A 40,941-nucleotide genomic window follows, 5' to 3' on the forward strand; every position below is an offset into this window, starting at 1 on the left:
CACCCGCTTCCTTGCTGATCAGCCGACCGCATCGTTCCTGCAGAACCCGCGCTGGCCCGCGGTGAAGAAGGAATGGCAGGCTCAGAGCCTCGGAGTCTTCGACGCCGGCCAAGGGGCCGACGCCGCGCCGGTGGCCGCCGCGCTGGTGCTCTTCCGCCGGCTGCCGCTCCCGGCAGCCGTCCCGGTGCTCGGGAGCAAGAAGCTCGCCTATATGGCCGAAGGTCCGGTCATGGACCCCGCCGTGGCAGATCTGGACCAGATCCTGCCGCCGCTGATCACTCACCTGAAGTCCTCCGGAGCCTTCCTGATCCGGATGGGACTGCCCTCGGTGCTGCGGCGCTGGGAGGCCAAGGAGGTCCGCCGCGCACTGGCCGCCGGAGAGAACACCTCCATCGAGGAGCTCGACCCGCTCGACGCCGACCCGGCCAGCTCCACCCAGACCAGCCGGTGGCAGCAGCAGCTGCGCGCGCTGGGCTTCAAGGCTCCCGCCCCGAGCACCGATTTCGAGGCCGGTCAGCCGCAGTTCCAGGCGCGGATCCCGCTCACCGACGAGGCCGGCGCCACACTGCCCCTCGACGACGTGCTGGCCCGCATGGACCAGTCCTCACGCCGCCAGACCAAGAAGTCCACGCGCTCGGAGCTGACCGTCAGCGTCGGGGACGACTCGGATCTGCCGGCCTGGCACGCGCTCTACGCCGAGACCGCCGACCGGGATGACTTCACCGGACGGCCGCTGGCCTACTTCCAGGACATGTACCGCGAGCTCAACGCCTCCCCGTTGAGCGAGTGCACGCTCTACCTGGCACGTTTCGAGGACCAGCTGCTGGCTGCGGCGATCTACGTCCGGCAGGGCGAGTTCGCCTGGTACGTCTACGGCGCGTCCTCCTCGGAGGAGCGCAAGCGCTACGCCCCACGCGCGCTGCAGCTGCGCCAGATCGAGGACTCCCTCGCGGCTGGCTGCCAGTGGTACGACCTGGGCGGGCTCAGCCCCTCGCTGGACCCGGAGTACCCGCTGGCCGGGCTGACCCGGTTCAAGACGACCATGGGCGCCGATGTGGTCCAGACGCTCGGCGAATGGGACTACCCGGTCAACCCGCTGCTGGCGAAGGCGTTCAACCTCTACATGTCGCGGCGCTGAGCCCGCAGGTCTCGGGCGTGAAGCGGCACATCAGTCAGCTGCCGCGATCGTCAGCGACTCGATGAGACCGTTCCGGCCGAGGGTGAAGCTGCTCCTGAGGTCCACCCGGCCGCCGGGGAAGTCTCCCTCCAGGCGTTCGGTGACCTCGATGACCGCTCCGAGCTGCTGCGCCGACGTCAGGGTCTTGGTGTAGCTGAACGCGCGCGCCGCGCCGCTGCGCCAGTCGAGGATGGCAGCACGGCCCCGGTAGGTGTGGCCGTCATCGACGACCACCGCCTGTTCCGTGAACAGCTCGGCCGTGGTCTGCGGGCTCGTGGTGGCGTCGGAGGCGAGGAAGGCCGTCACGGCCTTGGGCAGCTCGGTGATTTGCGGCGTGCTGTGTGTCATGGGGACTCCCGGGGATGTCGTGGGTCGAGGTGTTCGCCGAACACCGGTCTGTCTGGAGACTCTGGCCCTTCCCCCAGGGGCAAGGTCAAGACCGGGCCCTGAGTCCTCGGGCTTGACGTCTTATGGAGGGAGTGGACGAGGATGTGCCCATGGCGCCTTTCATGACCATCGGAGACTTCAGCCGTTCGACTCGGCTGAGCGCCAAGGCGCTGCGCTTCTATCACCAGGCGGGCCTGCTGGAACCGGCCTTCGTGGACCCCGTGAACCGTTATCGCCGCTACGATGCGGAGCAGATCCACGACGCCCGAGTGGTGCAGCACCTGCGTTCCCTGGACATGCCGGTGGATGAGATCAAGCGGGTCCTGGCGTCCCAGGACCCGGCAGCCCGCCGCGCGGCGATCACCGATCATCTCCGTCGGATGGAGGCGCGGCTGACTGCGACGCAGAGCGCGGTGGCCTCGCTGCGCGAGCTCCTTGAGGACGACGAGACGCCGATCGAGATTCGCCGCATGCCGGCGACCCACGTTCTGATTCTTCGAGACACCATCGACCTCACCTCACTCGGCAGCTGGTTCGACGCGACCCGCAGTCAGCTGCGCCAGGAGGTTCGGCGCGCAGACATCGAGCCCGCGGGGCCGCTGGGCGGCCTGTGGTCCACGGAGCTGTTCCTGGGAGAGCGGGGCGAGTGCGCTCTCTTCTTCCCGGTCGAAGCTTCTGGCCGATCAGCCTCGGCGGGGCTCGCGCAGCTCGAGAGGCTCTCGGCGTCCTGGATGGCCATCGCGCGTCACCGCGGGTCGGACGACACGATCGGACGGGCCTACGCCGCGCTGGGCCGGCATGTGGCCAGCCTGGGCGGCAGCGCTCCAGGTCCCCTCCGTGAGTCTTATTCCGAGGGTGCGCCCACCCGTCCCGGGGTCACCGAGATCTGCTGGCCGATCTCGGCAGAATCTGCGGTCCGTGGCGGAGCAAGAGCCTTGTGATGCTCAGCGATTCCGGGATCTGGCGCCGGCCGCCGCCGCGCTGCGAACCCCACGAGAGGCCTCAGCCCGGCATGGGCCAGGGCATCAGGTCTCGGTGCTGCGCTCCTCCTCCAGGACGCGGCGGCCGATGCTGAAGGCGGTGTTCGCCGCGGGGACCGAGCAGTAGATGGCGCACTGCAGGAAGACCTCCTTGATCTGGTCCTCGGTGAGCCCGTTGCGCAGCGCTGCGCGGATATGCATCTCCAGCTCTTCCCAGTAGCCTCCGGCGATCAGGGCGGTGAGCGTGATGACCGAGCGGGTTGGCCGGTCCAGGCCGGGGCGGGTCCAGATCGATCCCCAGGCGTAGTTGGTGATCAGCTCCTGGAAGTCCTCGGTGAAGCTGTCCTTCTTGGCCTCGGCCCGGTCCACGTGGGCGTCCGAGAGCACCTCGCGGCGGACCTTCATGCCGTCCTGGTAGGTGGAATCAGTCATCGAGGAACTCCTTGAGCAGTCGGGCGGTGGCTTCGGGGGCTTCGGCCGGGGCCTGGTGAGCGACGCCGTCGAGCACCGCGGTCTGTGTGTGCGGGGCTGCGGCGAGGTCCTGCACCGCCGAGGGCGGGCAGACCGGGTCCTGCTCGCCGCTGATCACCAGCAGCGGGCGGGCGACGCCGGCGAGGTCGCCGGTGAGGTCGTAGCGACCCAGGGCGCGGCAGGCAGCGGCGTAGGAATGACGCTCGGTGTGCTGCAGCGAGCGCAGCAGCCCGGTGGCCACGGCGGGCTTGCGGGTCATGAACCCGGGGGCGAACCAGCGCTGCGCGGAGCCTTCGACCATGGTGGGTGTTCCCGCCTGAGCCACCAGTGCGGCGCGTTCGCTCCACATCTGCGGGTCACCGATCTTCGCGGCCGTGCACAGGGCCGCCAGTCGGGTGAATCGAGTGCCCGGGCGCAGCGCGAGGGTCAGGCTGACGGTTCCGGCGATGGAGACCCCGGCGGCATAGATCGGAAGGTCCGCCGGCAGATCGTGGTTCCTGGTGAGCTCGGCGACGAGCTCCTCCACCGCGTCGGCGAGGTCAGCGATCTCGAACGCCTCGGTGTAGGGCTCCGCGTCGCCGTGACCGGGCAGGTCCCAGCCGATGAGCGTGTAGGTCTCCTGCAGATGCTCCAGGGCGCCCTCCCAGAGGACCGACACGCTGGTCCCCAAGGAGGGGCCGAGCACCAGCACCGGACGGGTGCCGGCGCGCAGGTCCTGCACGGACCCGGAGAGCAGCTGCGGGGTCAGCCTCAGGCTGGGCACCGCCTCTGCCGCGGTTGATTCAGACGCGGGTGATTCAGACATGATCGATGGATCCTTCCGGCTGCGCGGGGGTCTGGTTGAGGTTCTGCTGGCTGAAGTCTTGGACGGCGGCCTCGATGAACTCCTGGGTCCGGCCCAGATACTGCCGCGGGTCGAGCAGCCGGTCGAGATCAGCGGCGCCGGCCTGCTCCCCGAGCTGTTCCTCCAGCAGCGGGCGCAGCCCAACACCTTCGACGACGCTGCTCTTCACCACGTCCTGCAGCGCTCGGCGTCCTCCGGGGAAGGAATCACCCAGGCGTGCCATCAGCCGTTCGCTCAGCACGGCGTCACCGCTGAGCCGCAGGTTCGTCGCCATCGCGTCGGGGCGCACCACCAGGCCTTCGAAGAGCTCTGCGGCGCGGGTGGCGGCCCCGCCGCCGAGCCGGGTCAGCTCGAGCAGGCTCGGCCATTCAGCGTGCCAGGCTCCCGCCGGACGTTCATCCTCGGCGGTGGCCGCCGCCAGGTAGAGCGTGCTCAGCTGAGCCGGCGCGCTCAGCGCCGCGGAGCGGATCAGCGTGGAGAGCACCGGGTTCTGCTTCTGCGGCATCGCGGAGGAGCCGCCGCGGCCCGGCGCGGCAGGTTCACGCAGCTCGGCGATCTCAGGCCGCTGGAGCGTGAGCACATCTCCGGCGGCCTTCCCCAGTGCCGCGAGCACACCGGCGAGCGCGGAGCCGAGGTCCAGGACCACCTGGCGCTGCGTGTGCCAGGGCCGCGCCATCGGGGCCAGCCCCAGGCGGGCCGCAAGGTCATGGGTCAGCTGCGCGGTCTGCTGCGAGCCGAGGGAGTCGATCAGCGAGGCCTGCGTGCCGACGGCTCCGCCCCACTGCAGCGGGAGCTTCGCCGCTGCCAGGTCCAGCCGCCGGATCGCCTGGGTCAGTCCGTCGAGCCAGCCCGCACAGCGCAGCCCGAAGGTCATCGGCAGCGCGTGCTGGGTCAGTGACCGGGCGACACAGACGGTGTCTTGGTGCTCCCGGCTCAGCCGGCTCAGCGCCGCGCCTGCTCGGCGCGACTCGGTCAGGAGCATGGCTGCGGCGTCCCGGCACACCAGCATCAGCGCCGTGTCGAGGATGTCCTGGCTGGTGGCGCCGCGGTGCAGCGCCGCGTCGGACTCGCCGGCCTCCGCCAGGGCGTACCGCACTGCCGCGAGCATCGGGATCACCGGATTTCCGCCGCCAGGGCTCTGCGCCGCGATCTCCTCAACGCTGATCCCCGCCCGCGCAGGGTCCGCGCTGATCGCTGCGATGGCCGCGGCACTCTCCGCGGGGGCCTCGCCGGCATCGGCGAGCGCCTGCGCCCAGGACGCCTCCACGCGCAGCATCGCCCGCAGGATGGACTCCTCGGACATCAGCTGCGCCGTCGGGGTGCCGGCCCATACCGGGCTGAGAATTCCGTAAGGTCCGGTCATGGCGGGGGACACGCTCCTGTCGATCAATCCACGGGGCCGGTGAATTGCGGGGTGTTGGGGTAGTTGAGGAACACGGTCTCGTCCGCACCCTGGAAGTGGATGTCGAAGCGCAGGCTGCCGTCAGACTCCCGGGTCGTGATCAGCGTCTGGCGGCGATCCGCCGGCACCGAGCTCAACAGGGGGTCCTGCTCGAGCGTCGCGGGGTCTCCCGGCAGGTAGGCCCGGGTGAAGAGCCGGTCCATGAGCCCGCGAGCAAAGACTGTGACCAGGAAGTACGGCGCGACGCCGTCGCCGGTGCTGCCCGGTTCCACCGTGGTGAAGGAGAAGTGTCCGACGCCGTCCACGGCGGCACGACCCCATCCGGTGAAGGTGTAGCCGTCCCGGAGCAGGGACCCCGGCTGCTGGGAGATCACGCCGTGCTCGTCGGGCTGCCAGATCTCCAGCAGCGCGTCGGGCACCGGCACGCCGTCACCGTCGTAGACGGTGCCGTGAAGCCGCACGGCACCCGGGTGGGAGCGGTCCACCAGGGCCTCACCGCCGGCGTAGGGCAGTGCGTAGCCGAAGAAGGGTCCCACGGTCTGGGCGGGGGTCGGGGTGAGTTTCATATCAGCGCTCCTCCTCCTGCTCGGCCCAGGTGCGGTTGCTTCCGGAAAGGACGATGTCCCAACGGTAACCGGTGTTCCATTCGTGCTGGGAGACCGAGTGGTCATAGGTCGCGACCAGGCGATCGCGGGCGGCCTGGTCGGTGATGGACTGGTAGATCGGGTCGAGATCGAAGATCGGGTCCCCGGGGAAGTACATCTGGGTCACGATCCGCTGGGTGAAGTCGGTGCCGAAGAGCGAGAAGTGGATATGCGCGGAGCGCCAGGCGTTGTTGTGGTTCTTCCACGGATACGGCGCCGGCTTGATGGTGGTGAAGCTGTACTCCCCGTTGGGACCGGTGAGCGTGCGTCCGACGCCGGTGAAGTTGGGATCCAGCGGCGCAGGATGCTGGTCACGCTTGTGCATGTAGCGCCCGGCGGCATTGGCCTGCCACATCTCCACCAGCTGACCGGCGACGGCGCGGCCGTCGCCGTCGACGACCCGGCCGGTCACGATGATCCGTTCCCCGATGGGCTCGCCGTTGTGCTGGATGGTCAGGTCCGCCTCCAGCGGAGAGACGTCGCGGTGCCCGAAGGCCGGGCTGTAGAGCTCGATGTCCTCGGGGTCCGCGTGATGCAGGGACTTCGTCGGGTGCCGGAGCAGCGAGCTGCGGTAGGGGGCGAAGTTCAGCCGCGCGTTGGTCTCCACCTGACCGCCGGCGTCGCGCTGGGCTCGGTACTCGCCGTGGATCGCGGCGATCTCGGCGTCGATCTCCGCCTGGGAGAGTGCGGCGGCGTCCGGGTCTGTGTTCTTCTCGGCCATGGGACTCTCGCTCCTTGAAGGGATCAGCGGCGCTCGTCGCCGGGGTGTGACGTGGTTCTCACTCAGTCTGCCCGGCGGCGTGCGGCCACCGCCACACGATTGCCATTCAATGGCTCATGCCCTCCAGTGCGCGGGTGATTCCGCGCCCTGCGGTCTGCAGCGCCATCAGAAACTGTGGAATCTCGCTGGAACCGCGCGGGACCACCACCGTCAGCGCGGCCACCGCGTGTCCGCCGGCGTCGAGCACCGGGACCGAGACCCCGGTGGTCTCCGCGTTGATCATGCCGCTCAGCTGGGCGTGGCCACGGGTCCGGGCCTCGGCGAGCTCGCGGCGCAGCTGCGGTCGGGACTCCTCGATCAGCGCCCGGCGCGAGTCCCACCAGCTCTCCACGACGTGCGCCGGGGAATGGGCAAGCAGCACGTGTCCCATCGAGGTCAGGTGTGCCGGCATGGTGGTCGCGACCTCGGCCGGGTTGACCACCGCGCCGTGCCGGGAGAGCCGCTCCACGATCAGCACCCCGTGCTCGTCGAGGACCGAGAGCTGGGTGGTCTGGCGGACCACCGAGTTGACGTCATGCATGAAGGGCAGCGCAGCGGTGCGCAGCGTGCGGCTGATCGGGGCGCTCTGCGCGATCTCCCAGAGCCGCTGCCCCAGGACCAGCTCGCCGGAGGCGGAGGTGGCGAGCAGCCCGTGGGCCCGCATGGTGCGCACCAGCCGGTATCCAGTGGTCCGAGGCAGCCCGACGGCGTCGATCAGCTCCCCGGCGGGAAGGCTGGGCCGGGTCTCGAGAGCGCTGAGGATCCGCATCGCGCGGTCGAGCACCGCGTCACCGCTGGGCGAGTTTGCCATGGGCCCAAGCCTAGCCGCGGTCTGGGCGCGGTCTCTCGGCCGTCGCCGGGGCGATCGCCCGGCGCGACAGGGGCCGACCCCGACCGCGGACGTTAGCATGTGAGCCATGGCGAACTCCCCCACCGGCGACTCGGTCCTGACCCGGCTGGACCGGGTGCTCTCGACCTTCTCGGCGGCCGACAGCCTGCTCAGCGCCGCCGAGATCGCCCGGCGCACCGGCCTGCCGCCCGCCACCGCACACCGGCTCTGTCGGGACATGGCCGAGCTGGGCTGGCTGGAGGCGCTGCCGGCGGGGTACATGGTCGGCACCCGGCTGTGGGAGATGACCAACCGCTCGGCGCCGACGATGAAGCTGGCGGTGCGCGCCCGGCCGTATCTCTCCGATGTCCACACCGTGATGGGTCAGCACGTGCAGCTCGGAGTGATCGAGGGACACGAGGTGCTCTTCGTGGACCGCCTCTCGGCGCGCGAGGCCCCGCGCATCCATGGCGGAGTGGCCGGCCGGCTGCCGCTGCACGTCTCGGCCACCGGGCTGGTGCTGCTGGCGCACGCCTCGCCCGAGTTCCGCACCTTCTACCGGACCCACCATCAGAAGGACTCTCCCGGGCCGATCATCTCCGAGGAGCGCCTGGAGCAGGTCCGACAGCAGGGCTATTGCGCGCAGACCGGGGTGATCGAGCGCGAGGTCACCGGCGTCGCGGTGCCGATCCGGCAGCGCGGACGCAACGTGGTGGCCGCTCTGGGTGTGGTCACCGACGACGACGACGTCGCCCGCCGCCCCGCACCGTGGGTACAGATGCTGCAGATCGCCGCCCGAGGCATCCAGCGCGAGATCAGCGGCAAGAGCTGACCAGGACCACGTCTGGCGTCGCATTCAATGGGATCCGTGTGGCGCCGGGCACATGGTCCGAGCAGACTGATCGACACGGGGCCGGCCCGGCGGAAGAAGCATACGACCAGACCGCGGCGGCCCATCGAGAGGGAGAGACATGACCGAGCACACCACCCGAGTCGACGTCGGCATCGTCGGGGGCGGCCCGGCAGGGCTGATGACCGCGCTGCTGCTGAAGCGACGCGGCATCTCCGCCGCCGTGATCGAGACCCGCACCAAGGACACCATCCATCGCACCCAGCGCGCCGGGATCCTCGAGACCGCCACGGTGAACATGCTCGTCGACGCCGAGGTCGGGTCACGGGTGCTCACCGACGGCCATGAACATGAGGGCACGGTGCTCAGCTTCGACGGCGAGCAGCACCGCATCGACTTCCAGGCGCTGGTGGGACGCTCCGTCTGGCTCTACCCGCAGAACGAGGTGTTCTACGACCTCGCCAATGCCTGGGAGTGCGAGGGCGGGGAGATCCACTGGGCCGTCACCGACACGCAGGTGCACGGCGTGGAGACCGCGGCGCCGAGGATCAGCTTCACCGACGCGGCAGGCCAGACGCGCAGCATCGCGGCAGACCTGATCGTGGGGACCGACGGGTCACGCTCGATGTGCCGCAAGCTGATCCCAGAATCGGTGCGCACCGACCACTTCATCTCCTACCCCTTCGCCTGGTTCGGGATCCTCTGTGAGGCGCCCCCGACAGCCCCGGAACTGATCTACGCGAACTCCGAGCTCGGTTTCGCGCTGATCTCTCAGCGCAACGAGAGCGTCCAGCGGATGTACTTCCAGTGCGACCCCGACACCGATCCGGAGAGCTGGTCCGAGGACGCCATCTTTGACCACATCCAGGCGGTGCTCGGCACCGAGGGCGGCGTCCAGCTCAAGCGCGGGCCGATCATCGAGAAGACCGTGCTGCCGTTCCGGTCCTATGTCTGCGACCCGCTCAGCCACGGAAGGCTCGTGCTGGCCGGCGACGCCGGGCACACGGTCCCCCCGACCGGGGCCAAGGGACTGAACCTGGCCTTGGCCGATGTGCGGGCGCTGGTCCCTCGGGTCGAGGAGTTCATCACCGAGCTGCGCGCCAGCGAGTCTGACCGGGCAGGGTCTGACCGGTCGGGGCCTGAGGGGGAGACCCCCGACGGGGAAGCGCCCTCCGTGGAGACCCCGGAGCCGCTGCGCCGATATTCCCGCACCGCGCTGGACCGGGTATGGAAGGCGCAGAACTTCTCCTACTGGGCGACGAACCTGCTGCACCGCCAGCCCGAGGAGAATTCCTTCACCCATCGCCGCCGGCGCGGCGAGTTCGATGCGATCACCGGCTCCGTGCATGGACAGGCCTACTTCGCGGACTCCTACACCGGGTGGAGCGACTGAGCGCGCAGGGCATCGGCGGTCGGACGCTCGCTCCGGGCAGACGGCTGCGGCGCTCGACTATCGGGGCTCCAGCCGGATCGCACCGTCGAGGCGGATGGTCTCTCCGTTGAGCATCGGATTGGCCACGATCTGCATGACCAGCTGCGCGTAGTCCTCGGGCGCGCCGAGCCGCGCGGGATGCAGCGTCTTGGCGCGCAGAGAATCCCTGGCCTCCTCCGGCAGGCCCGCCATCATGGGGGTCTCGAAGAGTCCCGGGGCGATCGTCATCACCCGGATCGCGTGGCGGGAGAGTTCTCGTGCTGCCGGAAGCGTCATCGAGGCCACAGCCCCCTTGGAGGCCGCGTACGCGATCTGACCGATCTGACCCTCGAAGGCCGCCACTGAGGCGGTGTTGATCAGCACCCCGCGGTCTCCACGGTCGGGCTCGTTGTCCTGCATCGCGGCGGCCGCCTGAGTCATCAGGTTCAGCGTGCCTCCGACGTTGATGGCCAGGACACCCATGAACTGCTCCTGGGACAGCGGACCGGCGCGGCCGAGCAGCTTCCCCGGGGTGGCGACGCCGGCACAGCTCACCGCCACCCGCAGCGGTGCCCGCTCCACGGCGGCGGCCACGGCCGCCCGACTGGTGGCCGGGTCCGTGATGTCTCCCGGGGAGAACCGGGCCTGGTCGCCGAGCGAGGATACGGCGTCGGCCCGTGCGGTGCTGCCCGCGGCGTCCGGCAGGTCCACGATCACCACCTGCGCGCCGGCGGCGATGAGGGTCTTCGCGGTGGCGTGACCCAGGCCGGAGGCGCCCCCGGTCACGATCGCACTGGATCCCTGCAGCTCCATATGGGCCTCCTCCATCGGTGCCGAGCACCGGTCGCACGCGCGATAGTTGCACTTCCAATCACTTGAGTCTACGCTAACACACTGAGACCTGAATCACATGTGAGATCAAGCGGGCCGGCGTTCGGGCAGGCAGCCCCCGAGGCTGATCTCGACGCGAAGGAGTTCATCCATGACCGATCTGACCCATTTCATCCACGGCAGGCACGTGCAGGGCACCTCCGGCCGGAGCCGAGAGATCTTCAACCCGGTCCGCGGCGAGCCCACCGCACAGGTTCCGCTCGCAAGCCCCGAGGAGGTGGCCCGCGCCATCGACTCCGCCCAGGAGGCCTTCGGGGCGTGGTCGGCGATGAACCCGCAGCGGCGCGGACGCATCCTGCTGAAATGGGCGGAGCTGATCAATACGCATCGCGACGAGCTTGCGGAGACGCTCTCCAACGAGCACGGCAAGACCTTCGACGACGCCAAGGGCGACATCCAGCGCGGCGTGGAGGTCGTGGAGTTCGGCGCCGGGGCTCCCCACCTGCTCAAGGGAGAGTTCTCCCATGATGCCGCCACCGGGATGGACGTGCACAGCCTGCGCCAGCCCCTGGGTGTCGTCGCCGGCATCACTCCGTTCAACTTCCCCGCCATGATTCCGCTCTGGAAGGCGGGGACCGCCCTGGCCGCGGGCAACACCTTCGTGCTCAAACCCTCCGAGCGCAATCCCTCCGTGCCGCTGCGTCTGGCCGAGCTCGCGCTGGAGGCCGGGATGCCGCCGGGCACGCTGAACGTGATCAACGGGGACAAGGAAGCGGTGGACACGCTCATCGAGGATCCTCGGGTGAAGGCCATCGGCTTCGTGGGCTCCACCCCGATCGCCCAGGCCATCTACACCGCCGCCGCAGCCCAGGGCAAGCGCGCACAGTGCTTCGGCGGCGCGAAGAACCACATGGTGATCATGCCCGACGCGGATCTCGATCAGGCCGCGGACGCCCTGATCGGCGCCGGCTACGGCTCCGCCGGGGAGCGGTGCATGGCGATCTCCGTGGCCGTCCCGGTGGGTGAGGCGACGGCGGAGGCGCTGCGCGCGAAGCTGCTGGAGCGCATCGCCAAGCTCACCGTCGGCCCCTCCCTGGACCCCTCCAGCGATTTCGGACCGGTCGTCGGCGCGGACGCGAAGGAACGGATCGAGGGCTATATCGGACTCGGCGTCGAGGAGGGCGCCGAGCTGGTGGTGGACGGCCGCGGCGTCGTCGTCGAGGGCCACCCTCACGGCTACTGGATCGGCGCCACCCTCTTCGATCACGTCACCGCGTCCATGCGGATCTACAAGGAGGAGATCTTCGGCCCGGTGCTCTGCATCGCGCGGGCCCGCGACTACGAGGAGGCGCTGCGCCTGCCCACAGAGCATGAGTTCGGCAACGGCGTCGCGATCTTCACCCGCGACGGGGACACGGCGCGAGACTTCGCCTCCCGGGTGGAGGTGGGAATGGTCGGCGTGAACGTGCCGATCCCGGTGCCGATCGCCTACTACACCTTCGGCGGGTGGAAGGCCTCAGGCTTCGGCGACCTCAACCAGCACGGCGTCGATGGACTGAGGTTCTACTCCAAGACCAAGACGGTCAGCACCCGCTGGCCCTCGGGCACCAAAGAGGGCGCGAGCTTCACCATGCCCGAAGGGAGCTGAGCCATGGACAGCACCAGCAGCGAAGCATCTGCCTACCCCTCGGTGGCGTTCATCGGGCTCGGCAACATGGGCGGCCCGATGGCCGCGAACCTGGTCCAGGCCGGTGTGCAGGTCTCCGGCTTCGACCTCAGCGCAGACGCCGTGCAGACCGCCCGGTCCAAGGGCATCGAGATCGTCACCGATCCGCTCGAGGCGGTGGCGAGGTCTGAGGTGGTGCTGACCATGCTCCCTTCCGGGAAGCATGTGCTCGCGGCCTATCGGGACACCCCCGGGCTGCTCGCCGCCGCCCGGCCCGGCACGATCTTTCTGGACTGCTCCACGATCAACATCTCCGAGGCCCAGGAGGCGGCCCAGCTGGCCGAACGAGCCGGCTTCCGCGCCGCCGATGCACCGGTCTCCGGCGGCGTGGTCGGCGCCGAGGCCGGCAGCCTGGCCTTCATGGCCGGCGGATCTCGTGAGGTGTTCGATGCGATCCTCCCGCTGCTGGAGATCATGGGCGGTCGCATCGTCCACTGCGGCGGCAATGGTCTCGGGCAGGCCGCGAAGCTCTGCAACAACATGATCCTGGGCGTCACGCAGATCGCCGTGGGCGAGGCCTTCGTCCTGGGCGAACGGCTGGGCCTGAGCCATCAGGCGCTCTACGACGTGGTGTCCAACGCGTCGGGGCAGTGCTGGGCGCTGACCACGAACTGTCCCGTGCCCGGGCCCGTGCCGACCTCTCCTGCCAACCGCGGCTTCACGCCGGGGTTCGCCGGGGCGCTGATGGCCAAGGACCTCACCCTGGCCTCCAATGCGCTGGACGAACAGGGCGTGGATGCGCAGCTCGGGAGACTCGCCGCCGCCATCTTCTCCGAGTTCGCGGCCGGCCCCGGGGAGCGCCAGGACTTCTCCGCCATCATCAACACCATCCGCGACAACTCCGACGACCCAGGAGCATGAAGCATGCCTGAATATTCGACGATCGTGGTCGCCAGCCAGGACCGGGTCGGCACGATCCGGCTGAACCGGCCGAAGGCCCTCAACGCGCTGAACACGACGATGATGGACGAGGTCGTTCGCGCGGCCACAGACTTCGACGCCGACTCCGGGATCGGAGCGATCCTCCTCACGGGCTCTGACAAGGCGTTTGCGGCCGGCGCAGACATCAACGAGATGGCGGATCAGGACCATCCGGGAATGTACGCCGCCGACTGGTTCCGCCGCTGGGACGACCTCACCCGACTGCGCACGCCGATCGTGGCGGCGGTCAACGGATACGCCCTGGGCGGCGGATGCGAACTGGCGATGATGGCGGACGTCATCGTGGCCGGCGCCGGCGCGACGTTCGGTCAGCCGGAGATCAACCTCGGCGTCATTCCGGGGATGGGCGCCTCGCAGCGGCTGACGCGCGCGGTCGGGAAGGCCAAGGCGATGGATATGATCCTCACCGGGCGACGCATCGACGCCGCGGAGGCCGAGCGCATCGGCCTGGTCTCACGGGTCGTCGCAGATCAGGACACGATCGCGGAGGCCACCAGGGTCGCGGAGCTGATCGCCTCGAAGTCCAAACCGGCCGCCCAGATGTGCAAGGAGGCCGTCGGTGCGGCCTTCGACACCACGCTCCACCAGGGTCTGCTGTTCGAGCGTCGGATGTTCCACTCGATGTTCTCCCTCGAGGACCAGTCCGAGGGCATGCGCGCGTTCGCCCAGAAGCGTGACCCGGAGTGGAAGCACCGCTGAGCCTGCGGCTCAGGAGGGGAAGTCTCCCGCGCGCTGGCGGAAGTTCGCCAGGATGGTGTTGAGCTCGTCGATCTCCTGCTCCTCGAATCCGGTCCGCTCGAAGAGCTGCTCGTTGAGCGCCGTGGTGGCCTTCTCGACCACATCCTTGCCCTCCGGGGTGAGGACCAGAAGCATCGCGCGCCGGTCGGAATCATGCGGCTCACGGCGCACCAGTCCCGCGGCCTCCAACCGGTCCACGGCATTGGTGATCGAGGTCGGATGCACCTGCAGCAGCTTGCTGGCCTTGTTCATCGGCAACCGCTCCTCCCGGGAGAACCCCAGCAGCGCGAGCACCTCGTACCGCGCGAAGGTCAGCTTGAACGGTTTCAGGACGTCCCTCGCTCGAGCCAGCAGGATCTGCTGAGTCCGCATGATCGCGGTCACCGCCGCGGCCGGGGCCGCGGCGGACGCCCATCCCTGCCGCTCCCAGTTCTTCTGGATCTCGGCGATCGGGTCCTTCGCAAGCGGGGGGTGCATGTAGGGAGTCTCCTCTTTCGGGCTCGGACCAGGCATTCTGTGGATGCACCGGAGTTTATCCGCAGAATGACCAACGGTCGGACGTGCTACAAGGGCGCAGGGCCCCAGCGCGCCCCGGCCCTGCGTTGGGACCTCGGGGCTCAAGGCCGCTTCAGGCCCAGATCGGCTTCGCGGTACTCCACCCCGAATCCGTCGCCGCCGTCACCCGCGGCGGCCCGCTGCTCCTCGGCCTGACGCAGCTGGACCCGCCGGATCTTCCCCGAGATGGTCTTCGGCAGCTCGGTGAACTCGATGCGGCGGATCCGCTGATAGGGAGCCAGCCTGCTCACGGTGAACTGAAGGATCTCCGCCGCGGTCGCCGGGTTCGGCTCCCATCCGGAGGCCAGCGTCACATACGCCTTGGGAACCGCCAGTCGCAGCTCATCCGGTGCGGGCACGATGGCCGCCTCCATCACCGCAGGATGCTCGATGAGCACCGATTCCAGCTCAAACGGTGAGACCTTGTAGTCGCTGGATTTGAAGACGTCATCGGCTCGGCCCACGTAGGTGATCACACCGTACTCGTCTCGGGAGGCGATGTCCCCGGTGTGGTAATACCCGTCGCGGAACACCTCGGCGTTCTTCTCCGCGTCGCCGTAGTACCCCTTCATCAGACCGACCGGACGCGGATCCAGAGCGAGACAGATCTCCCCCTCATCGGCGGCCTCCCCCGACACCGGGTCGATCAGAGCGACGTCGAAGCCCGGAAGCGGCACACCCATGGCTCCGAACTTCACTCGCCGTCCCGGCGTGTTGGCGATCTGCAGCGAGGATTCGGTCTGCCCGAAGCCATCGCGGATGGTGCGCCCCCACGCACGCTGGACCTGTTCGATGACCTCCGGGTTCAACGGCTCCCCCGCGGACACGGTGACGCGCGGCGGATTCCTCAGCTGAGCGAGGTCGGCCTTGATGAGCATCCGCCAGACCGTGGGCGGTGCGCAGAAGCTCGTCACGCCGGCGGAGTCCATGCTGCGCATCAGCGCCGATGCGTCGAACCTGCTGAAGTTGTACAGGAAGATCGTCGCCTCGGCGATCCATGGGGCGAAGAAGTTCGACCAGGCGTGCTTGGCCCAGCCTGGCGACGAGACGTTCAGGTGGACGTCACCGGGCTCGAGACCGATCCAGTACAGCGTGGAGAGGTGCCCGACCGGATAGGAGGTATGCGTATGCTCGACCAGCTTCGGCTTCGACGTCGTGCCGGAGGTGAAGTAGAGCAGCATCGTCTCCTCGGCGGCAGTCGGCACCACCTGCTCCAGCTCTGGGGAGGCGGCATAGGCGTCGGAGAAGGAGTGGACGGTGCGGCCGGGAACCTCGGGGCGGACTGCCTCGTGTCCGTGTGCGTAGACGCCTGGGACGTGGATGAGGGAGAACCGGCCGTCGACCTCGGTGAACTTGCGCAGCGTCTCGGAGTCTCCGACTACCCAGCTCGCTTCCGCGCGGACCACGCGGTCCTGAAGGTCAGCGGGTCCCATCTGTGTGGTGGTGGGGATCAGCACGGCACCGAGCTTGATGGCGCCGAGCATGGTCTCCCAGAGCTCGACCTGGTTCCCGAGGATCAAGATGATCCGGTCCCCGCGCTCGACGCCGATCTCGCGGAGCCAGTTCGCCACGCGATTGGAGTCTTCGCGCAGCTGAGCGAAGGTGCGGGCGAGCTGCGAGCCGTCCTCCTCGATGATCACCAGCGCGTTCTGCTCAGCCCGCTCCGGGCTCTTCGCCACCTGGTCGAACCAGTCGAAGCCGAAGTTGAAGTGTGTGAATCGCGGCCAGACGAACTCTCGGCGCGCGCGCTCCCAATCCTGCTGGGAGCGCACGAGCTGGTCACGAGCTGCCCGGAACTCTTCGGTCACTGTCATTTTCTGCGTCCTCCTCGAGATCTACGTGATGCCGATCACCCTAGAATATACTTGGAAGTCATATAGTCGGTAAAGATTCAGTTTGACGTGCAGTGTCGTCGTCGCCGTGACCGCGCCGACCTGGAACCACCGGACCACAAGGAGAGCTCGACCATGACGCAGGCCACACACGACGCCGCAGACCTGACCTCTGCCGGCAAGGGTCCGGACCTGATGGACCTGGCTCGGCACCTCGGCGAGGCGGAGCGAGACCGGCTCGCGCAGATCGAGGACTACGCCCAGCGCAATATCCGGCGCCAGTGCCTGGCGCCCTGGGAGGAGGGCCGACTCCCGCTGGAGCTCCTTGCGGGGCTCGGTGAGATCGGGCTGGGCGAGCTGCACCTGGACGGCTCGTCACCGCTGTTCCGGGGTCTTGCGCATACGGCGCTCGCCCGGGCTGACGTCTCCATCTCCGCGGTGGTAGGCATCCATAACGAACTCATCGTCGGCATGATCGACGCACTGGGCTCCCCGCGGCAGCGGGAGCGGTGGCTCCCCGACCTGCGCCGGCTACGGAGCTTCGGAGCCTTCTGCCTGACCGAGCCGGATCATGGGTCCGACGTGGCCGGCGGACTGGCCACCACGGCGACGCTGCGTGGCTCTCAGTGGCACATCCAGGGCTCGAAGCGCTGGATCGGCATGGGGACAGTGGCCGACGTCGCCCTGGTCTGGGCGCGAGACGTCGCCGACGGGCAGGTCAAGGGCTTCCTGGTGCCCACCTCGAGCCCGGGGTATCGGGCGCGGAAGATCAACAACAAGACCGGCCTGAGGATCATGCCGAATGCCGATATCGAACTTGATCTCACCGTGCCCGAGGACGCGATGCTGCCGGGCGCCACCTCGTTCGCCGCGACGAATCAGGGCCTGCGCAGTTCCCGGGCCTGGGTGGGATGGCAGGCCGTCGGCGCCCAGCAGGCGCTGCTGGACATCGCCCGGACCTACGCCTCGCAGCGAGACCAGTTCGGATCACCCCTGGCCTCGTTTCAGCTCATCCAGGTCGCACTGGCGAAGGTCGCCGGAAACCTGGCGGTCTCCACCTCGTTCATGGTCGAGCTGACTCGGCTGCAGGCCGACCGCGAGCTGACCATGATGCATGCCTCCCTGGGCAAGGCCACGCTGACCCGGCTCGCCCGCGAGTCTGCCGCCGCCGCACGGGAGATCCTCGGCGGCAACGGCATCCTCAGCGATCACGAGGTGGCCAAGGTCGCCGGCGACATCGAGGCGATCTACACCTATGAAGGCTCCCAGGGCATCAATCTGCTGATCGCGGGCCGAGAGCTGACGGGCGTCTCCGCCTTCGCGTAGCCCGGAGACCGAGGGTGGCGAGGGTGGCGAGGGTGCTCAGCCCTCGTACTCGGACCCGATGATCAGGGTGACGAAGCTGGCCTGGTCGTGCTCCTCGACGGTCTCGACCCCGAAGCTCGCCGCAAGCTCCTCGGCGAGCGCCTGTTCGGCCGCACCGGACCCAGCGGGGTAGACCACTGCCGGGGTCTCGGCGCGTTCTTCGAAGTTCCAGCTGCCGTTCCAGACCACGTTGTAGTCGAGCTCCTCGAGCTCGGCGCTCATCGCCGTCTCCCCACCCTCGACGCCCTGGTAGTTCGCGACCTGGACCGGCGTCTCGGTGTCGCTGGCCGGCTGCGGCTCGGCGGGCTCTTCAGGCTCCGCGGACTCACCCTCCTCGGCGGCGCCGTCTTCCGCGTCGTCACCCTCGGTCACCGCAGCGTCCTGCTCCTCGGCGGTGGTGTCGGCGTCCGAGTCGGAGAAGGTCGGCACGATGAAGTAGGCGAATGCACCGACCAGCAGCACGAATCCTGCCAGCAGGGCGATCCAGCGCAGGCCGGAGCCGCCGGCGCCGCCGGTTCCGGCCGCGCCTGGAGCCCGGTGCTTGCCGGCCTCCCCCGTCTGATACGGCGGGACGTCGTCGAACTCGTCGTGCGGGTGCTGGCTCATAGGTCCTGTCCTCAAGGTGCGGGGGCGATGCTCGGTGCTGCTGTTCTCGACCCTGGTCAGCGGCGGGTCGCGCGGGCGCGGTGCCGGGCGTCCCGCTGTCGACGGAGTCGCTTCACCAGCATCGGGTCGTGGGCAAGTGCCGCCTCCGTGTCGATCAGCCGATTCAGCGCCTGGTAGTACGCCACGGCTGACATCTGGAGCGCTTGCGCGATGGCCTCGTCCTTCGCGCCGGCGTATTTCCACCACTGGCGCTCCAGGTCGAGCATCTTCTTCTCCTGTTCAGTGATCATCTCACCGTCATCCTACGGCTGAGGGGAGAGCATTACCGGAATATCGGCTCAGATGAACGCGACGGTGTGTTCAGCGGTCCGAGCTGTCTAAGGTGGAGGCGATGACGACTGAGACTGAACTGATCGCCCCCCTGGAATCAGGGTGGGCGCGAGCCCTGGCCGGAGAGTCTGCGCGCTTCGAGACCGTCCGCGAAGAGCTGACCCGGCGTCGTGAGACCGGGGAGCAGGTGCTTCCCGCCCCGGAGCTGGTGCTTCGCGGGTTCCGACAGCCCTTCGACGCGGTGCGGGTGCTGATCCTGGGTCAGGACCCCTACCCGACCCCGGGCCACGCGATCGGCATGTCCTTCGCGGTGGACCCCGAGGTGCGCCCGCTGCCCCGCAGCCTGAGCAACATCTTCACCGAGCTCGAGTCGGACCTCGGGATCCCCAAGAGTCCCCACGGTGATCTCACGGCCTGGGCGACCCAGGGCGTGCTGATGCTGAACCGGGTGCTGACGGTCACCGCAGGGACGCCGGCCTCGCACCGCGGCATCGGCTGGGAACAGATCACCGAGGCGGCACTGAGCGCGCTGGTCGATCGAGGCACCCCGCTGGTCTCGATCCTCTGGGGTGCCGATGCGCGCAAGCTCGCCCCGCTGCTGGACCAGGGCGAGCACACGGCGGTGCTCACCAGCCCGCATCCCTCCCCACTCTCGGCGCGGCGCGGATTCTTCGGCTCCCGGCCGTTCTCGCAGGCCAATGAGGCGCTGCGTCGGCTCGGCGCAGAACCCGTGGACTGGCAGCTGAACCCAGACGGCTGAGCCCGGTCGGACCCGGCAGTCGGACCCGGCCAGTCGTGCGGCCATCCGAAACCGGTCGGTCGCCGCCCCTTAGCGGCGGCGGGTGCGCGAGCGTTCGTGGGACTGCAGACCAGCGGTGAGCGGTCTCATCAGCACGTCGCCGAGCACGATCCCGGCGGCGATGGCCATGATGATGATCAGCGCGTTGAACAGCTCGGTGAGTCCGCCCATCATGCCCACGGTGGAGGAGTCCATCGCGATCTGGTACATGCCGCGGAAGAGCATCAGTCCGGGCAGCATGAACATCATCGCGGGCACGGCGACCACCAGCTGGGGCGATCCCATGCGCAGGGCCAGGATCCTGCCCAGCGCACCGACCACCACCGCCCCGAAGACCGGGGTGATGCGTTCTCCCAGGCCGAGGATCTCAGCGGCGTAGTAGGCGCAGAAGCCCAGCGCCGAGACAGCACCGATGGGCAGCAGCATCCGCCAGCTCGCCTGCTCGACGACGGCGGCGGCCATCGCCGCGAGGAAGACCAGCGCGACCAGGACCGCCGGGTGGTAGATCCGGTCCAGGCCGACCGCGACCTCGATCGGCGGGGCGCCGAGGATGTTCGCGATCACCACGGCAGCCATGATGCCGGAGGTCATTCCGGCGAAGGCGATCATCGAGGACATCATGCGACCGGCGGCGGTGATCGGGAATCCGTTGATCCCATCCTGGATCGCTGAGACGATCCGCGCCGAGGGAAGCAGGATCATCAGCCCACCGGCCACCACCATAGACGGACGGATCGGCACGTCCATGGCGAACGCGGCCATCGCGAAGGAGGTCGCGACGAACCCGCCGGCGGCGAGCCCGAAGTACTCCGGAACCCTCCAGGTGGCGAGCTGCCGGGTGGTCCAGAGCACCAGGATCGTCGCCACGAAGCCCAGCGAGGCGTCCAGCAGCGGCGCCCCGAGGAACGCGGCGAAGAAGCTGGCGAAGATCGCGCCGCAGATGGTCACCATCCACCGCGGGTAGGGCTTGGGCTCACGAGTGATGGCGCGCAGCCGGTCCTCGGCGTCGCCGCGGGTGAGTCGGCCTGCGATGATGTCGGTCACCAGCTGGTGCACCGAGGCGAGCGCCCGGAAGTTGTTCGACCAGGAGCGCACCACGCGCACCCGTGAATAGGGGATCTTGCCGTCGGGCGCCCAGTTCAGGCTGATCGACTGGTTGGTGATGTCGGCGTCGGTGTTCTTCATGCCGAAGGCGGCGGTGACCGCGATGATGGAGGTCTCGACCTCCAGCGCGCCGGCCCCGTAGCGGAAGAGCGCCTCGCCGAGGTCCAGCACGAAGGCGATCGTGGCCAGCTCGTCGGTCTCCACGTGCTGCTCGGCCTGGTACGGGTTCTCGAACGGCGTGCCGGCGAGCCGGTCGATGATCGGCACGGTGCCGGTCGCGGCGCGCTCGGCCTGCATGATGCGGCGCAGCACCTGGGGAGAGCGCGGCTTGCGATCAAAGACGCTCGGGTCGAACTCGGGGTCACGTCGCGCGGAGCCGCCCAGCCGTGCCTTGAACCAGGATGCCCGAGGCACGGCGGAGCGCCGCGGCGAGTGGCTCATCGGCGATTGCCGCAGCGGGGCGCCGGGGGCGCTGTGCGGCAGATTGATCAGACCCGAGGGCCCCGGGGCCGGCTCCCCGGCGCGCTGGGCCCAGGAGGTCGTGGTCTCCTGGGGGCCGGTCGGGATCTGCGGACCCAGAGCGTCGGTCTGGTGCCAGTCACCGGTGACGGGGAAGGCATAGTGGTCCGTGGGTTCGGTCGCGCTGTGCGGGGCCGTGTAGGACTGCTCGAAGCTGGGGTCGGCCACGTACTCGTGCCGAGCGGCGTCGTTCTCGTCCGGCTCGGCAGAACGCGCGACGGCCTCGGCGTCGTATTCCTCCCAGTCCAGGGCCGCCTCGGCTTCGGCCGAGGCATGCCAGGAGGAGGCGAAGGAGCTGCGCAGGGTCTGCACGAAGCCGGTGGGGGTCTCATCGATGACCTCCTGGGTGGAGTGGACCACCGGGATGTGCGTGACATCGGCGTTGGGCTCGGTGCGCACCGGGTCGATCGCTTCGGCGACGTAGTCCCCCGTGGGGAGCCGTTCCATGTGTTCGGGTGCCACGAACCCTCCTCGCAGGCAACATAACCACAAAAGGACCCTGGCAGGTGCCAGAGCCTTGAGGGGTGTGTGAGTGGTGGTGCCTGGAGTACAGGCGAAGAAAGTGGATCTGAATGGACTCGAACCATCGACCTCTCGCGTGTGAGGCGAGCGCTCTAACCAACTGAGCTACAGATCCTGAAGCACCTGCGCGCGGTATGCCGCGTTCACGTGCCTCAGAAGGTTATCACCTGTTCAGACTCAGGACGAAACCGACGCCAGCGCTTCCTGGATGGGGGTCTCGCCGTCGAAGAAGTTCACCGTGGCGCGCACGGCGGAGCCGCTGCGCAGGGTCTCGGTGATGACTTCGGCGACGTTCTCCCGGGAGGTGTCCACGGAGGCGTCCTCGCTGGACATGACCTCACCGGTGGTGGCCGGGTCGAGCACGGTGATCTTCCCGCTGGCCGGCTCCAGGGTCAGCGAACCGGGGCCAAGGATGGTGTAGTCCAGGCTGGTGCCGCGCAGGTGCTTGTCGGCCTGGTGCTTGGCCAGCGCGTAGGGGTAGAACGAGCTCTTCGGGTCCACCGTGTCGATGTCGGTCTCGCTGCGTGCATAGGAGACCATCACGTAGCGGGACACGCCGGCCTCGAGCGCGGCGTCCATGCTGCGCACGGCGGCCTCGTGGTCCACGGCCTTGGTGCGGGCGGGGTTTCCGCCGCCGGCACCGGCGGAGAAGACGACGGCGTGCGCGCCGGTGAAGGCGTCCACCAGCTCTGCCGAGCCTGCGGACTCGATGTCGAGGACCCGTGGGGTCGCGCCGGCGTCGGTGATGTCCTGGGCCTGGTCGGGGTCCCGGATCAGGGACTCGACGCTGAAGCCTGCGGCGACCAGCTTCGGTGCTGCCAGCAGTGCGATCTTGCCGTGGCCGCCGATGATGACGACGCGCTGAGATTCAGCCATGATGTTCTCCTTCGCGAGCAGGGACTGCCTTCTCGAATGGGGGGCCGTCGGATGTACATGCTCCCGACGGTTCACTCCTCATAACGTCTGCGCGCCCGCACTATTCCTTAGACTGTGGGACGTGCCAGCCCCTGCCCTGCCTGCGAGCATCTCCGCGCCCGTTCCGCTGCGACGATCCCCCGCCCTGCGGATGGGACTCTCCATCGCTGCTGCGATCTCGCTCTATGGGGTCTCCTTCGGGGCGCTCTCCGCGGCGGCCGGGATGAGTCTGTGGCAGACCGTGGCGCTCTCGGCGCTGCTCTTCAGCGGCGCCTCCCAGTTCGCCTTCATCGGCATCCTGGCCTCGGGCGGCACCGGTGCCGCCGCGCTGGGGGCGGCCACGCTGCTGAGCGGACGCAACACCATCTATGCGGTGCAGATGAAGGCGCTGCTGAATCCTCGGGGGTTCAGACGACTGGCGGCCGCCCAGGTGACCATCGATGAGTCTGCGGCGGTGGCGATGTCCGCCCCGGACCCGGTGGAGCAGCGGCGCGGCTTCTGGGGCGCGGGGATCGCGTGCTACCTCTTCTGGAACCTGGCCACGGTGCTCGGGGCGCTGCTCGGGGACGTGATCGCTGAACCGGAGGCGCTGGGGCTCGACGGCGCCGTCGTCGCCGCGTTCCTGGGACTGCTCTGGCCGCGGCTGAGGTCGCTGGATGCCTGGGCGCTGGCGGTCCTGGCCGCACTGGTCACCACGATCACGATGCCGCTGCTGGCCCCGGGGATCCCGGTGCTCGCGGCCGCCGTCGTCGCCGTGGTGTGGGGACTCGTGTTCAAGGGGGCGCGCGCATGAGCCTGTGGTTCTGGGTGCTGGCGGCCTGCGCCGCGGTCTACGCCACCAAGCTGCTGGGCTATCTGGTCCCGCAGAGCTGGCTGAAGCATCCCGCCGTGGGGCGGGTCTCGGCGATGCTCACGATCGGACTGCTCGCCGCCCTGGTGGCGATGAACACCTTCTCGGCCGAGCAGTCGGTGACCGTCGACGCCAGGCTCGGCGCGCTGCTGGCGGCTGCGGCGGCGCTGATGCTGCGCGCCCCGTTCATCGTGGTGGTCCTCACCGGAGCCGCTGCCGCTGCCGGCATCCGCGCCCTGGGCTGACGGACCAGCTGGCGCCGGGGTGATGGGACCTTGTGGCGCAGGGCTGGCGCGGGTGCTGGCACTGGTCTGACCCGGGGGCTGACGGACCAGCTGGCGCGGTGGCCGTGACCTCTCACATGCGACGAGCCCCGCACCCCCTGCGAAGGCAGGCTGTACGGGGCTCGCGTCCTCTGGCTCGCGGAGGACCTGGATGATCAGGTCCGTAGAGGGCTCAGGACTTGGTGCCCGACCCCTCCTGCGCGCGATCCTCGATGTCGGTGTCGGCAGGCTCGGTGCCGGCAGGCTCGGTGCCGGCAGGCGCCACGCCTGCGCGCTCCGCGTCTGGGGCCTCGGCGCCCGAAGGCCCGGTGAGCTCACCCTCGGCGTCATCAGCGTCGGGAGCCGGGGTGGCCCGCAGCGTCGTGGCGAGGATCAGCGTGCCGATGCTCAGCACCGCGGCGAGCCGGAAGGCCACGCGGAAGCCTTCGACGGCGGCGTCGTCGGGGTTCATCCCGGAGTTCGCCGCGGCGGCAGTGCCCAGCCCGACGGCGGCCACCAGCGCGGCCGTGCCGATCGCCGCAGCCAGCTGCTGCAGCGTGTTCAGCGCAGCGGTGCCGTGGGAGTACAGCGCCTTCGGCAGCGGGTTCAGCGCGGTGGTGAAGGCTGGGGTGAACAGCAGCGCCAGCCCGGAGGAGAGCAGCAGGTGCAGGGCCAGGACCATGCCGACCGGGGTGGTCGGGGAGAGCAGGCTCATGCAGAACAGCGCGATGATCAGGATCGAGGCACCCGGGATGACCAGGGGCTTCGGTCCGACTCGGTCGTAGAGGCGTCCCACGAAGGGGGCCATCAGCGCCATCAGCAGTCCGCCGGGGAGCATGATCAGACCGGTCTGCAGCGTGTCGAGTCCCCGGATGGTCTGCAGGAACAGCGGCAGCAGGATCAGCGCGCCGAACAGCGCGATCATCATCAGCAGCATCATGCCCAGGGCGCGGGTGTACATGGTGAACGCGAACGGCTTCAGATTCAGCAGCGCGGAGTCGGACTTCTGCAGCTTCACCTGCAGCAGCGCGAAGGCGACCAGGCACAGCACGCCGAGGATCAGCACGCCGATGGCCATCGGGTCCACGCCCGGGGCGCTGTCAGCCGAGACGTCCTCGGTGCCGTGCCCGCCGCCGATCTGGCTGATGCCGTAGACGACGCCGCCGAACCCGGGGACCGCCAGCAGCAGCGAGGGGATCGAGAGCCGCTTGCCGACCGTGCCGGGGTCCTTGTTCAGCCGCGGACGGCCCAGGAACAGGGCGATGACCGCGATGGGCAGGATCATCAGGAAGAGCCAGCGCCAGTCGGCGAGGTGCAGGATCAGGCCCGAGAGCGCGGGTCCGGTGGCAGGGGCCACGGAGATCACGATCGAGATGTTGCCCATGACCACGCCGCGGCGGTGCAGCGGCACCAGCGTGAGCACAGTGGTCATCATCAGCGGCAGCATGATCGCGGTGCCGCTGGCCTGGACCACCCGTCCCGCGAGCAGCACCTCGAAGCCCGGGGCGGCCGCCGCGAGCGCGGTGCCGAGGATGAACAGGCCCATGGCCGCGGTGAAGACCGCGCGCAGGCTGTAGCGCTGCATCAGGAAGCCGGTGATCGGAATCACGGTGGCCAGGGTGAGCATGAAGGCGGTGGTGAGCCACTGGATGGTGGGCTCGGAGACCTGGAACTCCTCCATCAGCGGCTGCAGCGCCACGTTCATCAGGGTCTCGTTGAGGATCATCACGAAGGTGGAGACCAGCAGCGCGCCGATGGTGAGCTTGTCCGCCGAGGGCAGCCGTCCGTCGTCGAGCGTGCGGGCCGGGCGGGCGCCGCGCGTCGTCGCCTGCGACGGGACGGTATTGGGTGAAGCGGGCACAGATCCTCCATAGAACACTAAAGAACCCCAGAGCGGTTCACCACTGGGGTGATACCACTCTGGGGTTGAGAGAGCCCCCTGCCGGGTTCGAACCGACGACCTGCTGTTTACAAGACAGCTGCTCTACCAGCTGAGCTAAGGAGGCAAGGCGCCCTGCCAGGCAGGGCGCCAGTCATCGATGGTATCAGTTCCTCATCATCAGCCCTCGGCCTGGTATTCCTCGATGTGCTCTTCGACGAGTTCCCGGAACGGGCGCTCCGAGTCGGCCCAGGAGACCTCGTCCACGTAGACGCTCGGCGTGCCTTCGATGCCGGCTGCCTGCGCGTGGCGGGTGGTGTAGCTGGCGAAGGCCCGGTAGGTGCCGTCCTCGATGCACTCTCCGATGTCGGTGCTGTAGGTCTCGCTGGCGAGCTGGGTGAGCTGGTCGTTGGACATCTCATCGTTGTTGACCCGGTTCGCGGTGACCTGGGCGACGTAGGAGCTGTAGTTCTCCGGGGACTCCTCGGCCATGCAGGCGAAGGAGTTCGCCGCGCGCGCCGGGTAGTTCGTGGAGGATGAGAGGTAGGAGACCGAGCGGTACTCCAAGGTGATCAGTCCCTCATCGAGCCACTCGTCCATCTGCGCCGAGTGCTCTGCCTCGAAGTTCGCGCAGTGGATGCAGTAGGCGTCGGAGTAGATGATGATGTGCGGGACCTCGCCGGCTTCACGCTCCGTCACGCCTGGGGGCATCTCGGACTCCGGGTCCTCGATGTCGGATGCGTCGATCTGCCCGAGCTCATCGCCCTCGGCGAGCTCGGTGGAGGAGGTCAGCACGAAGCCGCCCTGCTCGTTCGCCGCCGCGGGAGCCGGGCCCTCGCTGGGCGCCGCACCGGAGTCGTCACGGTTGACCACGAAGAGGACCAGCCCCACGATGACGGCGAGCGCCACCACGACGACGCCGACGCGCAGCAGCACGGAGGTGAGCTTCTGCTTGCGCTCCTGCTCCTGCTGCATCTTGCGGGCCTGTTCGCGCGCGTTCGCGCTGCGGGGGGATTCTGAGCTGCGAGCCATGGTGTTCTCCGGTGACTGATGTGGATCATGCCCGTCCTGGTGCCGCGGACAGTGATCGCTGTGTGGCTGTGGTCGTGATCTTGCCGTGATCGGGATCCGGCAGTGCTCAAGATACAGGGTCAGGCTAGGCCGGAGTACCAGGGTATAGGCTCATGACGACGGCATCGCTGTCGCCAGGGGGTGTCTGCAGCTACGCATGGAAGGTGTGTCACGTGCCAGAGAATACCGAGAACGGCAACGGCTATGACTTCGTGGTGGTGGCCAACCGTCTGGCCGTCAACCACGTCACGAATGAGGACGGGACCACCGGCTGGGAGCGTTCCCCCGGCGGCCTGGTCACCGCACTGGCACCCCTGATGGAAAGCTCCGAGGGCGCCTGGGTCGGCTGGCACGGCGCCGCCGACGACGTCCTGGAGCCCTTCGACCACGGCGACATGCACCTGGTCCCGGTCCCGCTGAGCAGCGACGACATCGAGGATTATTACGAGGGGTTCTCCAACGGCACGCTCTGGCCGCTCTATCACGACGTCATCGCACGGCCGGACTTCCACCGGCACTGGTTCGAGGCCTACCGCCGGGTCAACCAGCGCTTCGCCGAGCACACCGCGCAGGTCGCCGCGCACAAGGCCACCGTCTGGGTCCAGGACTACCAGCTGCAGCTGGTGCCTGCGATGCTGCGCGATCTGCGCCCGGACCTCACCATCGGATTCTTCAACCACATCCCGTTCCCTCCCCCGGGCCTCTTCGCCCAGCTCCCCTGGCGCCACTCGGTGCTGCGCGGGCTGCTCGGCGCTGACCTGATCGGTTTCCAGCGCGCCTCCGACGCCTCGAACTTCCGCCGGGCGGTGCACAACCGGATGGGCTACTACGTGGAGGATGAGCTGATCCACGTGCCGCTGCAGTCCAACGCCCCGGACCATGGCTCCCCGCTGGTCGGCTTCAACGCCGATGCCGACCGCGGCACCGCGGTGCGGGTCAGCACCGCCCCCGCCGCCGGCGTCGCCCGGCTGGTGGAGGCCAAGGAGTTCCCGATCTCCATCGACACCGCCACCATCACCGCGCTGGCCAAGCGGGAGGACATCATCGCCCGCTCCCAGGAGATCCGCGAGGAGCTGGGCAATCCGAAGACGGTCCTGCTCGGGGTGGACCGGCTGGACTACACCAAGGGCATCCGGCACCGGATGAAGGCCTATGAGGAGCTGCTGCAGAACGGTTCGCTGAGCGTCGGCCAGGTCTGCCTGGTCCAGGTCGCGAGCCCCTCCCGGGAGGGAGTCGAGAGCTACCGGCTGCTCAAGGAGGAGATCGAACAGACCGTGGGCCGGATCAGCGGCGAGTACGACACGCTCTCCCACCCGGCGATCCGCTATCTGCACCACTCCTACCCGATCGAGGAGATGGTGGCCCTCTATATGGCCGCCGACGTCATGCTGGTGACCGCGCTGCGCGACGGCATGAACCTGGTGGCCAAGGAATATGTGGCGGCACGGCGCGGCGACGACGGCGTGCTGGTGCTCTCCGAGTTCACCGGGGCCGCCGACCAGCTGCGTCAGGCGCTCTTGATCAACCCCCACGATGTGGATGAGCTCAAGGCCGCGATCCTGCGCGCGACCACCATGGACAGCGACGACGCCAGTGCCCGGATGGAGAATCTGCGCCGCCAGGTGGTGCACCACGACGTCCGACGCTGGGCCACCGACTTCCTCGACCGGCTCGGTGAGCTCACCGGCTCCCCGAGCGTGAAGGGCTGAGCATGGCGCAGCCATGTGAGCCGGATGCCGCCCTGCGCAGCGCGCTGGAGCGCTTCGCCGATCAGCCCAAGATCCTGATCGCCCTGGACTTCGACGGATGTGTCGCGGAGCTGGTCGCCGACGCCGCCGATGCCCGCCCGGTCCCGGAGAACGCCGAGGCCATCGCTGCCCTGGCCGACCTCGACGGAGTCGACGTCGCCTACGTCTCGGGACGCTCCCTGGAGTCCCTGCGCGAGCTGGCGCAGCCGCCCCAGGGAGTCCTGCTCATCGGGTCCCACGGCGCGGAGAAGGACCTCGGCGAGGACGCCCCCGGGTTGGAGCTCAACACCACCGAGACCATGGCGCGCGGACAGATCATCTCCACGCTCGAGGAGGTGGCCGCCGACGCCGAGGGCGCCTGGGTCGAGCACAAGCCTGCCGGCGCGGCGCTGCATGTGCGCAACGTCGCCGGCGATGAGCTCGGTGAGCAGGTCCTCGAGCACGGTCGCGCGGCGCTGTCCCTGGTCGACGGCGCCTACCTGAAGAACGGCAAGAAGGTGCTGGAGTCAGTCGTGGTGCTCGCCACCAAGGGCGAGGGGATCACCGATCTGCGGGAGCACACCGCCCCGGACGCGGTGCTCTTCGCCGGAGACGACGTCACCGATGAACACGGCTTCGCCGTCCTCGACGGTGAGGACATCGGCGTCAAGGTGGGCGACGGCGAGACCGCCGCCGGCCACCGGATCGCCGAGCCGAAGGACCTCGCCGGCGTGCTGCGCCTGATCGTGCAGCGACGCAGCGCCTCCCGCTCGGACACCCGCCCGACCCCGTAAGGACTGCCCATGACGACCATTCCCGGTCTCGGACTCACCGCCTCAGGCACCATTCCTCAGGAGCTGCTGGACCTGCCCTGGCACCTGCCGCTGGAGGACTGGCCCGAACACGTCATCGCCGCGCTCCCCCGCGGCATCTCCCGGCATATCGTGCGCTTCGCCTACCTGGGCGGATCGGTGATCGCGGTCAAGGAGACCTCTGAGCGGGCGGCTCGGCACGAGTATCGGATGCTGCGCCAGCTGGGCAAGCTCGGCGCCCCCTGTGTGAAGCCGGTGGCCGAGGTCACCGGTCGCACCACTCCGGAGGGTGAGGAGCTCTCCCCCGCCCTGGTCACCCGGCACCTGCGCTTCTCGCTGCCCTACCGGGCGGTGTTCAACCAGATGATGCGCAAGGAGACGCTGCTGCGGCTGATCCACGCGCAGGCCCTGCTGATGGTGGAGCTGCACCTGATCGGCTTCTACTGGGGCGACGTCTCCCTGTCCAACACGCTCTTCCGACGCGACGCCGGCGCGTTTGCCGCCTACCTGGTCGACGCCGAGACCGGGGAGATCCACCCGAAGCTCTCCACCGGGCAGCGCGAGTACGACCTCGACGTGGCCCAGGTGAACATCGCCGGGGAGCTGATGGACCTCATGGAGGGCGGCATGGTCGACGAGGACGTGGACCCGATCGCCACCTCGCACCAGTTCATCGACGCCTACCGCGGACTCTGGCAGGAGCTCACCGGGGACACCGCCTTCAACCCGGACCAGCAGTGGCTCATCGAGGAGCGGATCCGACGGCTCAACGAGCTCGGCTTCGACGTCGAGGAGTATGACATCCGCACCATGCGCGAGGACTCCAAGCTCTTGCTGCGTCCCAAGGTGGTCGACCCCGGTCACCACCAGCGCCGGCTGATGAACCTGACCGGGCTCGACGTGCAGGAGAACCAGGCACGGCGGCTGCTCGGCGCGATCGACGCCTACCGGGCGCAGTCCGACCCGCACGGCGATGAGGCGGTGGCGGCGCATATGTGGACCCAGGAGGTCTTCCAGCCGCTGATCTCCCGGATCCCCAAGGAGCTGCGCAACAAGCTCGAGCCCGCCGAGATCATGCACCAGCTCATCGATCACCGCTGGCGGCTCTCCGAACGGGAGCATCGCGACATCAGCCTGGAGCAGTCACTGCCCTCCTTCATCGACGAGGAGCTCAAGGGCCTGCGCGACGAGGCCACCCTGATGATCGATCCGCCCGGCGATGTGATCGATCAGCTCAACCGCGGCGAGGGCTGAGCCGGCTCATCCGGCGGCCGATCTCCACCGCGGTCCGGCGCATCAGCGGCACCGCATGCCGGACGAACCCGTCATGCATCCGACCGGTGGGCCCGGAGACGGAGAGCCCCATGGGCGAGGGACCGTGCGGGACGACGACGGCGAGGCAGCGCACTCCCATCTCCTGCTCCTCGTCATCCAGGGCGTAGCCCTGGGCGGCGATCCGCGGCAGCTGGTCCAGCAGCGCCTGGGGGCGGGTCAGGGTCTTCTCGGTCAGCGAGGGCATGCCGGTGGCGGTGAGGATCTCTCGGACCCGTACCGGATCCATCCCGGCCAGCAGGACCTTGCCCACGCCGGTGGAGTGCAGGTGCGCTCGGCGACCCACCTCGGTGAACATCCGCATGGTGTGCGGGGAGGGGACCTGCCCGATGTAGACGATCATCTCCGACTCCATGGCCGCCAGGTTCACGCTCTCTCCGAGCTCGGCCACCAGGGCCTGCATCTGCGGCACGGCAGGTCCGCCGAGCTGCCGGGTGGCAGATTCTCCCAGCGGCACCAGGTTCGCACCCAGCGCGTAGCGTCGGTCGCTGAGCTGGTGCACCACCCCGATCCCGATCAAGGTGTGCAGCAGTCGGTGCACGGTGGGCCCGGCGAGGCCGGTCGCGGACTTCAGCTCCCCAGCTGTCGCGGATCCGCCGAGCCCGGCGAGCACATTGAGCAGGCTGAAGGCACGTTCCACCACCTGCACCCGCGGCGAGTCCGCATCGTGGACCTTGGCTTCCATGATGCGAACTCTATGCCAAGAATGGTGTGAGCGAGAGCACCTGCGGCGCCGTTCTCCATCGGCACAGGACGTGTCAGCGTCAGGGTGTTTCTCAGCGGCATAGTTTTCATCTCTGCAAAGGAGCAGCGCATGAGCATCACCATCCACGCCCCCTACGAGGTCCCGGGCACCGAGGAGATCCTCACCGATGAGGCCCTGACGTTCCTGGACGAGCTGCACACCCGGTTCGCCGGCACCCGCAACGAGCTGCTCGAGGACCGGCGCGCGGCGCAGGCCCAGGCTGCGCGCACCGGCACCGTGGACTTCCCCGCCGAGACCGCGCAGGTGCGCGACTCGGACTGGACCGTCGCCGAGCATCCGGCCGCACTGCAGGACCGACGGGTGGAGATCACCGGCCCGGCTGCTCCGGCCAAGATGGCCATCAACGCGCTGAACTCCGGCGCGAAGGTCTGGCTTGCCTGCCTCGAAGACGCGTTGGCGCCGAACTGGTTCAACGTGATCGACGCCCAGCGCAACCTCGCCGGTGCCGCCTCCGGGACCCTGGAGTTCACCTCCGCCGAGGGCAAGCAGTACCGGCTGCGGGATGACGTGGAGGCCCCGACCGTCGTCGTGCGTCCGCGCGGCTGGCACCTGCCGGAGAAGCACCTCCAGGTGAACGGGACGCCCGCCGTCGCCTCGCTGGTCGACTTCGGGCTGCACTTCTTCCACAACGCGAAGACGCTCACCGCACAGGGCCGAGGTCCGTTCTACTACCTGGCCAAGCTCGAGCACTACAAGGAGGCCCGGCTCTGGGACGAGGTCTTCAGCTTCGCCGAGGAGAAGCTCGGGATCCCTCACGGGACCGTGCGCGCCACGGTCCTGATCGAGACGCTGCCTGCCGCGTTCCACATGGAGGAGATCCTCTATGAGCTGCGAGATCACGCATCCGGGCTCAACGCCGGACGCTGGGACTATCTGTTCTCGCTGATCAAGTACTTCCGCGCCTCGGGTGAGAAGTTCGTCCTGCCCGATCGTGCGCAGGTGTCCATGACCCAGCCGTTCATGCGGGCGTACACCGAGCTGCTGGTCAAGACCTGCCATAAGCGGGGCGCCTTCGCCATGGGCGGGATGGCGGCGTTCATCCCGAACCGGCGCGAGCCGGAGGTCACGGCCAAGGCCATCGAGAAGGTCCGCGACGACAAGTCCCGTGAAGCGGCTGACGGGTTCGACGGATCCTGGGTCGCGCACCCCGACCTGGTCGAGCTCTGCAGCGCGGAGTTCTCTGCCGTGTTGAAGGACCAGCCGAACCAGCTCGGTCGGCAGCGTGAGGACGTGACGGTCTCTGCCGCGGATCTGCTCGACGTGGCCGCCGCCGAGGGAGATGTCACGGAGGCGGGCGTGCGGATGAACCTCTACGTCGCGGTCTACTACACCGCCATCTGGCTCTCCGGAAACGGCGCCGTGGCGATCCACAACCTGATGGAGGACGCCGCGACTGCGGAGATCTCTCGCTCGCAGGTCTGGCAGCAGATCCACAACGGCACGGTCACCGCCGACACCGGGGTGACCGTGACCAATGACCTGGTCTCGACCCTGCTCGACGACGAGGTGGAGCGGCTGCGCGGCGAGATCGCCGATGACGAGATGTTCACCAAGTTCTTCGAGCCGGCGGCAGGGATCGTGCGGGCGCTGGTGCTGGACGAGGAGTACATCGACTTCCTCACCCTGCCCGCCTACGAGCTCCTGCCATGAACGGGCCCCAGGCTCAGTCTTGGGTGCTCAGTCATCTCAGGTCAGCCTCAGCTGATCAGGAGGCTCTGACGAGTCGTCCCTGACCAGCAGGCGCTGCAGGCCATGGAGGTAGATCCGCTCTGCCGCCATGGCCTGCGGCGTGGGTGGGGCGGATCGCTGACGCTGCTCTTCGGTGGCGGCGCCTACTTCCAACAGGGCCTGGTTCTGCTCGGTGGCCACCGCCCCGAGTGCAAACCGCATCACGACCGCGGCGGCGTCGTGGGCCTCCTGATCCGGCCACCCGGCGTCCGCGAGCCGCTCCGGCAGCAGCTGGGCAGGGGGAAGGGTCGCGTCGAGGGCGTAGGCGAGCAGGAGGAGATCTCCCACGTCGCGAATCGGGAGCACGAGCTCGCGGAACCTGCGCATCAGGTGCAGCGCGTCTCCGGGGTCGGCGCGCAGCGGAGCGAGGATCTCGTGGGCCACACTGCGCAGCAGCTCCTGCTTGCTGGGCACGTGATAATAGAGCGCCCCGGGGGCGACGTCGAGCTCCTTGGCGAGGCGCCGCATCGAGACATCTTGAAGGCCGTACTGGACCAGCAGCGACCGCGCCGTCGCGGTGATCAGCTCCAGGGAGAGTGCCAAGGGTGTGAGCTCCTCAGGGAGTCAGGGGCGCCGCAGTCAGGCGCGTCGACGGTCGGGACGCTGGGCGTCCTCCGGACAGGGCTATAGGCCGTTGTCGCGGAAGAGCTTCTCATCGGGGTCAGTCATGGACTCCTCGATCAGCCACCGGTTGGTCTGCAGCGCCTGGAGGTTCTTGGAGACCAGGGTGTCTCGGGTCTTGGCGACCCCCTCGGCCAACAGTCCGATCTGTGCCTTGAACTCCGCGGCATGACGCGGCTTCTCACTGTCGGGCAGGGCGAGGAAGAGCTCGAGGGTGCGCGGGAGGTGGCGGTGGATCGTCCTGTTCACGGCGTCAAGGTGGTCGGGGTAGCGGGAGAGCACATCCCAGCGCTCTACGATCTCTTCGAGTCCGACGACCATCATGCGCAGCTGACCCTGCGTGGAGGGCGGGAGCTGCGCCGACCGGGTCCGCACAGTGGCGTCGATGTCGGCAAGTTCAGTTCGGAGCCGCTCCTGATCATCGTTGAGCTGCTCGGACCTGCGCCGCCGACTCTGGCTCTGACCCGCTGCGACGCCGTAGGTTCCGGCCGCGGCTGCTCCACCCACGATCGCCCCGGCCAAGACTGCCCACAGGTTGGGCAGCATCACGAGGAGCATCAGACCGAACCCGAGCAGGAAGGCGAGCAGGGGCAGGGCGATATGCGTGCGGCGCTGGGCGTCGGTGCCCTGGTGTTCGCCGCGCGAGAGTTCAGAGCCGATGACGACCTCCTGCTCATGCTGCTTCAGTATCACCACAGGATATCCCGCAGTGGTGGACAGACTCTGGACAAGGGGTCACTCATAGGTTGAACCCTGAGCCGACCACGCTGAGGAGCACCCGTCGCAGGACTGCGCGTCCTGCCCCTATGTTGCGCGCAGTTGTCTACTCTGAGGACATGAATGACCTGGACTGCATCTGGAACCGAGCACTTGACTACGATCTGGCAGTGGCCGCTCCCGGAGATCGCGCACTGCGCGATGTCCTCACCTTTGACGGGACCGCCAGCAATGGTGGTCTGCTCAACGCGGTCGAGTCCTTCTCCGGCGACCCTGAGTTCCCTGTGGAACGGGTCATCGAGGCATTCCACTACTTCTCGATGGAGCGGACCGCGATGCTGGTGTCCAGTTGCGCGGCACGTCGGCGCAGCGCTGAGGATCGGGAGCTGGAGTCCCTCGAGATCGAGTTCGATCCCCAGTACCCCGTGGCGGGAGAGGACATCTCGGCCGCCCTGGAGGTCAAGCTGATGGCAGCGCCCCAGGCCTTTCAGGCACGAGAATAGGCCGGCCTGGCGGTGTGCGGGCACGACAAAGGGCCGCTGCCCTACATGATGTAGGTCAACGGCCCTGTGTACTTCTGGTCGGGGTGACAGGATTTGAACCTGCGACCTCGTCGTCCCGAACGACGCGCGCTACCAAGCTGCGCCACACCCCGTAGTTCCGAATGCCAGGAACCAATAGCTCCTGCACACAGACGTTCATCCTATCCAGCAATCACTCCCCCAGGCAAAACCTGCGACAGCCCCTGGATACAGGTCAAGCCCGGTCCCCCACAAGGGACCGGGCTTGAACCCTCTCTACAAAAAGTGTCCGGCGGCGACCTACTCTCCCACACACTCCAGTGTGCAGTACCATCGGCGCAGTGGGCCTTAGCTTCCGGGTTCGGGATGGGACCGGGCGTTTCCCCCACGCTATGACCGCCGTAACTCTAGAACAACACCCGCTCCCACACCACCACACAACACACACCCGCCTAAAAGGACCGGGCGTGTACCTGTGGTGGGGTACGAAGGTGTCGTAAACCTAAATTCACAACAACACTATTCAACTACTGACTCTGACCCACACCACCAGACCACCCCAAACGGGAGGCCCACGGGTGTTGTGGGGTTGTTGGCAGAGAACCGCCTAGTGGACGCAAACACGCAATTGTTCAATTGACACTCATCGAGCACACTCATATGAGTGTGGTGTAAGTGATCGGCTTATTAGTACCAGTCAGCTTCACGCATTGCTGCGCTTCCACATCTGGCCTATCAACCCAGTAGTCTAGCTGGGAGCCTTCACACCCGAAGGTGACGGAGATCTTATCTTGAAGCCGGCTTCCCACTTAGATGCTTTCAGCGGTTATCCATCCCGAACGTAGCTAATCAGCGGTGCACTTGGCAGTACAACTGACACACCAGAGGTTCGTCCGTCCCGGTCCTCTCGTACTAAGGACAGACCTTCTCAAATCTCCTGCGCGCGCAGCGGATAGGGACCGAACTGTCTCACGACGTTCTAAACCCAGCTCGCGTACCGCTTTAATGGGCGAACAGCCCAACCCTTGGGACCAACTCCAGCCCCAGGATGCGACGAGCCGACATCGAGGTGCCAAACCATGCCGTCGATATGGACTCTTGGGCAGGATCAGCCTGTTATCCCCGAGGTACCTTTTATCCGTTGAGCGACGTCCCTTCCACACGGTGACGCCGGATCACTAGTCCCAACTTTCGTTCCTGCTCGAGCTGCCGCTCTCACAGTCAAGCTCCCTTGTGCACTTACACTCGACACCTGATTGCCAACCAGGCTGAGGGAACCTTTGGGCGCCTCCGTTACTCTTTAGGAGGCAACCGCCCCAGTTAAACTACCCACCAGGCACTGTCCCTGGACCCGATCAGGGCCCGAAGTTAGATGCCTAACAACACCAGAGTGGTATTTCAACGACGACTCCACAACCACTAGCGTGGCCGCTTCACAGTCTCCCACCTATCCTACACAAGTGATGTCAAACACCAATACCAAGCTATAGTAAAGGTCTCGGGGTCTTTCCGTCCTGCTGCGCGTAACGAGCATCTTTACTCGTAGTGCAATTTCGCCGAGTCCACGGTTGAGACAGCGGGGAAGTCGTTACTCCATTCGTGCAGGTCGGAACTTACCCGACAAGGAATTTCGCTACCTTAGGATGGTTATAGTTACCACCGCCGTTTACTGGGGCTTAAATTCAGAGCTTCGCCACAAGGACTAACCCTTCCTCTTAACCTTCCAGCACCGGGCAGGAGTCAGTCCGTATACATCGTCTTACGACTTCGCACGGACCTGTGTTTTTAGTAAACAGTCGCTTCCCCCTGGTCTCTGCGACCACCACCAGCTCACCAAAGCAAGCCTGGATCACCAGGGTGGTCCCCCTTCTCCCGAAGTTACGGGGGTATTTTGCCGAGTTCCTTAACCGTGGTTCTCTCGATCGCCTTAGTATTCTCTACCTGACCACCTGTGTCGGTTATGGGTACGGGCGGTACAAGCCCTCGCGTCGATGCTTTTCTTGGCAGCATAGGATCACTGAATCCCCCACAAAGTGGAGTCCCATCAAGTCTCACCCATATAACGAGTCCCGGATTTGCCTAGGACTCGGGCTACACTCTTAGACCCAGACAACCATCGCTGGGCTCAGCTACCTTCCTGCGTCACACCTGTTAATACGCTTGGCTCCCCGGTTCAGGTCCTGCGCTCCTCGTACACGTCGTACCCACAAGGGGCACGCTCTAGCACGATTCGGGCAGTTAGTATCACCAGTTCACCATGGGCGGTCTTATACCGGTACGGGAATATCAACCCGTTGTCCATCGACTACGCCTGTCGGCCTCGCCTTAGGTCCCGACTAACCCAGGGCAGATTAGCTTGACCCTGGAACCCTTAGTCATTCGGCGGACACGTTTCTCACGTGTCTTTCGCTACTCATGCCTGCATTCTCACTCGAACACACTCCACAGACGAGCTTACGCTGCTGCTTCACCGCAGTGTTCGACGCTCCCCTACCCATCCAGTCCGCAAGGGACTAAATGCCACAGTTTCGGTGGTGTGCTTGAGCCCCGCTAAATTGTCGGCGCGGAATCACTTGACCAGTGAGCTATTACGCACTCTTTCAAGGGTGGCTGCTTCTAAGCCAACCTCCTGGTTGTCTAAGCAACTCCACATCCTTTCCCACTTAGCACACGCTTAGGGACCTTAACTGGTGGTCTGGGCTGTTTCCCTCTCGACCATGAAGCTTATCCCCCACAGTCTCACTGCTGCGCTCTGACTTGACCGGCATTCGGAGTTTAGCTGACGTCAGTAACCTTGTAGGGCCCATCGGCCATCCAGTAGCTCTACCTCCGGCAAGAAACACGCAACGCTGCACCTAAATGCATTTCGGGGAGAACCAGCTATCACGGAGTTTGATTGGCCTTTCACCCCTACCCACAGCTCATCCCCCCAGTTTTCAACCTAGGTGGGTTCGGTCCTCCACGCGCTCTTACACGCGCTTCAACCTGGCCATGGGTAGATCACTCCGCTTCGGGTCTAGACCCAGCGACTCAAACGCCCTATTCAGACTCGCTTTCGCTACGGCTTCCCCACACGGGTTAACCTCGCCACTGAGCACTAACTCGCAGGCTCATTCTTCAAAAGGCACGCCATCACACCCCTATAGGATGCTTTGACGGATTGTAGGCACATGGTTTCAGGTACTATTTCACTCCCCTCCCGGGGTACTTTTCACCATTCCCTCACGGTACTGATTCACTATCGGTTAGTAGGTAGTATTTAGGCTTACCAGGTGGTCCTGGCTGATTCACACAAGATTCCTCGAGCCTCGTGCTACTCGGGATACACTCACAGGCCGGCGGAACGCATTACGACTACGGGACTCACACCCTCTACGGCGAAGGACTCAACCTTCTTCGTCTATACGCCCGCACCTCAACCCGGAGGACTGGTAGATCCCCCACGTAATGTCCCACAACCCCGGCCACGCAACCCCTACCAGGTATCACACGCAACCGGTTTAGCCCCATCCGCTTTCGCTCGCCACTACTCACAGAATCACTACATTGTTTTCTCTTCCTGTCGGTACTGAGATGTTTCACTTCCCGACGTTCCCTCCAACCGGTCTATACATTCAACCGGTGGTCACACACCATCACAGCATGCGGGGTTTCCCCATTCGGAAATCCTGGTATCAACGCTCGGTTATCAGCTCCACCAGGCTTATCGCAGATTCCCACGTCCTTCATCGGCTCCTACTACCAAGGCATTCACCATGCGCCCTAAAACACTTACGACCGCCATCACAGTAGCTGCGATGACACTCACAAATAAGTGCTCGACTAAAAATTGACACAAAAAAGACTGACCACACCAAAGGTGTGACCAGCATGATTCGAGTATTTTGTTCAAAAGAACAAAGATGCTCGCGTCCACTATGCAGTTCCCAAACAACAACCCCCACCACCATCACCAACCCGCATAACACGGATCGGCTACCTGAAGCCGAGGGCCAGATCATGAAACAACCATTGTTGTCTCAGGACCCAACAGTGTGCCAAGCACCACAGAATATAGACACCAGCTCTCTTTCCGACCCCACGTGATCCCACACAAGTGTGAGCGTCAGGCGTACCGGAGAAACTAATGCCAAGACCATGATGACGATTCGTTGATATTCCACCCTTGAGCAAACCACCAGTCACACGAACGGCGACATGAAGTGGCGGACCCGACTCGGGTCCTGCTCCTTAGAAAGGAGGTGATCCAGCCGCACCTTCCGGTACGGCTACCTTGTTACGACTTAGTCCCAATCGCGAGTCCCACCTTCGACGGCTCCCCCCACAAGGGTTAGGCCACCGGCTTCGGGTGTTACCCACTTTCGTGACTTGACGGGCGGTGTGTACAAGGCCCGGGAACGTATTCACCGCAGCGTTGCTGATCTGCGATTACTAGCGACTCCAACTTCACGAAGTCGAGTTGCAGACTTCGATCCGAACTGAGACCGGCTTTTAGGGATTAGCTCCACCTCACAGTATCGCAACCCATTGTACCGGCCATTGTAGCATGCGTGAAGCCCAAGACATAAGGGGCATGATGATTTGACGTCGTCCCCACCTTCCTCCGAGTTGACCCCGGCAGTCTCCCATGAGTCCCCACCATTACGTGCTGGCAACATAGGATAGGGGTTGCGCTCGTTGCGGGACTTAACCCAACATCTCACGACACGAGCTGACGACAACCATGCACCACCTGTGAACCGACCCCGAAGGGAAACTGCATCTCTGCAGCGATCCGGTCCATGTCAAGCCTTGGTAAGGTTCTTCGCGTTGCATCGAATTAATCCGCATGCTCCGCCGCTTGTGCGGGCCCCCGTCAATTCCTTTGAGTTTTAGCCTTGCGGCCGTACTCCCCAGGCGGGGCACTTAATGCGTTAGCTACGGCGCGGAAAACGTGGAATGTCCCCCACACCTAGTGCCCAACGTTTACGGCATGGACTACCAGGGTATCTAATCCTGTTCGCTCCCCATGCTTTCGCTCCTCAGCGTCAGTAACAGCCCAGAGACCTGCCTTCGCCATCGGTGTTCCTCCTGATATCTGCGCATTTCACCGCTACACCAGGAATTCCAGTCTCCCCTACTGCACTCTAGTCTGCCCGTACCCACTGCACACCCGAGGTTGAGCCTCGGGCTTTCACAGCAGACGTGACAAACCGCCTACGAGCTCTTTACGCCCAATAATTCCGGATAACGCTCGCGCCCTACGTATTACCGCGGCTGCTGGCACGTAGTTAGCCGGCGCTTCTTCTGCAGGTACCGTCACTTTCGCTTCTTCCCTGCTGAAAGCGGTTTACAACCCGAAGGCCGTCATCCCGCACGCGGCGTCGCTGCATCAGGCTTTCGCCCATTGTGCAATATTCCCCACTGCTGCCTCCCGTAGGAGTCTGGGCCGTGTCTCAGTCCCAGTGTGGCCGGTCACCCTCTCAGGCCGGCTACCCGTCATCGCCTTGGTGAGCCATTACCTCACCAACAAGCTGATAGGCCGCGAGTCCATCCAAGACCGATAAATCTTTCCACCAGCACCCCATGCGAGGACTGGTCGTATCCGGTATTAGACCCAGTTTCCCGGGCTTATCCCAGAGTCAAGGGAAGGTTACTCACGTGATACTCACCCGTTCGCCACTAATCCAACCGTGCAAGCACGGTCTTCATCGTTCGACTTGCATGTGTTAAGCACGCCGCCAGCGTTCATCCTGAGCCAGGATCAAACTCTCCATTAAAAAATTAATAAGAGACAGCATCCACAATCAACAACAAACAGACCAGACCCTGCCAGAAAAACAAGGCCCTCACGATCCGCTCATCATCAACCACAGACACCAGTTAATGAATCCTTGGCTAAATTTGCGATCACTATCACGGGGGTGATAATGTCACTGTTATAACCAAATAAATAATTTGGTATCAACAAACTTGGCACACTATTGAGTTCTCAAACAACAACCGCTACCGGCACCATCAGAAGTTTTTCTCTGAATCGCTCCGAAGCAACTTTGTAAGCTTACCAACAAGCTTCCGCTTCGTCAATTCGGCGTTTCCACCGTCTTGACCCGACTCGAAGTGAATCACTCAGCAG

The 40,941-nt window shown here is 66.6% G+C and carries 35 protein-coding genes, 3 tRNA genes and 3 rRNA genes (1 of these 41 cut by a window edge); 16 read left to right on the forward strand and 25 right to left on the reverse strand.

What is annotated here, in order from left to right; all coding sequences use genetic code 11:
* Positions 1–1,138: the 3' portion of a lipid II:glycine glycyltransferase FemX gene (locus BCL67_RS11795; protein ID WP_106123629.1), read on the forward strand. The gene continues 68 nt to the left of window position 1, outside the view; the window shows 1,138 of its 1,206 coding nt (coding positions 69–1,206); the start codon falls outside the window, past its left edge; the stop codon is at positions 1,136–1,138.
* 30 nt (positions 1,139–1,168) lie between these two features.
* Here the strand turns inward: BCL67_RS11795 and BCL67_RS11800 are convergent, their stop codons facing one another.
* Complete coding sequence (locus BCL67_RS11800) at positions 1,169–1,525, reverse strand: nuclear transport factor 2 family protein (protein ID WP_106123630.1); 357 nt, start codon at positions 1,523–1,525, stop codon at positions 1,169–1,171.
* A gap of 149 nt (positions 1,526–1,674) precedes the next feature.
* On the opposite strand from BCL67_RS11800, the gene BCL67_RS11805 reads away from it, so the two are divergent.
* Positions 1,675–2,505, forward strand: coding sequence for a MerR family transcriptional regulator (locus BCL67_RS11805; protein ID WP_181255990.1), 831 nt, complete (start codon positions 1,675–1,677; stop codon positions 2,503–2,505).
* Positions 2,506–2,589: 84 nt separating this feature from the next.
* Here BCL67_RS11805 and pcaC read toward each other — a convergent pair whose 3' ends face one another.
* The 6 genes from pcaC to BCL67_RS11835 all read right to left on the reverse strand — a co-directional run bounded on the left by pcaC (position 2,590) and on the right by BCL67_RS11835 (position 7,476).
* The gene (gene pcaC, locus BCL67_RS11810; protein ID WP_106123632.1) at positions 2,590–2,976 is read right to left on the reverse strand and encodes a 4-carboxymuconolactone decarboxylase; all 387 of its coding nucleotides are present in this window, start codon (positions 2,974–2,976) and stop codon (positions 2,590–2,592) included.
* The gene (locus BCL67_RS11815; protein ID WP_106123633.1) at positions 2,969–3,820 is read right to left on the reverse strand and encodes an alpha/beta fold hydrolase; all 852 of its coding nucleotides are present in this window, start codon (positions 3,818–3,820) and stop codon (positions 2,969–2,971) included. The genes pcaC and BCL67_RS11815 overlap by 8 nt, the downstream gene beginning before the upstream one ends.
* Complete coding sequence (locus BCL67_RS11820) at positions 3,813–5,222, reverse strand: lyase family protein (protein ID WP_106123634.1); 1,410 nt, start codon at positions 5,220–5,222, stop codon at positions 3,813–3,815. Before BCL67_RS11820 ends, BCL67_RS11815 begins: the two co-directional genes overlap by 8 nt.
* A 23-nt stretch (positions 5,223–5,245) precedes the next feature.
* Positions 5,246–5,827, reverse strand: a complete 582-nt coding sequence (pcaG, locus tag BCL67_RS11825; protein ID WP_106123635.1) for a protocatechuate 3,4-dioxygenase subunit alpha — start codon at positions 5,825–5,827, stop codon at positions 5,246–5,248.
* A gap of 1 nt (position 5,828) precedes the next feature.
* A complete protein-coding gene (gene pcaH, locus BCL67_RS11830) occupies positions 5,829–6,626 on the reverse strand; it encodes a protocatechuate 3,4-dioxygenase subunit beta (protein ID WP_106123636.1) in 798 nt (265 codons plus the stop codon).
* 106 nt (positions 6,627–6,732) lie between these two features.
* Positions 6,733–7,476 (reverse strand): IclR family transcriptional regulator, encoded by a 744-nt coding sequence (locus tag BCL67_RS11835; RefSeq protein WP_258175014.1) that lies wholly within the window; start codon positions 7,474–7,476, stop codon positions 6,733–6,735.
* Positions 7,477–7,582: 106 nt separating this feature from the next.
* Here BCL67_RS11835 and BCL67_RS11840 point away from each other — a divergent pair, with 106 nt between their 5' ends.
* Together BCL67_RS11840 and BCL67_RS11845 are read left to right on the forward strand one after the other, a co-directional pair.
* The gene (locus BCL67_RS11840) at positions 7,583–8,326 is read left to right on the forward strand and encodes an IclR family transcriptional regulator (protein ID WP_106123637.1); all 744 of its coding nucleotides are present in this window, start codon (positions 7,583–7,585) and stop codon (positions 8,324–8,326) included.
* Positions 8,327–8,465: 139 nt separating this feature from the next.
* Positions 8,466–9,737 carry a 4-hydroxybenzoate 3-monooxygenase gene (locus BCL67_RS11845; protein ID WP_106123638.1) on the forward strand — a complete coding sequence of 424 codons (1,272 nt, stop codon included), beginning with the start codon at positions 8,466–8,468 and terminating at the stop codon, positions 9,735–9,737.
* 57 nt (positions 9,738–9,794) lie between these two features.
* Here BCL67_RS11845 and BCL67_RS11850 read toward each other — a convergent pair whose 3' ends face one another.
* Positions 9,795–10,568, reverse strand: coding sequence for an SDR family NAD(P)-dependent oxidoreductase (locus tag BCL67_RS11850; protein ID WP_106123639.1), 774 nt, complete (start codon positions 10,566–10,568; stop codon positions 9,795–9,797).
* A 169-nt stretch (positions 10,569–10,737) separates the two neighbouring features.
* On the opposite strand from BCL67_RS11850, the gene BCL67_RS11855 reads away from it, so the two are divergent.
* The 3 genes from BCL67_RS11855 to BCL67_RS11865 are packed head-to-tail and all read left to right on the forward strand — an operon-like array spanning position 10,738 to position 13,953.
* Positions 10,738–12,234, forward strand: a complete 1,497-nt coding sequence (locus BCL67_RS11855) for a CoA-acylating methylmalonate-semialdehyde dehydrogenase (RefSeq protein ID WP_106123640.1) — start codon at positions 10,738–10,740, stop codon at positions 12,232–12,234.
* 3 nt (positions 12,235–12,237) lie between these two features.
* Positions 12,238–13,173 (forward strand): 3-hydroxyisobutyrate dehydrogenase, encoded by a 936-nt coding sequence (gene mmsB / locus BCL67_RS11860; protein ID WP_106123641.1) that lies wholly within the window; start codon positions 12,238–12,240, stop codon positions 13,171–13,173.
* Between the two features lie 3 nt (positions 13,174–13,176).
* Positions 13,177–13,953: an enoyl-CoA hydratase gene (locus BCL67_RS11865; protein ID WP_106123642.1), complete on the forward strand. Its 777-nt coding sequence runs from the start codon at positions 13,177–13,179 to the stop codon at positions 13,951–13,953.
* A gap of 9 nt (positions 13,954–13,962) precedes the next feature.
* Here BCL67_RS11865 and BCL67_RS11870 read toward each other — a convergent pair whose 3' ends face one another.
* Positions 13,963–14,469: a MarR family winged helix-turn-helix transcriptional regulator gene (locus tag BCL67_RS11870; RefSeq protein WP_106123643.1), complete on the reverse strand. Its 507-nt coding sequence runs from the start codon at positions 14,467–14,469 to the stop codon at positions 13,963–13,965.
* Positions 14,470–14,609: 140 nt separating this feature from the next.
* Positions 14,610–16,361 (reverse strand): AMP-binding protein, encoded by a 1,752-nt coding sequence (locus BCL67_RS11875; RefSeq protein WP_106123644.1) that lies wholly within the window; start codon positions 16,359–16,361, stop codon positions 14,610–14,612.
* A 153-nt stretch (positions 16,362–16,514) separates the two neighbouring features.
* Between BCL67_RS11875 and BCL67_RS11880 the strand changes: the two genes are divergently transcribed.
* Positions 16,515–17,705 carry an acyl-CoA dehydrogenase family protein gene (locus tag BCL67_RS11880; RefSeq protein ID WP_106123645.1) on the forward strand — a complete coding sequence of 397 codons (1,191 nt, stop codon included), beginning with the start codon at positions 16,515–16,517 and terminating at the stop codon, positions 17,703–17,705.
* A 36-nt stretch (positions 17,706–17,741) separates the two neighbouring features.
* On the opposite strand, the gene BCL67_RS11885 is transcribed toward BCL67_RS11880, so the two are convergent.
* Both BCL67_RS11885 and BCL67_RS11890 read right to left on the reverse strand, forming a co-directional pair.
* On the reverse strand, positions 17,742–18,350 hold the full coding sequence (locus BCL67_RS11885; protein ID WP_106123646.1) for a LytR C-terminal domain-containing protein: 609 nt from the start codon (positions 18,348–18,350) through the stop codon (positions 17,742–17,744).
* 56 nt (positions 18,351–18,406) lie between these two features.
* Positions 18,407–18,640 (reverse strand): DUF3263 domain-containing protein, encoded by a 234-nt coding sequence (locus BCL67_RS11890; protein ID WP_106123647.1) that lies wholly within the window; start codon positions 18,638–18,640, stop codon positions 18,407–18,409.
* Positions 18,641–18,741: 101 nt separating this feature from the next.
* Here BCL67_RS11890 and BCL67_RS11895 point away from each other — a divergent pair, with 101 nt between their 5' ends.
* Positions 18,742–19,440, forward strand: coding sequence for a uracil-DNA glycosylase (locus tag BCL67_RS11895; protein ID WP_106123648.1), 699 nt, complete (start codon positions 18,742–18,744; stop codon positions 19,438–19,440).
* Between the two features lie 69 nt (positions 19,441–19,509).
* Here BCL67_RS11895 and BCL67_RS11900 read toward each other — a convergent pair whose 3' ends face one another.
* From BCL67_RS11900 to BCL67_RS11910, 3 genes are all read right to left on the reverse strand, one after another.
* A complete protein-coding gene (locus tag BCL67_RS11900; protein ID WP_146131150.1) occupies positions 19,510–21,564 on the reverse strand; it encodes a threonine/serine exporter family protein in 2,055 nt (684 codons plus the stop codon).
* A 101-nt stretch (positions 21,565–21,665) separates the two neighbouring features.
* Positions 21,666–21,739 (reverse strand) — tRNA-Val (locus BCL67_RS11905).
* Positions 21,740–21,801: 62 nt separating this feature from the next.
* Complete coding sequence (locus BCL67_RS11910; RefSeq protein WP_106123650.1) at positions 21,802–22,500, reverse strand: SDR family oxidoreductase; 699 nt, start codon at positions 22,498–22,500, stop codon at positions 21,802–21,804.
* Positions 22,501–22,621: 121 nt separating this feature from the next.
* Here BCL67_RS11910 and BCL67_RS11915 point away from each other — a divergent pair, with 121 nt between their 5' ends.
* Together BCL67_RS11915 and BCL67_RS11920 are read left to right on the forward strand one after the other, a co-directional pair.
* Positions 22,622–23,332, forward strand: coding sequence for an AzlC family ABC transporter permease (locus BCL67_RS11915; protein ID WP_258175015.1), 711 nt, complete (start codon positions 22,622–22,624; stop codon positions 23,330–23,332).
* Positions 23,329–23,634: an AzlD domain-containing protein gene (locus BCL67_RS11920; protein ID WP_106123652.1), complete on the forward strand. Its 306-nt coding sequence runs from the start codon at positions 23,329–23,331 to the stop codon at positions 23,632–23,634. The genes BCL67_RS11915 and BCL67_RS11920 overlap by 4 nt, the downstream gene beginning before the upstream one ends.
* Before the next feature lie 211 nt (positions 23,635–23,845).
* Here BCL67_RS11920 and BCL67_RS11925 read toward each other — a convergent pair whose 3' ends face one another.
* The 3 genes from BCL67_RS11925 to BCL67_RS11935 form a co-directional block, all read right to left on the reverse strand.
* Positions 23,846–25,513: an MDR family MFS transporter gene (locus BCL67_RS11925; protein WP_258175016.1), complete on the reverse strand. Its 1,668-nt coding sequence runs from the start codon at positions 25,511–25,513 to the stop codon at positions 23,846–23,848.
* 72 nt (positions 25,514–25,585) lie between these two features.
* A tRNA-Thr gene (locus BCL67_RS11930) sits at positions 25,586–25,658 on the reverse strand.
* Between the two features lie 53 nt (positions 25,659–25,711).
* Positions 25,712–26,563, reverse strand: coding sequence for a DsbA family protein (locus BCL67_RS11935; protein WP_106123653.1), 852 nt, complete (start codon positions 26,561–26,563; stop codon positions 25,712–25,714).
* Between the two features lie 212 nt (positions 26,564–26,775).
* On the opposite strand from BCL67_RS11935, the gene BCL67_RS11940 reads away from it, so the two are divergent.
* The 3 genes from BCL67_RS11940 to BCL67_RS11950 are packed head-to-tail and all read left to right on the forward strand — an operon-like array spanning position 26,776 to position 30,395.
* Entirely contained in the window at positions 26,776–28,311 is a 1,536-nt protein-coding gene (locus BCL67_RS11940; RefSeq protein ID WP_258175018.1) for an alpha,alpha-trehalose-phosphate synthase (UDP-forming), read from the forward strand.
* A gap of 2 nt (positions 28,312–28,313) precedes the next feature.
* The gene (gene otsB, locus BCL67_RS11945) at positions 28,314–29,123 is read left to right on the forward strand and encodes a trehalose-phosphatase (RefSeq protein ID WP_106123655.1); all 810 of its coding nucleotides are present in this window, start codon (positions 28,314–28,316) and stop codon (positions 29,121–29,123) included.
* Between the two features lie 9 nt (positions 29,124–29,132).
* Positions 29,133–30,395 (forward strand): DUF4032 domain-containing protein, encoded by a 1,263-nt coding sequence (locus tag BCL67_RS11950; protein ID WP_106123656.1) that lies wholly within the window; start codon positions 29,133–29,135, stop codon positions 30,393–30,395.
* Here the strand turns inward: BCL67_RS11950 and BCL67_RS11955 are convergent.
* A complete protein-coding gene (locus tag BCL67_RS11955; protein WP_106123657.1) occupies positions 30,376–31,158 on the reverse strand; it encodes an IclR family transcriptional regulator in 783 nt (260 codons plus the stop codon). The two genes, BCL67_RS11950 and BCL67_RS11955, sit on opposite strands and share 20 nt — an antisense overlap.
* A gap of 129 nt (positions 31,159–31,287) precedes the next feature.
* Between BCL67_RS11955 and aceB the strand changes: the two genes are divergently transcribed.
* The gene (aceB, locus tag BCL67_RS11960; protein WP_106123658.1) at positions 31,288–32,889 is read left to right on the forward strand and encodes a malate synthase A; all 1,602 of its coding nucleotides are present in this window, start codon (positions 31,288–31,290) and stop codon (positions 32,887–32,889) included.
* A 36-nt stretch (positions 32,890–32,925) separates the two neighbouring features.
* On the opposite strand, the gene BCL67_RS11965 is transcribed toward aceB, so the two are convergent.
* The gene (locus BCL67_RS11965) at positions 32,926–33,510 is read right to left on the reverse strand and encodes a TetR/AcrR family transcriptional regulator (RefSeq protein WP_106123659.1); all 585 of its coding nucleotides are present in this window, start codon (positions 33,508–33,510) and stop codon (positions 32,926–32,928) included.
* Between the two features lie 81 nt (positions 33,511–33,591).
* Positions 33,592–34,281, reverse strand: coding sequence for a hypothetical protein (locus BCL67_RS11970; protein ID WP_181255991.1), 690 nt, complete (start codon positions 34,279–34,281; stop codon positions 33,592–33,594).
* Positions 34,282–34,424: 143 nt separating this feature from the next.
* Here BCL67_RS11970 and BCL67_RS11975 point away from each other — a divergent pair, with 143 nt between their 5' ends.
* Entirely contained in the window at positions 34,425–34,808 is a 384-nt protein-coding gene (locus BCL67_RS11975) for a hypothetical protein (RefSeq protein ID WP_146131151.1), read from the forward strand.
* Positions 34,809–34,883: 75 nt separating this feature from the next.
* On the opposite strand, the gene BCL67_RS11980 is transcribed toward BCL67_RS11975, so the two are convergent.
* The 4 genes from BCL67_RS11980 to BCL67_RS11995 all read right to left on the reverse strand — a co-directional run bounded on the left by BCL67_RS11980 (position 34,884) and on the right by BCL67_RS11995 (position 40,585).
* Positions 34,884–34,960: transfer RNA gene (locus tag BCL67_RS11980), tRNA-Pro, on the reverse strand.
* Between the two features lie 153 nt (positions 34,961–35,113).
* A 5S ribosomal RNA gene (gene rrf, locus BCL67_RS11985) occupies positions 35,114–35,230 on the reverse strand.
* Positions 35,231–35,493: 263 nt separating this feature from the next.
* Positions 35,494–38,603, reverse strand: a 23S ribosomal RNA gene (locus tag BCL67_RS11990).
* Between the two features lie 457 nt (positions 38,604–39,060).
* Positions 39,061–40,585 (reverse strand): 16S ribosomal RNA (locus tag BCL67_RS11995).
* Together the 16S, 23S and 5S rRNA genes with 1 tRNA gene alongside form the textbook arrangement of a ribosomal RNA operon.
* Between the last annotated feature and the right edge of the window lie 356 nt (positions 40,586–40,941).

Origin of the sequence: Nesterenkonia sandarakina (assembly GCF_003003175.1) — a bacterium.
In the GTDB taxonomy this organism is placed as follows: Bacteria; Actinomycetota; Actinomycetes; order Actinomycetales; family Micrococcaceae; genus Nesterenkonia; species Nesterenkonia sandarakina_A.

Excerpts from the sequence above, each read along its gene's own strand:
- BCL67_RS11890 (WP_106123647.1), bottom strand. The coding sequence starts at position 18,640 with ATGATCACTGAACAGGAGAAGAAGATGCTCGACCTGGAGCGCCAGTGG.
- pcaC (WP_106123632.1), bottom strand. The coding sequence starts at position 2,976 with ATGACTGATTCCACCTACCAGGACGGCATGAAGGTCCGCCGCGAGGTG.
- BCL67_RS11805 (WP_181255990.1), top strand. The coding sequence starts at position 1,675 with ATGGCGCCTTTCATGACCATCGGAGACTTCAGCCGTTCGACTCGGCTG.
- BCL67_RS11885 (WP_106123646.1), bottom strand. The coding sequence starts at position 18,350 with ATGAGCCAGCACCCGCACGACGAGTTCGACGACGTCCCGCCGTATCAG.
- BCL67_RS11950 (WP_106123656.1), top strand. The coding sequence starts at position 29,133 with ATGACGACCATTCCCGGTCTCGGACTCACCGCCTCAGGCACCATTCCT.
- BCL67_RS11935 (WP_106123653.1), bottom strand. The coding sequence starts at position 26,563 with ATGGCTCGCAGCTCAGAATCCCCCCGCAGCGCGAACGCGCGCGAACAG.
- BCL67_RS11895 (WP_106123648.1), top strand. The coding sequence starts at position 18,742 with ATGACGACTGAGACTGAACTGATCGCCCCCCTGGAATCAGGGTGGGCG.
- otsB (WP_106123655.1), top strand. The coding sequence starts at position 28,314 with ATGGCGCAGCCATGTGAGCCGGATGCCGCCCTGCGCAGCGCGCTGGAG.
- BCL67_RS11865 (WP_106123642.1), top strand. The coding sequence starts at position 13,177 with ATGCCTGAATATTCGACGATCGTGGTCGCCAGCCAGGACCGGGTCGGC.
- BCL67_RS11800 (WP_106123630.1), bottom strand. The coding sequence starts at position 1,525 with ATGACACACAGCACGCCGCAAATCACCGAGCTGCCCAAGGCCGTGACG.
- BCL67_RS11855 (WP_106123640.1), top strand. The coding sequence starts at position 10,738 with ATGACCGATCTGACCCATTTCATCCACGGCAGGCACGTGCAGGGCACC.
- pcaG (WP_106123635.1), bottom strand. The coding sequence starts at position 5,827 with ATGAAACTCACCCCGACCCCCGCCCAGACCGTGGGACCCTTCTTCGGC.
- BCL67_RS11955 (WP_106123657.1), bottom strand. The coding sequence starts at position 31,158 with ATGGAAGCCAAGGTCCACGATGCGGACTCGCCGCGGGTGCAGGTGGTG.
- BCL67_RS11815 (WP_106123633.1), bottom strand. The coding sequence starts at position 3,820 with ATGTCTGAATCACCCGCGTCTGAATCAACCGCGGCAGAGGCGGTGCCC.
- BCL67_RS11875 (WP_106123644.1), bottom strand. The coding sequence starts at position 16,361 with ATGACAGTGACCGAAGAGTTCCGGGCAGCTCGTGACCAGCTCGTGCGC.
- BCL67_RS11850 (WP_106123639.1), bottom strand. The coding sequence starts at position 10,568 with ATGGAGCTGCAGGGATCCAGTGCGATCGTGACCGGGGGCGCCTCCGGC.
- BCL67_RS11840 (WP_106123637.1), top strand. The coding sequence starts at position 7,583 with ATGGCGAACTCCCCCACCGGCGACTCGGTCCTGACCCGGCTGGACCGG.
- mmsB (WP_106123641.1), top strand. The coding sequence starts at position 12,238 with ATGGACAGCACCAGCAGCGAAGCATCTGCCTACCCCTCGGTGGCGTTC.
- BCL67_RS11845 (WP_106123638.1), top strand. The coding sequence starts at position 8,466 with ATGACCGAGCACACCACCCGAGTCGACGTCGGCATCGTCGGGGGCGGC.
- BCL67_RS11820 (WP_106123634.1), bottom strand. The coding sequence starts at position 5,222 with ATGACCGGACCTTACGGAATTCTCAGCCCGGTATGGGCCGGCACCCCG.
- pcaH (WP_106123636.1), bottom strand. The coding sequence starts at position 6,626 with ATGGCCGAGAAGAACACAGACCCGGACGCCGCCGCACTCTCCCAGGCG.
- aceB (WP_106123658.1), top strand. The coding sequence starts at position 31,288 with ATGAGCATCACCATCCACGCCCCCTACGAGGTCCCGGGCACCGAGGAG.
- BCL67_RS11910 (WP_106123650.1), bottom strand. The coding sequence starts at position 22,500 with ATGGCTGAATCTCAGCGCGTCGTCATCATCGGCGGCCACGGCAAGATC.
- BCL67_RS11870 (WP_106123643.1), bottom strand. The coding sequence starts at position 14,469 with ATGCACCCCCCGCTTGCGAAGGACCCGATCGCCGAGATCCAGAAGAAC.
- BCL67_RS11920 (WP_106123652.1), top strand. The coding sequence starts at position 23,329 with ATGAGCCTGTGGTTCTGGGTGCTGGCGGCCTGCGCCGCGGTCTACGCC.
- BCL67_RS11835 (WP_258175014.1), bottom strand. The coding sequence starts at position 7,476 with ATGGCAAACTCGCCCAGCGGTGACGCGGTGCTCGACCGCGCGATGCGG.
- BCL67_RS11880 (WP_106123645.1), top strand. The coding sequence starts at position 16,515 with ATGACGCAGGCCACACACGACGCCGCAGACCTGACCTCTGCCGGCAAG.
- BCL67_RS11975 (WP_146131151.1), top strand. The coding sequence starts at position 34,425 with ATGAATGACCTGGACTGCATCTGGAACCGAGCACTTGACTACGATCTG.